We start from the raw sequence: 56573 nt of genomic DNA on the forward strand, positions 1-56573 counted from the left end.
ATCGACGTGCAGATGTCGGTCCTGCTGCCGCAGATCTCGGCCAATGCCCAGGCCTTCCGGCAGGACAACCAGACGACGATCCATACCCGCCAGACGGGCGGGCAGGCCACCATCAACCTCTCGGTGCCCATCTTCCAGGGCGGCGCCGAGCATTCGGCGGTGCGCCAGGCGCGGCAGCAGGCGCAGCAGACCATCACCCAGGTGGACGAGCAGCGGCGGCTCGCGGCCCAGAACGCCTCGCAGTCCTGGGAGACGCTGCGCAGCAACCGCTCGCAGGTCGAGAGCGTCCGCGCCCAGATCCGCGCACAGGAGATCGCGCTGGACGGCGTGCAGCGCGAGGCCATCGTCGGCAGCCGCACCACGCTCGACGTGCTGAACGCCGAGCAGGAGCTGCTGAACGCGCGCACCAGCCTGGTGAATGCGCTGTCCTCGGTGATCACTGGCTCCTACGCGCTGGCGGCCTCGATCGGGCGGCTGACGGCGCAGGATCTGGGCCTGCCGGTCGAGCTCTACGACATGACGGCCTACTACAACGCCGTGCGCAACCGCTGGGTGGGCCTGGGCGACTACTCCACCGCCTCCGTCCGGCGCTGATGTCGGCCTCCAGGCCCCCGGGCGGGACGGACCCGTCGATGGACGACATCCTCGCCTCGATCCGCAAGATCCTGAACGAGGATGAGCAGGCCGCGGCGACCATCGTGCCAGCGCCGGCTGCGCCGCCGGCGGCGATCCAGCTCACGCCCGAGATGATGATCGCCCCGCCCGAGAGCCTCGCCGGCCCCGTGGTGCCCGCGACTCCCGCGGCTCCGCCCGCCCCCGAGCCTGTTCCGCCGCCCGTTCCTGCGCCAGCCCCTGTGCATGAACCCGTCCTTGGGGCCGCGCCGCCGCCGCCCCCTCAGCCGGAGCCCTTCCTCATGTCCCTGGAGCCGCAGGAAACCCCGCCGGGCCTGGTCAATCCTTCCGCCGCCGCCGCGGCCGCCTCGGCCTTCGGGCAGCTCTCCCGCCTGGCGCAGGAGCGCGCGGTGACCGTCACGCGGGGCGGCCCCTCCATCGAGGAGGTGGTGCGCGAGGAGCTGCGCCCCATGCTCAAGGCCTGGCTCGACGCCCATCTGCCGGCCACGGTGGAGCGGCTGGTGCGGGCCGAGATCGAACGGGTGATGTCCCGGCAGGGCTGACCTGCCGCTCTAAGCACTTGACGCGCCGCGCGGCGCGTTCGACCTCTGCGCGATGCTCGACAAGGCCTTCGACCCCGCCTCCATGGAATCGCGGCTCTATGCCGCCTCCGAAGCCTCCGGCGCGTTTTCCGCGCATCCGGAGCGCAATGCGCAGCCCTTCACCATCGTCATCCCCCCGCCCAACGTCACGGGCAGCCTGCATATCGGCCACGCGCTGAACAACACGTTGCAGGACGTGCTGATCCGCTACCGCCGCATGCAGGGGCGCGACGCGCTCTGGATGCCGGGCATGGACCACGCGGGCATCGCGACGCAGATGGTGGTGGAGCGCCTCCTCGCCACTCAGGGCAAGACCCGCAAGGAGCTCGGCCGCGAGGCCTTCGTGGACCGGATCTGGGAGTGGAAGGCGGAGAGCGGCGGGTCCATCACGCGCCAGCTTCGCCGGCTCGGCGCCTCGCTCGACTGGCCGCGTGAGCGCTTCACCATGGATGCCGGCCTCTCCAAGGCTGTCATCGAGGTCTTCGTGCGGCTGCACAAGGAAGGCCTGATCTACCGCGACACGCGGCTCGTGAACTGGGACCCGGTCTTCCAGACGGCGATCAGCGACCTCGAGGTCGAGAGCCGCGAGACCAAGGGGCAGATCTGGACCCTGCGCTACCCGATCGAGGGCGAGCCGGGCCGCTTCATCCTGGTGGCGACCACGCGGCCGGAGACCATGCTGGGCGACACGGCCGTGGCCGTGCATCCGGAGGATCCTCGCTTCGCCGACCTCGTGGGGAAGAAGGCCATCCTGCCGCTGGTGGGCCGCGCGATCCCGATCGTGGCGGATACGTACAGCGATCCGGAGAAGGGCACGGGCGCGGTGAAGATCACCCCCGCGCACGACTTCAACGACTACAATGTCGGCCGCCGGCACGACCTGCCGATGCCCTCGGTGCTGGACGCCGAGGCGCGCATCTGGCTCGACGAGATCGCGGGCGACCTGCGCGCGGTGGAGGGCGTGGCCGATCCGGGCTTCGTGCGATCGCTGGCCGGGGTGGACCGCTTCGAGGCGCGCAAGCGCATCGTGGCGGAGCTGGAGCGGCTGGAGCTGTTCGAGAAGGTCGAGCCGCACAGCAACACCGTGCCGCATGGCGACCGCTCGGGCGTGCCGATCGAGCCGCGGCTGACGCTGCAATGGTATTGCGATGCGGCGACGCTGGCGAAGCCGGCCATCGAGGCGGTGGAGACCGGCAGGACCGAGTTCGTTCCCAAGCAGTGGGAGAACACCTTCTTCGCGTGGATGCGCGACATCCAGCCCTGGTGCATCTCGCGCCAGCTCTGGTGGGGGCATCGGATTCCGGCCTGGTACGGGCCGGAGGGTAGCATCTTCGTCGAGAAGGATGAAGAAACGGCGAAGGAAGCCGCGCGGCAAAAGTTCGGCCGCGATGTGGAGCTCACCCGCGACGAGGACGTGCTGGACACCTGGTTCAGCAGCGGGCTCTGGCCCTTCTCCACGCTGGGCTGGCCCGACCAGACCCCGGAGCTCGCCAAGTACTACCCCACCGACGTGCTGGTGACGGGCTTCGACATCATCTTCTTCTGGGTCGCCCGGATGATGATGTTCGGCATCCACATCATGGGCGAGGTTCCCTTCAAGCATGTGGTCATCCATGGCCTCGTGCGCGACGAGAAGGGCGCCAAGATGAGCAAGTCGAAGGGCAATGTCCTCGACCCGCTCGAGCTCATCGATGCCTATGGCGCGGATGCCGTGCGCTTCACCCTGGCCGCGCTGGCCTCGCCGGGGCGCGACATCAAGCTCGCCAAGGCGCGGATGGAGGGCTACCGCGCCTTCGCCACCAAGCTCTGGAACGCCGCGCGCTTCTGCGAGATGAACGGCATCGCGGCGCGGCCGGGCTTCGATCCCTCCGCTGCGACGAGCCCGCTGGCGCGCTGGATCCTGGACGGGTCGAATGCCGCCCTCGCCGAGGCGACCGCCGCGCTCGACGCTTTCCGCTTCGACGACTACGCGAACGCCCTCTACCGCTTCACCTGGAACAGTTTCTGCGACTGGTTTCTGGAGTTTGCGAAGCCCGTCCTGAACGGGCCGGACGGCGCCGAGAAGGAGGAGGTGAGGGGGGCCGCACAGCATGTGCTAGGCGTGATCCTGCGCCTGCTGCATCCGGTGATGCCCTTCATCACCGAGGAGCTATGGACCCGCCTTGGTTATGGCGGCGAGGCGAGCCTGATCACCGCGCCCTGGCCCGAGGCCGTGACCGTGCAGGGGGCCGCCGAAGCCCGCGCAGAGCTGGATGGCGTGGTGCGCCTGATCTCCGAGGTGCGCGCCGTGCGCGCCGAGGTGAACGTGCCGCCCTCCGTCACCACGAAGCTGCTGGTGCAGGGCGCCGCGCCCGAGACGCTCGCCCGCGCCAACCGCTGGATCGACGCCATCCGCCGCCTCGCCCGCGTGACCGAGATCGAGGTGCTGGAGGGCGCGCCGCCCAAGGGCGTCGTGCAGGCCGTGGTCGGCGAGGCGACGCTGCTCCTGCCGCTCGCCGACGTGATCGACCTCGGCGCAGAGCGCGCCCGCCTCGCCAAGGACCGCGCCAAGGCCGAGGGCGAGGTGAAGAAGATCAACGCGAAGCTGGGCAATGCCGAGTTCATCGCCAAGGCAAAGGAGGAGGTGATCGAGGAGAACCGCGAACGCCTCGCCGATGCGGAGGCCGAGATCGCGCGGCTGGACGCGGCCATGGCGCGCATCGCGAGCTAGGTCGGATCGAGGGGCTCCGCCCCTCGGGCACCCCGGCAAGAACCTCATGTTCTTGCATCTCCGTTGAAATGGGGTTTCCTGGCGTCAGCAAAGGGAAACGCCATGACCGCCTGGGACAAGTCGCGCCTGCCGAGCCGCCACGTCAGCATCGGCCCGGAACGCGCCCCGCACCGCAGCTACTACTTCGCCATGGGCATGACCCGCGAGGAGATCGAGAGCCCGCTCGTCGGCGTCGCCTCCTGCTGGAACGAGGCCGCGCCCTGCAACATCGCGCTCAGCCGCCAGGCCCAGGCCGCCAAGCGCGGCGTGGCCGCCGCCGGCGCCGCCCCGCGCGAGTTCACCACCATCACCGTCACCGACGGCATCGCGATGGGCCACCAGGGCATGAAGGCCTCGCTGGTCTCGCGCGAGGTGATCGCGGATTCGGTCGAGCTCACCATGCGCGGCCATTGCTACGACGCGCTTGTCGGCATCGCCGGCTGCGACAAGACGCTGCCCGCCATGATGATGGTCATGCTGCGGCTGAACGTGCCGAGCGTCTTCCTCTACGGCGGCTCCATCATGCCGGGGCGCCACAACAACCGCGACGTCACGGTGCTCGACATCTTCGAGGCCGTCGGCCAGCACGCCGCCGGCAACATGTCCGACGCCGAGCTGCAGGAGCTGGAGGAGCATGCCTGCCCCGGCGCCGGCGCTTGCGGCGGGCAGTTCACCGCCAACACCATGGCCTGCATCTCCGAGGTGATCGGCCTTGCGCTGCCCTATTCGGCCGGCGCGCCGGCGCCCGACACGGAGCGCGACGAATACGCCTATCGCAGCGGCTTCGCCGTGGTGGATCTGATCAGAAGCCAGCTCCGCCCGCGCGACATCGTCACGCGCAAGGCGCTGGAGAACGCCGCGGCCATCGTGGGCGCCACAGGCGGCTCCACCAATGCCGGGCTGCACCTGCCGGCCATCGCCAACGAGGTCGGCATCGACTTTCCGCTGGAGGAGGTCGCCGCGATCATGCGGAAGACGCCCCACATCGCCGACCTCAAGCCCGGCGGGAAATACGTGGCGCTGGACGTGCATCGCGTGGGCGGCGTTCCGGTGATCATCAAGGCGCTGCTCGAGGGCGGACTGCTGCACGGCGACTGCATGACCGTGACCGGGAAGACCCTGGCGGAGAACCACCGCGACGTGGTCTTCCCGAAGGGCCAGGACGTGGTGCATCCCGTGTCCAACCCGATCTCGCCGATCGGCGGCGTGGTCGCGCTGAAGGGCAACCTCGCGGAGGAGGGGGCCATCGTGAAGATCGCCGGCCTGGAGAAGCTGCGCTTCGAGGGCACGGCGCTCTGCTTCGACTGCGAGGAGGATGCCTTCGCCGCTGTCGAGGCGCGCGCCTACAAGCCCGGCGATGTGATCGTGATCCGCTACGAGGGGCCGAAGGGCGGCCCCGGCATGCGCGAGATGCTGAGCACCACCAGCGCCATCTACGGCCAGGGCATGGGCGACAAGGTCGCGCTCATCACCGACGGACGCTTCTCGGGCGCCACGCGCGGCTTCTGCATCGGCCATGTCGGGCCGGAGGCGGCGGTGGGCGGCATGATCGGGCTGCTGAAGAATGGCGACCGCATCGTCATAGACGCCGAGGCCGGCACGATCGACGTGGAGCTGGACGGGACGGAGATCGAGCGCCGCCGGGCGGAATGGACGCCGCGTGGGCACAACTTCAACTCGGGCGTGCTCTGGAAATACGCGCAGACCGTGGGCCCGGCGCGAACCGGCGCAGTGACCCAGCCGGGCGCGCGGGCGGAGACGCATATCTATGCGGATATCTGAGCGATTTCCGCCTTGGCTTTAGCGATCCGTTAACCTTCCCGGGCCCATCCTGGCGGCAGACAGGCTTGGACCCGCAAAATGCTGGACACCCCCTCATCCATCGCCGGGCTTCAGCCGGTGATGTCGCACGCCGAGCAGCAGTTGCTGCGCCACGCCGCGGCCGGCGCGGAATCGGCCGTGGAATTCGGCTGCGGCGGCAGCACGCTTCTCCTGCTGGAAGAGCTGGGCGGACCGCTCGTCTCCGTGGAATCCGATCCCCAATGGTTGGCCCGCCTGGGCGCGGAGCCCGGCTGTGTCGCGGCGGCGGCCTCCGGCCGCTGGCGTGGCATCCATGCGGATCTGGGCCCGGTCGCCACCTGGGGCTGGCCGGCGGATTCCGCACGCTACGCCGATGGGCCGCTCTACTGGAATGCGCCCTGGCTGCTCTGCCGGGCGCCGGGCTTCGTGCTCGTCGACGGCCGCTTCCGCGTGGCCTGCGTCCTGGCCGCGCTCGCCCGCCTGGCGCCGGAGGGGGTGGTGGCGATGCATGATTTCTGGGGCCGCGAGTATTACCGGCCACTGCTGGAATTCGCCGACCTGGTCGGCACGGCCGCGAGCCTCGTCCTGCTGGCGCGAAGACCGGGAACGGAGGTCCCCGAGCCGGGACGCTTCGGGGCGGATCCACGATGAGCGGCGAAAATCGAGCCCCGTAAGCCTTTCTTAACTTCCCGACGCCCAACATGCGTCTGCCCCCGGAATTCGGGGGCAGCCAACAGGCAAAGGAAAAAGACCAATGTCGCTCAATTCCGTGAACACCAACATGGGCGCGATGGTCGCGCTCCAGTCGCTCAACAAGACCAGCGCCGAGATGGAGGTCACGCAGAAGCGCATCTCCACCGGCTATCGCGTGGCCGACGCGCGGGACGATGGCGCGGCCTATGCAGTAGCCGAGCGCATCCGCGGCGATCTCGCCTCCACCACCTCGGCCAACCAGCAGCTCGGCGGCATCAAGGGCCTGCTCGACACGACCCGCACGGGCCTGGAGAACATCTCCAACGCCCTGAAGGACGTGAAGTCCACCGTCGTGGCGCTCTCGGACGCGAACATCACGCCGGCGCAGCGCCAGCAGTACATGGCCGCGCTGAAGGAGAAGTTCAGCCAGATCTCGAACTTTGTGACGGACACGACCTATAACGGTCAGTCCATGCTCAACACCGCGGCGGCCGCCACCGCCGTGGGCACGACACTGGGCGAGATCAAGACCGTGCGCAACGGCGAGGGAGCTTCCTACTCCTTCGCCAAGATCGCCTCCAAGGGCATCAACGGCGAGGCCGGCTTCACGGCGCTGACGGCCCTGGGCATGACCACCGGCGGAGTGGCCGCGGGCACCACGCTGGCCAATGCCATCAGCAGCTTCGGCGCGGCCCTGACCACGGGCGGCGCGGTGAACGTCGCGATCAACAACACGCTGACCGCGATGAACAACCTCGGCAGCTACAGCAAGTACGTCGACAGCCAGATCAACTTCAACAAGGCGAAGATGGACGCACAGGAGGCGGGCATGGGCGCGCTGATCGATGCGGACCTGGCGAAGGAATCGGCGCGGCTGCAGTCGCTGCAAATCCGCCAGCAGCTGGGCAGCCAGGCGCTGGGGATCGCGAACCAGGCGCCCCAGGTCCTGCTGTCGCTCTTCCGCTGATCCACGCCTCGCGGGCCGGCAGGAGGCCGCCCGTCCTTCCCTCTCCGGCGCCGCCGGCCGTCGATAGTCCCCCATGATGGAGGAAACCCGTTCCATGTCCTACGCCAGCCATTCCGCCGCCGCCGGAAGCTACCGCCGCCAGCTCACGCCCAAGCAGATGGAGGCCGAAGTATACGGCCGCGCCACGCGTGCCCTGCGGGAGGCGCTGGACAACGAGAATCCCGTCATCCTCGCCCGCGCGCTGGCCGACAATCGCCGTCTCTGGGATGCGGTGCTCAGCGCCGTGATCGACCCGAGCAACCGGCTGCCCGTGCCGCTTCGCGCCCAGCTCGCCTCGCTGGCCCGCTCCGTCCTGCGCGAATGCGACGCGGAGGTTCCCGACACGGACCACATCATCCAGATCAACGAACAGATCGCGGCCGCGCTCTGGGCCTGAGGACAATCGAGATGCACATCCTCCCCGCGGCCAGGACGGCCGTTGATCCCGCTGTCGTGATGCGGCTGCTCGATCGTGGCCGCAGCATGCTGAACGAGCGGCGCACCGCCGAAGCCCTCCTCATGCTGGAGCGCGCGGTCGTGGTGCCGGGCGCACCACCGGAGGCTTTCGGCCTGCTGGCCGAGGCGCTGCTGGAGGCCGGCCGCGGCGAGGAGGCGCTCCTCGCCGCCGATACGGCGATCGCCGCCAAGGAGGCTGACGGCACGCTGCACCTGCTGCGCGCCCGGATCCGGCGTGGACAGGGAGACACCCGGGGCGGCATGGACGACGCCGCGGCCGCCGTGATGGCGCAGCCCGGCAGCCTCGAGGCCCGCACGCTCCTGGCCACCTGCCTGTCCGAGGCTGGCCGGCATGACGAGGCGCTGTTCTTCTTCCATCAGGTCTTCGAGGAGCAGCCCGGCAACGCATTGGCCGCCGCGATGCTGGCCATGGCGTTCATGCGGGCCAGCCGCTACGAGGCGGCCGAAGAGCTCTATGCCCTGGCGGAGAGCCTGTCGGGCAAGCCGCGCGGCCTCGTGGTCCTGCGCGCGCAGAACGCGATCCTGGCCGGCGAGGCCGAGCGCGCCATCACGATGCTGGAGGCGGCGCTCGCCATCTCGCCGCCGGAGAGCGGCGTCTGGTCCATGCTGGGGCAGGCCTGTCATCGGCTCGGCCTCACCGATCGGGCTGGCGAGGCCTATGCCGAAGCCTCGGCACTGGAGCCAGACAACGCCTATCTGCGGCACCTCGCCGCTGCCGTCGGCGCCCGCCCGGCGGAGACCGACCGGGCGAGCGAGCAATATGTGACCGAGGTCTTCGACGGCTTCGCGACACGCTTCGAGGAATCGCTCTTCTCGCTGGGCTATCGGATCCCGGGCGTCATGCTCCGCATGATCGAGGCGCAGCATCCGGATGTGGCACAGGGCCGCGCCATGCTGGGCGACGTGCTCGACCTGGGCTGCGGCACCGGCCTCATGGGGGCCGTCCTGTATGATCTCCTGGGTGGGCGGCTGGTCGGGATCGACCTCTCGCCGCGCATGCTGGAAGCCGCGCAGGCGAAGCAAGTCTATACCGAGCTGCGCTGCGCCGACGTCCTGACCGCGATGCAAGAGGATGGCTCGCAATATGCGGTGATCCTCATGGCCGACCTGCTCTGCTACTTCGGGGCGCTGGAGGAGGTCTTCGCCATGGCGCGGTCGCGCCTGGCGCCGGGCGGCTTCTTTCTGTTCAGCATTGAGGCCGGTGAGCCGGGCACGGGCTGGGTCCTCACCCGCAACGCCCGCTACCAGCAGAGCGCCGAATATGTCCGCTCGGCGCTGGCGCAGGCGGGCCTGGTGGCGAGTGAATTCCGGCAGGAGGTCCTGCGCTTCGAGAATGGCGAGCCGGTGAAGGGCTACATCGTCCTCGCGGCCCTGGGCCACTGACATGACCGGGCTGGCCGAATTCGACGCGGGCCTGGACGAGCTCCGCGCCGGCCGCACGGATTCGGCTGTGCCGCTGCTGATGGCCGCGCTCGACCGGGAGCCGGAATATGCCCTGGCGTCGCTCAACCTCGGCATGGCCCTGATGGATCTGGGCCGGCTCGACGAAGCCGCGTTGCATCTGCACAAGGCCTCGGCGTCGCTGCCGCATCTCGCCGAGGCGCATTTCCGCCTGGGCCGGCTTGCGCATCTGCGCGGCGATCTCGCCGCTGCCCGGATGGGATATGAGGGTGCCCTTGCGCGAGGGACCGACCATGTCGCGGCGTTGTCGGGACTGGCGGTCGTCGAACGGCTCTCGGGTTCGCCGGCGCGCGCAGAGGCGCTGCTGGCCGAGGCCTTGCTGCACGCGCCGGCGGACCACGGCATCGCGCTGGAATATGCCAGGACCCTGCGCGAGAACGGCTCGGCGGACCGTGCCGCCGCCATCGCCGATGAGGTGCTGACGCGCGAACCCGAATTGGGCCCGGCGGGGCTGATCTGGGCCGACGCCCTGGTCTCCCTGCACGGTACCGTCGAGGCGCGGCGGATCGTGGAGGCCGCCATTGCGGCGGACCCGCTCTCTGCCGCGCGGGTGGGCGGGCTCGCCAGCCTGATCGAGGTGGCCGAGGGAGGCGCCGCGGCGCTGCCGCAATGGCGCCTCGCCGAGGCGCTGGCGCCGGAGGACGGACAGATCCTGAGCGGCCTCGGCCACGCCCTCTGGCGTCAGCGCCAGCATAAGGAGGCGCTGGGCGTCTTCGAGCGCGCCGTGCGGCTGCTGCCGAGCGAGCGCAAGCTCCGCGTGGCACTGGGCGAGCAGCTGTTCCGGACGCACCGCTTTGCCGAGGCGGCGGAGATGCTGGAGCGGGCCATGCGCGACCTGGGCTCCGATTATCGCGGCCAGGCGACGCTGGCGCTCGTCCAGGTGTCGCAGGGCCTGCAGGAGGAGGCGATGTCCTCCGCGGAGGCGGCCGGCGGGGAGAATGAGATGCTGCTGCGGCTGTGCAGCGCGGGACCCTACCATCCGGAGCTGGCGGATCCTGCGCTGTTGCACCAGGTCGCACGCCACCTGTACGAAGGCCTGTCGAACAACCTCGAGCCCCATGGTCCGACACCGCGCGTACCGCGTGATCGGTTGAGGGTCGGCTTCCTCTCCCCGCATTTCGGGACGCATCCGGTCGGCTGGTTCACCCTGGCGGGCATCGAGAATCTTCCGCGCGAGCGGTTCGAGGTGGTCCTCTTCTCCCTTGGAGATCGCGGCGGTCCGCTGGCGAAGCGCTATCAGGACAGGGCCGATCGCTGGGTTCCAATCGATCCGGCCATCGGCGAGGTCCCGCTGGTGGAGCGGCTGCGCGCCGAGGCGCTGGACATCCTCGTCGACCTGGGCGGGCACGGGCTTGGGGGGCGGCTGCGCGCCCTGCGGCACCGCTGCGCGCCGGTGCAGATCAAATGGGTCGGATCGCAATCCGCCTCGACCGGCGTGCCGAACATCGACTGGATGCTCACCGACCGCTGGGAAACGCCGGAGGGCTTCGAGCCTTACTACACCGAGCGACTCCTCCGCATGCCGGACGGCTATGTCTGCTACGCCCCGCCCTCCTATGCGCCGGCTGTGACGCCTCCGCCGCTGCTGGAACGCAGCCACGTCACCTTCGGCTGCTACAACAACATGGCGAAGATCACGCCGCGGGTGCTGGCCTGCTGGGCGCGAATCCTGGAGGCGGTGCCGGGCAGCCGGCTGGTCCTGCGCACCCATGCCCTCGGCGACGCACGCACCCGCGACGCCTTCGTCGAGCGCGCCAGGGCGCTGGGCGTGCCGCCCGAGCGGATGGACCTGCACGGCGCGATCCCGCATGCGGAGCTGCTGGCGGCCTATGGCGACATCGACATCTCGCTTGACCCCTTTCCTTACAATGGCGGGCTGACGGTCTGCGAATCGCTGTGGATGGGCGTGCCGGTCCTTACGCTGACGGGGGGCAGCTTTGCCGCGCGTCATGCCTTGTCGCACCTGTCAAATGTCGGCCTGCAGGATTGGGCGGAATTCGACGAGGACGGCTATGTCGCGCAGGCCGTCGCCCGGGCGGCGGATCCGGACGCGCTTGCCGCCCTGCGCGGTACGTTGCGGGGCCGTGTGGCGGCCTCGCCGCTTTGCGATGCGCCGCGCTTCGGGCGGAATCTGGCCGAGGCCTTCCAACGGGCCTTGGAGGCGGCACCGGCTTGACGCCGGCCCACGCGCGGGAAAGAGCTTGCGCATGAGCAGCACCGAGATCGCCAGCCACCGCGGCGGCGCCTTCCTCTGGCCCGAGAACAGTCTCCTGGCCTTCCGCCACGCCCTCGGCTGGGCGGCTGAGCAGGTGGAATTCGATGTCCACGCCAGCCGCGACGGCGAGCCCATCGTGATCCACGACGCCACGCTGGACCGGACCACGGATGGCTCCGGCCCGATCGGTACACTCGATGGGGCGGAGGTGAAGCGCTATCGCCTGCGCGGCACGGGCGGCGAGACCGTGCCCAGCCTCGCGGAAGCCGCGGCTCTGATCGGCCCGTCGCCGCAGCGGCTGAGGATGGAGATCAAGGCGGGCGTCGACGGCCGGCCCTATCCGGGCTTGGCCCTCCGCTGTGCCGAGGTGCTCGCCGGGCTCCGCGCCCGCACCATCCTGATGAGCTTCGAGGCCGCGACCGTGGCCGAGGGCGCGGCGCTCGGCGGCTTCGAGCAGCTCGTCTACCTCGTCGAAACCCGGCCCATGCGCGCCCTGCGCCCGGCCGATGCTGTGGCCCTCTGCCGAAGCTGCGGCGCGACGGAGCTCGGCGTCCACGAGGGCGTCGCCGACGAGGCCCTGCGCGACGCGTTGCGCGAATCGGGCCTGCGACTCTCCGTCTGGGGGGCCAACCACGCGGCCAGCATCACGCGCGCGCTAGCCCTCGGCGTGGACGTGCTGGCGACGGACGATCCGCCGCTGGCCATCGCGATGCGCGCTGCCGCAATTCCGTTGCGCTGACCTCTTCCCCCGCCTAGCCTCCGCTCAACGAATAGAGACCGGGAGGTAAGGGCGTTGCAGGATTCGATCCTGGCCGTGGAGGGCGTGTCGCTGCGCTTCGGCGGCGTTCGCGCGCTCACCGATGTCAGCTTCGAGGTCCGCCGCGGCGAGGTCTTTTCGATCATCGGCCCGAACGGCGCCGGTAAGACCTCCATGGTCAACTGCATCTCCGGCCGCTACCGGCCCACCGAGGGCCGCATCGCCTTCGAGGGCCAGGACATCACGCGCCTGCCGCCCAGCCGGCGTGCGCCGCTCGGGATAGGCCGGACCTTCCAGAACCTGGCGCTGTTCGGCCACATGACGGTGCTCGACAACATCATGGTCGGCCGCCACCACCTGCTGAAGTCGGGCTTTCTCCGGGGGATGGTGCATTGGGTCGGCGGCGCGCGGGCCGAGGAGATCGCGCATCGCCGCGAGGTCGAGGACATCATCGATTTCCTGGAGATCCAGCACGTCCGCAAGGCGCCGGCCGGCACGCTGCCCTATGGCCTGCGCAAGCGCGTGGAGCTGGCGCGCGCGATCGCGCTGAAGCCGAAGCTGATTCTGCTGGATGAGCCCATGGCGGGCATGAACCTCGAGGAGAAGGAGGACATGGCCCGCTTCATCCTGGATCTGAACCAAGAATGGGACATGACGGTGCTCATGATAGAGCACGATATGGGCGTGGTGATGGACATCTCCTCGCGCGTGATGGTGCTCGATTTCGGCAGGAAAATCGCCGACGGCACGCCGACGGAGGTGCTGGCCCACCCGCAGGTCCGCCGCGCCTATCTCGGCGAGGCGGTGGAGGAAGAGGTCGCGTGACGGACACGCTGCCCCGCCTCCTGGCGCACAATGCGGAACGGCATGGCAACGAGGTCGCGCTGCGCGAGAAGCGCTACGGCATCTGGCACAGCCTGACCTGGGCGCAATACCACGCGCGCACGCGCCTCTTCGCGCTTGGGCTCAGGCGCCTGGGCGTGCAGCCGGGCGAGGTGATCGGCCTGATCGGCGATAACCGACCGGACTGGGTGATGGGCGAGATCGCGGCCCATGCGATCGGCTGCCGCAGCCTCGGCCTCTATCGCGATTCCCTGGAGGACGAGGTCGCCTGGCTGCTGGAGCATTCCGGCGCCAGCGTGGTCTTCGCCGAGGACGAGGAGCAGGTAGACAAGCTGCTCGGCGCCTCCGACCGGCTGCCGGCCCTGCGCCGCATCGTCTTCAGCGACCCGCGTGGCATGCGCAAGCTGGACGATATCAGACTGATCTCGGCCGAGGATCTGGTGAAGATCGGCGCCTCCGAGGACCCCGGCGATTATGACGCGCTGCTCGCCGCGCAGGACCCGCAGGCGGTGGCCATTCTCTGCACCACCTCCGGCACTACGGCGCGGCCGAAGCTGGCCATGCTGAGCTCCGCCGCGCTGGTCGGGCATTGCCGTGCCTATCTCCGCGCCGATCCGAAGGGGCCGCAGGACGAGTACGTCTCCGTCCTGCCGCTGCCTTGGATCATGGAGCAGATCTACGCGCTGGGCTGGAACCTCATCGCCCGGATGAAGGTCAACTTCGTCGAGGAGCCCGAGACGATGATGGCCGATTTCCGCGAGATCGGCCCGAGCTTTGTCCTCTTCGCCCCGCGCACCTGGGAGGCTATCGCCGCCGATGTCCGCGCCCGCGTGCTGGATGCGAGCCCGCTGAAGCGCCGGCTCTACGACGCCGGGATGAGGCTGGGCCTGGCCGCGCTGGACAAGGGCGAGCGCAGCGGTGTCGCGGATCAGATCCTCTTCCGCGCGCTGCGCGACCGTCTCGGCTTTTCCAACCTGACCTCCGCCTCCACCGGCGGCGCGGCGCTCGGTCCGGACACCTTCCGGTTCTTCCTCGCGCTCGGCGTGCCGCTGCGCCAGCTCTACGGCCAGACCGAGCTGCTCGGCGCCTATACGCTGCAGGAGCCGGGCAGGGGGGATTTCGACACGGTCGGCGTGCCCTTCGGCCCCGAGATCGAGCTCCGCGTGAACGAGCCGGACGCCAATGGCGTGGGCGAGATCGTCACGCGCCATCCCAACATGTTCCAGGGCTACTTCGGCAACATCGAAGCCGCCGACCTGCGTGACGGATGGCTGCACACGGGCGATGCCGGGTACTTCGACAAATCCAATCGCTTGGTCGTGATTGACCGCATCCGGGACATTGCCAGCACCTCCGGCGGCACGCGCTTCAGCCCGCAATACATCGAGAACAAGCTGAAGTTCAGCCCCTACATCGCCGAGGCCGTCGTGCTGGGCGACGGGCGGCCGCACCTTGCGGCCATGATCTGCATCCGCTTCCCGATCGTCAGCAAATGGGCCGAGCGGCAGCGCATCTCCTTCACCACCTACACCGATCTCGCGGCGCGTCCGCAGGTGCAGGCGCTTCTCGCCGCCGAGGTGGAGCGCGTGAATGCCAGCCTGCCCGAGGCCCAGCGCATCCGCGATTTTCTTCTCCTCTACAAGGAGCTGGACGCCGACGACGACGAGCTGACGCGCACGCGAAAGGTCCGGCGCGGCGTGATCAACCAGAAGTACGGCGACATCATCGAGGCCATCTACCGGGGCGAGGCGCAGATACCCGTGGACACCACCATCAGCTTCCAGGACGGCACGAAAAGCCGCATCCGCACCACGCTCCAGGTGCAGCGGCCCGAGAAGGCGGCCGCCTGATGGAATGGGCGCTGCTGCTGCAACTCGTGCTGAACGGGCTGATCGTGGGCGCGCTCTACGGCGTCGTCGCGATGAGCTTCGTGCTGATCTATAAGGCGAGCCAGGTGGTAAACTTCGCCCAGGGCGAGTTCATGCTGATCGGCGCCTGGGTCTGCTGGTGGCTGCTGACCAAATGGCAGCTGCCCTTCTGGATCGGCTTCCCCATCTGCCTCGCCTTCATGACTCTCTTCGGCATCATCGTGCAGGTCGTGGTGCTGCGGCCGCTGATCGGCGAGCCCGTGATCAGCGTCATCATGGCGACGGTGGGGCTCTCCATCTTCTTCCAGGCGCTGATGAAGTGGATGTTCGGCGTCTTCGCGCAGCCCTTCCCGCCGATCTTCCCGGCCGAGCGGCTGTCGCTCTTCGGGCTGCAGATCCAGAGCGTCTACCTGCTCTCGCTGGCGTTGTCCGCCGTGATCATGCTGGGCTTCTGGTGGTTCTTCACCTTCAGCAAGCACGGGCTCGCCATGCGGGCGACGGCCTTCGACCAGCAGGTGGCACAGTCGCTGGGGGTCTCGGTGCCGAAGGTCTTCGCCATGTCCTGGGCGATCTCGGCGGTGGTGTCGGCCGTCGCCGGCGTGGTGGTGGGCGTGGTGTCCGGCGTCAGTTCGGGGCTGAGCTTCTATGGGATCAAGGTCTTCCCGGCGGTGATCCTGGGCGGGCTCGATTCCATCGTCGGCGGGATGCTGGGCGGGCTGATCGTCGGCGTGCTGGAGAACCTGGCGCAGTACGTCGACGCACAGTGGCTGAACTGGGGGAACATGACGAACATCGCGCCCTTCTACGCGCTGGTGCTGATCCTGCTGATCAAGCCCTACGGGCTCTTCGGCACGAAGAACATCGAGCGCGTCTGATGAGCACGACCCCCTGCGGCGATTTCCGGACCAGCTACGCCGCCGACATGACCATCTTTCCCACGCGCAACTCGCGCCTCGCGATGCTGGTCGGGCTGGCGATCCTGCTCTGCGCGCCGCTGGTCTTCGGCCGCTACGAGCTCTCGCTGCTGATCCAGATCGGCTTTCTCGGCATCGCGGCGCTGGGGCTTAACATCCTGGTGGGCTTCACCGGGCAGATCAGCATCGGCCACGCGGCCTTCTTCGGCTTCGGCGCCTTCGCCTCGGCGGGGCTGGTCGAGCATGGGGTGCCGGTGCCGCTGGCCATCCCTCTGGCGGGCGTGGCGACGGCCCTGGTCGGCCTGGTCTTCGGCCTGCCGGCGGCGCGGCTGAAGGGGCTCTACCTCGCCATCGCGACGCTGGCCGCGCAGTTCATCCTCGAGGACTTTTTCGCCCGCGCGCGGTGGTTCTCCGGCGGCGTGGCGGGGCGCATCACCGAGCCCTTCACCCTCTTCGGCCTGCGCTTCGACCGCGACGAGACCTATTTCTACGTGGTCGTCTTCTGGGTCGTGGTGATGTTCGTGGCCGCCGCCAACCTCATGCGCTCGCGCGACGGCCGCGCGCTCGTCGCCGTGCGCGACCACTATCTCAGCGCCGAGCTGATGGGCATCAACCTCGCCTACTACCGCACGCTCTCCTTCGGCATCGCGAGCTTCTACGCCGGCGTCGGCGGCGCGCTCTACGCCCACTACCTGCTCTTCGTGAGCGTCGAGGCCTTCAACATCCTCTTCTCCATCCAGTTCCTGGCGATGGTCATCATTGGCGGGCTGGGCTCGGTCATGGGCAGCCTGATGGGCGCGGCCTTCATGGTGCTGATGCCGGAGATGGTGCAGAGCGCGGCCCAGGCGCTGGAGGGCGGCGCCATCGACCGGGCGCTGTCGCTCGGCGCCTCGATCAATTTCCTCCGGGAGATGGCGATCGGTGCTGCCATCATCCTCTTCCTGATCTTCGAGCCCGACGGCCTCGCCCGAAGATGGCGGCTGATCAAGGCCTATTGGAAGCTGTATCCTTACTCACACTAGAACAAAAAATTGGAGGCAACGAACATGAAGAAGACGATCCTCGCGGGAGCCCTGGGGCTGCTGATGGCGGCCCCGGCGATGGCTCAGGCGCCCTATCAGATCGGCCATATCGCGGATTACAGCGGCGCGACCTCGGATGTCGGCGTGCCCTACGGCCGCGGCGTGCAGGACGCGCTGGCCTGGGTGAACGCCAACCGCCGCATCGGCGGGCGTACCATGAACGTCATGACGACCGACTACGGCTACCAGGCGCAGCGCGCCATCGCGCAGTACCAGAGCTGGATGGGCCGCGAGCGCCCGGTGGCGATCCAGGGCTGGGGCACGGCGGACACGGAGGCGCTGACCACCTTCGTCACGCGCGACCGCGTGCCCTACATCTCCGCCTCCTATTCGGCCGCGCTGACCGATCCCTCGGGCCGCGCCCCGCGGGCCGAGAAGGCGGCGCCGTTCAACTTCTTCTACGGCCCCTCCTACTCGGACGCGCTACGCGCCATGCTCATCTGGGCGCGGCAGGACTGGACGGCGCGGGGCCAGACGGGGCGTCCGCGCTTCGTCCATATGGGCGCCAACCACCCCTATCCGAACTCGCCCAAGGCGGCCGGCGAGGCGCTGGCGGCGGAGCTCGGCTTCGACGTGATCCCCGCCATCCAGTTCGCGCTGACGCCGGGCGACTACACGGCGCAATGCCTGACCCTGAAGAACCAGGGCGCCAACTACGCCTATCTGGGCAATACGGCGGGCTCCAACATCTCGGTGCTGCGGGCCTGCCAGACGGTGGGCGTGCAGGTCCAGTTCCTGGGCAATGTCTGGGGGATGGATGAGAACGCCATGAAGGCGGCCGGCGCCGCGGCCAATGGCGTTGTCTTCCCGGTGCGCACGGCGACCGTGTGGGGTGGCGACGCGCCGGGCATGGTTAATGTCCGGGCCATCTCGCGCCTGAGCGACACGGCCGGCACCGCCTATCGTCCCGTGCACTACCTGGCCGGCGTCTGCGCGGCCATGCTGATGGTCGAGGCGATGGACACTGCTGCGGCGAACAACGGCGCGGTGGATGGCCCGCGCATTCGCGACGGTTTCTATGCCCGGCAGAACTGGGTCCCGGCCGGCTTCGAGGGCGTCTGCGAGCCGTCGAACTTCACCGCAGAGGACCATCGCGGCACGCTCACCGTCGGCCTCTATCGCGCCGTGGTCTCGGGCGACACGACGCAGGGCAGCGTGGACGACCTGATGCGTGCGGGCACCATGCGCCTCGACCGGGTGACGTCGATCACGCTGGACCGTCGGCGCGACTGGCTGGGCTGGTGAGCTCCAGCCTGCCCGCGACGGCGGCGCCTGCGGCAGCGCGCGAGAAGCTGCTGCAGGTGAACAACATCGAGGTCGTCTACAACGACGTCATCCTCGTGCTGCGCGGGCTCTCGCTGGAGGTGCCGAAGGGCGAGATCGTCGCCCTCCTTGGTGCGAACGGGGCGGGGAAGTCGACCACGCTCAAGGCCATCTCCGGCCTGCTGAAGACGGAGGAGGGCGAGGTCACTCGCGGCGAGATCCGCTTCGGCGGCGAGCGCATCGACGGGATCGACCCGCACCTCATCGTCCGGCGCGGCATCTTCCAGGTGATGGAGGGGCGGCGGATCATCGCCGACATGACCTCCATCGAGAACCTGCGGCTGGGCGCCTTCACACGCTCCGACGGCGAGGTGAAGCGCGACATCGAGATGGTGTTCGAATACTTCCCCCGGCTGAAGGAACGCACCGGCCTCGCCGGCTACCTCTCCGGCGGCGAGCAGCAGATGCTGGCGATCGGCCGCGCGCTGATGGCGCGGCCGAAGCTGATCCTGATGGACGAACCCTCGATGGGCCTCTCGCCGCTGCTGGTGAAGGAGGTGTTCTCGATCATCCGGCGGCTGAACCGCGACCTCGGCATCACCATCCTGCTGGTGGAGCAGAATGCGCGGATGGCGCTCTCCGTCGCGGATTACGGCTACGTTATGGAGCAGGGCAAGGTCGTGCTGGACGGCACGGCCGCGGCGCTGATGGACAATGAGGACGTGAAGGAATTCTACCTCGGCGGCCATGGCACCGAGCGGAAGAGCTTTCGCGATATCAAGAGCTACAAGCGGCGCAAGCGCTGGCTGTAGAAGAGCCAGCGCTCGCTCCCGCTATTCGCGATAGTCCAGCCCGATATCCAGCACCGCCGCGCTGTGCGTCAGCCAGCCGATGGAGATCAGGTCCACGCCCGATGCGGCCACCGCCGGTGCGGCCTCCGGCGTGATCCGGCCCGACGCCTCGGTGATCATGCGGTCGCCGACCAGCGCCACGGCGTCGCGCAGCATGGGCGGGGTCATGTTGTCGAGCAGCACCGCGTCCAGCTTCAGCGACAGCGCCTCTTCAAGCTGCGCCAGGCTGTCCACCTCCAGCTCGATCTTCACCATGTGCCCGACATGCGCGCGGACGCGATCCACCGCGGGGCGGATGCCGCCGGCCATGGCGACGTGGTTGTCCTTGATCAGCACCGCGTCGTCGAGGCCGAAGCGGTGGTTGGAGCCGCCGCCGACGCGCACCGCATATTTCTGCACGGCGCGCAGGCCCGGCATGGTCTTGCGCGTGCAGCAGATGCTGGCCTTGGTGCCCTTCACCGCCGCGACCACGCGGGCCGTGGCGCTGGCGATGCCGCTGAGGTGGCAGAGGAAGTTGAGCGCCGTGCGCTCGGCCGTCAGCAGCCCGCGCGCCGGGCCGGAGAGGGTGGCAATAACGTCGCCCGGGGCGAGGGGGCTGCCGTCGGGACGCTCGACCTGGGCCTCGATGCGCGGATCGACCAGCCGGAAGGCAAGCAGCGCCAGGTCGAGACCGGCGACCACGCCCGGCTGCCGCGCGACGAGCGCCACGGTGGACACGGAATCGGCCGGGATCACCGCGTCGGTCGTGACGTCGCCGGCGCGGCCGAGATCCTCGAGCAGCGCCATGCGGACCAGCGGCTCCAGCATGATCCGGGGCAGGGGAGAGACGGTCATGCTCAGATCTCCAGCATGCGCTCGACGGCGCGGCGAGCGCGGCCGGCGATGTCGGGGGCGATGGTGACCTCGTGCCGCATCTCCTCCAGCGCCACGCGGATGTTGGTGAGATTGATCCGCTTCATGTGCGGGCAGAGGTTGCAGGGCCGCACGAAGCCCACCTCGGGATATTGCGCGGCGAGGTTGTCGCTCATCGAGCATTCGGTGATGAGTGCGACATTGGTCGGACGCTTCTGCGCGACGAAGTCGTTCATCATGGCGGTGGATCCCGAAAAATCCGCCTCGGCGACCACTTCCGGCGGGCATTCCGGATGGGCCAGCACGATCACCCCCGGATATCCCTCGCGCAGCAGGCGGATATCGTCAGCGGTGAAGCGCTCGTGCACCTCGCAATGGCCGTTCCAGGTGATGATCTCCACGCCGGTCTCGCGCGCGACGTTCTGGGCCAGGTACTCGTCCGGCAGCAGGATCACGCGCGGCACGCCGAGCCCCTCCACGATCTTCCGCACGTTGCCCGAGGTGCAGCAGATGTCCGACTCCGCCTTCACCGCGGCCGAGGTGTTCACGTAGGTCACCACGGGCACGCCCGGATGGCGCTCGCGCAGCCCGCGAATGTCGGCGGGCGTGATGCTTTCCGCCAGCGAGCAGCCGGCTTCCAGATCGGGGATCAGCACCGTCCTGCCGGGGTTCAGCAGCTTCGCGGTCTCGGCCATGAAGTGCACCCCGGCGAGGAGGATGACATCGGCCTCCACGCGCATGGCCTCGCGCGCCAGGGCCAGGCTGTCGCCCACGATGTCCGCGACGCAGTGGAAGATCTCCGGCGTCTGGTAGTTGTGCGCGAGGATCACGGCGCGGCGCTTTCGCTTCAGCTCCAGGATTGCGTCGATCTCCTCGGCGAAGGAGGGCCATTCTATGGGTGGGATGACGTGGCGCACGCGCTCGTAGAGCGGCGCCGTGCGCGCCTGCATGGCGTTCATGGACATGACTCCTCATTATGCTCAAAAAGAGCATTTCAGGGCCGAGAAGGCGGCCGGATGGGCGATCGCTGTCGCCTGCCCCTTATGCTAGGAGTGAGCATAAGAATGTCAAGCAGCACCCTTCGGCGCAGCCTGGCGCGTCAGACCATGCGCGAGATCGGCAGCGTCGCCCCGGCGATGGCGCGCTCCTGCAGCACCTGCTCGCGGAAGCGGAAGAGCTTGGCGGGGCGGCCGCCCGTCTCGGTCGCGACATCGCCGGTCTCCTCGACCAGCGCCTGCTGCTCGACCAGCCGCCGGAAATTCTGCTTGTGCAGGATCTGGCCGGCCAGTGCCTCCACGGCCCGCTGGAGCTGGAGCAGGGTGAAGCTCTTAGGCATCAGCTCGAACACGACGGGCCGGTATTTGATCTTCGCCCGCAGCCGCGCGATGCCAGTCGCGAGGATGCGGCGATGGTCGTGCAGCATCTCCTCGCCCGGCAGGGCTGCCGCCATGTCGCCGCCGTGGCGGCGGATCGCCTCGGCGACCAGCCCGGCCTCGAAGAGCAGCTCGTAGCGTTGCAGCACCATCTCCTCGTTCCAGGGCAAGTCGCCGAGGCCGAAGGTGATGCGGATGCGCTGCTGCCGTGCGCGCTTCACGGCGGGCTCCGCGGCCTCGGCGGCCCAGGCGCGCAGCCGGGGCGTGATCACCTTGGCGATCATCGCCGGCGCGCCTTCGCGCCAGTCCTCCCAGGGAAAGTAGCGGTACCAGACGCGCCAGGCCGGATGGTCGCGGCCGGTGGCCCGGGCCTGCCGCGTCAGGCCGAGATAGCTGATCGAGATCACCCGCCGCCCCGCATCCTCGGCGGAGCGGTCGCGGTCCGCGAAGGTGTAGAGCTGTTCGACATAGCCCAGCGGATGGTGCGTCTGCTGCTCCACCCAGCCGCGCAGCCCCGCCTGCAGAGTGCGATGGCCCGAGGCGAAAGGGCCGGAGGGCAGCAGGGTTCCCTCGCGGATGGTCAGCACGCGCGGCTCGCCGTCGGTGACGGCGGCCACCACGGCGGTCAGCTCGGCTTCGATGGCGCCGTCCTGCAAGGGTCCCTCGCTGTGGCCCGCGAATCGCACCCGGCCTTTCCGGTGTCGCAGCCGTCATGGCATGCTCGCCCGACGCCCGCCAATGCCGGAATGCCGGATGCGAGACGGGCGGGAAGGGGAGGTGCCATGCTGCGCAGGGCCGAAAACCGGGGATGGCGCTGGCATTGCCCGTGACCTCCTACGAGCGATGGCGCCGGGAGTTTTCGTGGAACATCCCGGAGCGCTTCAACATCGCCCGGGCCTGCTGCGGCCGCTGGGCGGACGGCAGCGGCCGGCCGGCGTTGCTGCGCGAGGCGGGCGATGGCCTGGAGACGCTGACCTTCGACCAGCTGGAGGAGATGAGCTGCCGCTTCGCCAACCTGCTCCTGGCCCAGGGCGTCCGGGCCGGCGACCGTGTGGCGATCCTGCTGCCGCAATCCTGGGAGGTCGCCGTCGCGCATCTGGCCGTCTACCGGATGGGGGCCATCGCCGTTCCGCTCTTCGCGCTGTTCGGCGCGGATGCCATCGCCTATCGGCTCGCGGATTGCGACGCGCGCGCGGTCGTCACGAATGCGGAGAGCCTGCCGAAGCTGCCGCAGGGGCCGCTCGTCATCCTGACGGAGGGCATGGCACCGGGCGCCGTCGATTTCCACGAGGGGATGTCGCGCGCCAGCCCCGATCATCGCTGCGTCGACACCGCCGCCGAGGATTCGGCGCTCATCATCTACACCAGCGGCACCACGGGCGCGGCCAAGGGCGCGCTGCATGCCCATCGCGTGCTGCTCGGCCATCTGCCGGGCGTGGAGATGCCCCATGACCTCTTCCCCAGGCACGGCGACCGCTTCTGGACCCCGGCCGACTGGGCCTGGATCGGCGGTCTGCTGGACGTGCTGCTGCCCTCGCTCTTCCACGGCGTTCCGGTCCTGGCGCTGCGGATGGAGAAGTTCGACCCGGAGCGCGCCTTCCGCACGATCGCGCGCCACGGCCTGCGCAACCTCTTCCTGCCGCCGACGGCGCTGCGGCTGATGCGGCAGGTGCCGAACGCCAGGGCCCGCCCGCGCTCCATCGGCTCCGGGGGCGAGACGCTCGGCGCGGAGATGCTGGAATGGGGCCGCGAGGCCTTCGGCGTCGGGATCAACGAGTTCTACGGCCAGACCGAATGCAACCTGACCGTCTCCTCCTGCGGCGCGCTCTTCCCGCCGAAGCCGGGCTGGGCGGGACGCGCGGTGCCGGGGCATGAGGTGGCGATCGTCGACGGCGAGATCGCCGTGAGATCGCCCGACCCCGTGATGTTCCTGCGCTACTGGAACCGCCCCGAGGCGACGGCCGAAAAATACCGCGACGGCTGGCTCATGACCGGCGATGCCGGCGAGATGGACGGCGAGGGCTTCATCCGCTTCGTGGGCCGGGCCGACGACGTCATCACCTCGGCCGGCTACCGCATCGGCCCGGCCGAGGTGGAGGACTGCCTGATGCGCCACCCCGCCGTCGCCGCGGCCGCCGTGGTGGGCCTGCCGGACCCGCTCCGCACCGAGGCGGTCGCCGCCGCCATTGTGCTGCGCGCCGGCGAGCAATCCTCCGACGACCTGGCCCGCCGCCTGCAGGACCATGTGAAGACGCGCCTCGCCGGCCATCTTTATCCCCGCCACATCCGCTTCGTGGCAGAATTGCCGCAGACGGCCACCGGCAAGATCATGCGCCGGGTGCTGCGCCAGGATTGGGACACGCTCCAATGATCTCGAATGCCCCTCCGAGCCTCGACTTCGCCCTCGGCGAGGAGATCGACGCGCTGCGCGACATGGCGCGCGGCTTCTCCGCCGATCGTGTTGCGCCCATTGCCGCGGAGATCGACAAAGCCGACGAGTTCCCCCGGTATCTCTGGCCGGAGATGGGCGCGCTCGGCCTGCACGGCATCACCGTGGACGAGGAGTACGGCGGCTCCGGCATGGGCTACCTGGCCCATTGCGTCGCCATGGAGGAGGTGAGCCGCGCCTCGGCCAGCGTGGGGCTGAGCTACGGCGCGCATTCCAACCTCTGCGTGAACCAGCTCATGCGCAACGGCAACGCGGCGCAGCGCGGGAAATACCTGCCGAAGTTGGTCAGCGGCGAGCACCTCGGCGCGCTCGCCATGAGCGAGCCCGGCGCGGGCAGCGACGTGGTGAGCATGAAGCTGCGCGCCGAGAAGCGCGGCGACCGCTACGTGCTGAACGGCACCAAGCTCTGGATCACCAATGCGCATTACGCGGAGACGCTGATCGTCTATGCCAAGACCGATCCGGAGGCCGGGCCGAAGGGCATCACGGCCTTCATCGTCGAGAAGGGGATGAAGGGATTCACGCCGGCGCAGAAGCTGGACAAGCTCGGCATGCGGGGATCGCCGACCTCGGAGCTGGTCTTCGAGGATTGCGAGATTCCGGAAGAAAACGTGCTCGGCGCCGTGAACGGCGGCGTGCGCGTCCTGATGTCGGGCCTCGACTACGAGCGCGCGGTGCTGGCCGCGGGGCCGCTTGGCATCATGCAGGCCTGCCTCGATGTGGTGGTGCCGTATATCCACGAGCGGAAGCAGTTCGGCCAGGCGATCGGCGAGTTCCAGTTCATCCAGGGCAAGGTCGCGGACATGTACACGCAGCTCAATGCAGCCCGCGCCTATGTCTACACGGTGGCGCGGGCCTGCGACGCGGGGAAGACGACGCGCAAGGATGCGGCGGGCGCGATCCTCTTCGCGGCCGAGGCCGCGACGAAGGCGAGCCTGGACGCGATCCAGATCCTCGGCGGCAACGGCTATATCAACGACTATCCGACCGGCCGCCTGCTGCGCGACGCGAAGCTCTACGAGATCGGCGCCGGCACCAGCGAGATCCGGCGGTTGCTGATCGGCCGCGAGCTCTTTCGTGAGACCGCCTGAATGGCGCTGTCGTCGAATGTGAGCCCGCGCAGCGCGGAGTTCCGCGAGAATGCGGCGACGATGCGCGGGCTGCTGGATCAGCTCGCCGAGCGCACGGCTCTGGCTGCGCTGGGCGGAACCGAGCAGGCGCGGTCGAGGCACACGTCCCGCGGAAAACTGCTGCCGCGCCAGCGTGTGGAGCGCCTGCTCGACCCCGGCGCGCCCTTCCTGGAGCTCTCGCCCCTCGCGGCGAACGGCATGTATGGCGACGAGGTGCCCGGCGCCGGCCTCATCACCGGCATCGGCCTGGTGAGTGGCCGCGCCTGCGTCATCGTCGCCAACGACGCCACGGTGAAGGGCGGCAGCTACTACCCGCTCACGGTGAAGAAGCACCTCCGCGCGCAGGAGGTCGCCGCGCAGAACAACCTGCCCTGCCTCTACCTCGTGGACAGCGGCGGCGCGAACCTGCCCAATCAGGACGAGATCTTTCCCGACCGCGAGCATTTCGGCCGCATCTTCTTCAACCAGGCCAACATGTCGGCGGCCGGCATCCCGCAGATCGCCGCCGTGATGGGAAGCTGCACGGCCGGCGGCGCCTATGTGCCGGCCATGTGCGACGAGGCGGTGATCGTCCGCAACCAGGGCACGATCTTCCTCGGCGGCCCGCCGCTGGTGAAGGCGGCGACGGGCGAGGTCGTGACGGCGGAAGACCTCGGCGGCGGCGATGTCCACACGCGGCTCTCGGGCGTGGCCGACCATCTCGCGGCGGACGACATGGACGCGTTGGGACGGCTGCGGCGGATCGTGCGCAATCTCAACGCCGCATCCCCGCCCGCGCCGCCGCATGCGCCGGAAGCGCCGCTCTTCGCGCCGGAGGAACTGGACGGCATCCTCCCGCGCGACGTCCGCCAGCCCTACGACGTGCGCGAGGTGATCGCCCGCATCGTCGACGGCAGCGAGCTCGACGAGTTCAAGCCGCGCTACGGCACCACGCTCGTCACGGGATTTGCGCGGATCTGGGGGCATCCCGTCGGCGTGATCGCGAACAACGGCATCCTCTTCAGCGAGAGCGCGCAGAAGGGCGCGCATTTCATCGAGCTCTGCTGCCAGCGGAAGATCCCGCTGCTCTTCCTGCAGAACATCTCCGGCTTCATGGTGGGGCGGAAGTACGAGACGGGCGGAATCGCCAAGGACGGCGCCAAGCTGGTGACGGCCGTGGCGACGGCGCAGGTGCCCAAGCTCACCGTCATCATCGGCGGCAGCTTCGGCGCAGGGAATTACGGCATGTGCGGCCGCGCCTATTCGCCGCGCTTCCTTTTCACCTGGCCCAATGCGCGCATCAGCGTGATGGGCGGCGAGCAGGCGGCGAGCGTGCTGGCCACGCTCCGGCGCGACAATCTCGAAGGCGCCGGCAAGTCCTGGAGCGCGGAGGAGGAGAACGCCTTCAAGACGCCCATCCGGGAAAAATACGAGCGGGAAGGGGATCCCTACTACGCCACCGCTCGCCTCTGGGACGACGGCATCATCCCGCCGGCCATGACGCGCGACGTGCTGGGGCTTGCGCTCAATGCCGCGCTGCACGCGCCCATCCCTGAAACCAAGTTCGGCCTGTTTCGGATGTGATGGCGATGTTCGACAAGATCCTCATCGCCAATCGCGGCGAGATCGCCTGCCGCGTCATCCGCACCGCCCGTCGCCTCGGCATCGCCACCGTCGCCGTCTTCAGCGAGGCCGATGCCCAGGCGCTCCACGTTCGCGAGGCCGACGAGGCATACCCCATCGGCCCGGCGCCCGCCGCGCAATCCTACCTGCGCGGCGACGCCATCCTCGAGGTCGCGAAGCTGACCGGCGCGCAGGCCGTCCACCCGGGCTACGGCTTTCTCTCGGAGAACGCCGGTTTCGCGGAGGCCTGCGCCGCCGCCGGCATCGCCTTCATCGGCCCCACGCCGTCAGCCATCCGCGCCATGGGCAGCAAGGCCGAGAGCAAGCGCCTCATGGTCGCGGCCGGCGTGCCGACGGTGCCCGGCTATCACGGCGAGGTGCAGCAGGATTCGCTGCTCGCCGCGGAGGCCGCGCGGATCGGCTTTCCCGTGCTCATCAAGGCCAGCGCCGGCGGGGGCGGGAAGGGGATGCGCCCCGTCTTCGCGGCCGAGACCTTCGCCGAGGAGCTGGAAGGCGCGCGGCGCGAGGCGAAGTCGGCCTTCGGCGACGACCGCGTCCTGCTGGAAAAATACCTCCAGCGCCCGCGCCATGTGGAGGTCCAGGTCTTCGGCGACATCAACGGCCACGTCGTCCACCTGCACACGCGCGACTGCTCCATCCAGCGCCGCCACCAGAAGGTCCTGGAGGAAGCCCCGGCGCCCGACCTCCCCGACGCGCTGCGCGCCCGCCTGCACGAGGCCGCGATCGCCGCCGCCCGGGCCGTGGGCTATGTGAACGCCGGCACGGTCGAGTTCATCGTCGAGGGCGGCGAGGCCTATTTCCTGGAGATGAACACCCGCCTCCAGGTGGAGCACCCGGTCACCGAGGCGATCACGGGCCTCGACCTGGTCGAGTGGCAGCTCCGCATCGCCGCCGGCGAGGCCATCCCCGCGTATTGGCCGCCGCCGCCCCGGGGCCATGCGGTCGAGGTCCGCCTCTATGCCGAGGATCCCGCGCAGGAGTTTCGCCCCGCCACCGGCACGCTCCGCCGCCTGATCCTCCCGGAGACGGGCCGTGTCGACGCCGGCGTGGCCCAGGGCGATGCCGTCACGGCCTTCTACGATCCGATGGTCGCGAAGCTCGTCGGCGAGGGCACGGACCGCCCGGCTGCCCTCGCCGCGCTGGAGCGCATGCTGCGCCGGACCGGGGTGGACGGGCTGACGACCAACCTCGCCTTCCTGCGCCGGCTCGCCGCCCATCCCGCGCTGCGGGCCGCCGAGCTCGACACGGGCTTCATCGCCCGCCACGCGGAGGCGCTGCTCGGCCCGCCGGAACCCGCGCCGCCCGCCGCCCTGGTTCGCGCCGCCGCCCCGCCGTCGCCGGGCCCTGCCGCCTGGGAGCGGCGCGATTCCTGGCGGCTGCACGGCGCGGCCGAGCGCGTCGCCCTGCTCGATGACAGCGGAACCCCCCGGCGGATCACGCTGCAGGCCTCGCCGCGCGGCACGCGCCTCGACGACGTCACCCTCCCGCCGGGCCTGGTCGGCACCGACGCCGTTCTGGAGGCCGGCACGCTCTGGCTGCTGCGGACGCTCGATCCCTATGCACCCGCCGGCGACGATGCGGCGAATGAGAGCCGGCTCTCGGCGCCCATCCCCGGGCGCGTCGTGCGCCTCCTCGTCGCAGCCGGCGATGCCGTGAAGAAGGGTCAGCTCCTGGCCGTGCTGGAGGCCATGAAGACCGAGATCAAGATCGTGGCACCGCGCGACGGGGTCATCGATCATCTGGGATGCGCCGAAGGGGAGAGCGTGGAGGAAGGGACGGAGGTGGCGGCGCTGAAGCCGTGACCCGGCTCGCGTCCATGAAATGAAAGCGAATACAACCTTTGGGCGAATGCCCTGGGCCGGCATGCGCGCCACGCGACAGTTGGCCCGCGCATTGCGGAAAACGACGTTTTATTTCGATTCTCGGACGGTTCTTGACTTGACCGGCATGGTCGGAATCATGTCTGGATTGCAGACACTGGCCGCATGCCCAGAACAGCTCACGGGCTGAGACGAGCAGGTCAGCAGAAGGGCAACGCGCATGGCCGATGAACAGGGAGCGCCCACAGGCGCAGTGGCCGCGGACCCGAACCGCGGGACCGTGATCCGGATCGCGAAGGCCGAGGAAGGCTCCGCGAAGGGGGAGTTCTGGGCGGTGCTGCGCGCCGTCATCTTCCTCGTCTGCGGCATCCTCGTGTTGGGCTACATCATCGGCTGACGGGCGGGCGGCCACGCCGTCCTCGCCTCCGCTCCGCGCCCTCCAAAGCGAGCGGCGGGCCCTGTGCCGGCCGGACCTGCCTCCGGCCCCTTGCGAAGTCATTCCGCCCGGTGCTCCATCCTCCCCATCCGGATGAGGAGCGCCGATGGCTGCGCGCAACGCCGATGCGATCGTGGTGGGCGGCGGGCTGGTCGGCTCGGCCATCGCCTGGGGGCTGCAGCGCGCGGGCCTGTCCACCCTGCTGCTCGACGAGGGCGACGTCGCCTTCCGGGCCTCGCGCGGGAATTTCGGATTGGTCTGGGTGCAGTCCAAAGGGCTGGGCGCGCCGCACTACCAGCGCTGGACCCGCGCCTCGGCCGAGGCCTGGCCGGCCCTGGCCGAGGACCTCGCGGCACTCACCGGCATCGACTGCGGGCTGAGCCAGGGCGGCGGCGTCCATCTCTGCCTGGGCGGGGCGGAGCTGGAGCAGCGCGCCGCGCGCATGGCCCGGATGAAGCTCGAGGCCGGCAATCTCGGCTACGAGTACCGCATGCTCGGCCCGGCGGAGCTGCGCGACATGCTGCCCGGTCTCGGCCCGGAGGTGCGTGGCGCCTCCTGGACCCCCTATGACGGCCACGCCAATTCCCTGAACCTCTTCCACGCGCTGCATGCGGGCTTCCGGGCCGCGGGCGGGACCTACTGGAACGACGCCAGGGTGACGGAGGCGCAGGCGGCGCCGAACGACTTCCGCATCCGCACGGCCGCCGGCGACGCTGCGGCCCCGCGCGTGGTGCTCGCCGCCGGGCTGGGAAATGCGGAGCTCGCGCCGCTCTTCGGCCTGAACACGCCCGTCCGGCCGCAGCGCGGGCAGGTGCTGGTCACCGAGCGCACCACCGAGGCGCTGCCCATGCCGACCACGACCATCCGCCAGACCAGCGACGGCACGCTCCTCATCGGCGACAGCCAGGAGGAGGTGGGCTTCGACCTCCGGCAGGATCCGGAGGTGATGGCCGCCATCGCCGACCGCGCCGTGCGCTGCTTCCCCTGGATCGGCCGGCTCAACATCGTCCGCGCCTGGTCGGCTCTGCGCGTCATGGCGCCGGACGGGTTGCCGATCTATGATGAAAGCGAAACATATCCCGGGGCATTCACTGCGAACTGCCATTCGGGCGTGACGCTGGCGGCCGCGCATGCCGCGCTTTTCGCCGGCATGGTGGCGCGCGGGGCGCTGGATCCGGCCCTGGAGGCCTTCTCGGCCCGGCGCTTCCAGGTGACGCGGGCCGCCTGATCCCTTTGCGGAACGGGCGAGAGGCGCTAACTTATCCACATGGACCGTCGCCAGTTTCTCACGGGAGTCGCGGCGCTCGCCGCCCCCGTCGCCTCCGCTCGCGCCCAGGGCCCCGGCCCTGTAGGACGCACCATGGTCGCATCGCCGGAGGCTATGCGCCGCCTGGCGGAGCGCCTCTCGCGCGTCGAGGAGGACGGGCTCGATCCACGCTGGTACGGGCTGACGCCTCAGGCCCTGCAGGACCCGGCGGCGATCGCCCGCGGCACCGGCCTTGTGCTGGCGGATCTGGTGCAGGGGCGCGTCGCCTCGATTCCCGGCCGGATGGACCTGCAGCGCGAGGCCAGCGGCGCCACCCTCAACACCTGGATGCAGCAGGTCGCCGATTCCGCCGAGCCGGCCGAGGTGCTCGACCGTGCCTCCGCGCCGACGCCGCAGCTGGCCACGCTGAAGACGGCGCTCGCCGCCGCGCGGGCGCGGGCCATCATCGGCTGGCCAGGCTTCCCGGTCGGCGGCCGCGTGCTCGAGCCGGGCGCCACTGACGAGACCCGCGTGGGCGCGCTGCGCGCCCGGCTCGTCGCGACCGACGCCGAACTCGCCGCCGATCCGGGGACGGGGCCGGTCTATGACGAGAAGCTGCAGGCGGCCGTGCGCCGCTTCCAGGCGGCGGTGGGCACGGAAACCGACGCGCGCATCGGCCTCTCGACCATGACGGCGCTGAACCGCTCGCCCCAGGCGCTGGTGAACCAGGTCCGCGTGGCGATGGACATGCGCCGCGGCGCGCCCGCCCGCCCGCGCGACCGCCGCGTCGAGGTGAACATCCCCGACTACCGCCTGAAGGTCCACGAGGACGGCCGCGTCATCATGGACATGGCGGTCGTGGTCGGCGGTGTGGCGCGGCAGACGCCGATGATCCAGGCGCGGCTGACCGCGGTGCAGTTCAACCCGCCCTGGGGCGTGCCCGCCCGCAACGCCAAGGAGGACCTGCTGCCGCGCCTGCGCCGGGATCCCTCGGCGGTCGCGGCCCGCGGCTTCCGCATCTTCCAGCGCATCGACGGCGAGATGACGGAGATCGACCCCGCGACGGTCGACTGGCGCGCGGTGAACCCGGACCGCTTCCCCTACATCATCCGCCAGGATGCGGGCGATGCCAGCGCGCTGGGCCGGCTGAAGTTCATCATGCCGAACGGTGACGACATCTACATGCACGACACGCCCGATCGGCAGTATTTCCGGCTCGCGGACCGCGCCCGCTCCTCGGGCTGCATCCGCCTGGAGAGGCCGATGGATTTCCTCATGCTCGTGCTCGACGGCACCCCCGGCTGGGACCGGGCCCGCGCCGACCGCGTCCTCGCGGGGCGCGCCACCTCGGTGAACGCGATCCGGCGGCAGCTGCCGGTGCGGCTGCACTACAACACCGTCACGGTGGACGGCGCGGAGATGCGCATCCGCCAGGACATCTACGGGCTCGACGCCGCCTATGCCCGCGCGATGGACAGCCGCCAACGGGTTCCGGGGGTTCCCATGGCGGCGGCGGCGCTCTGACCATGCGCCTGTTCCAGCATTCCTGCCCCGCCTGCGACGGGCTCGCTTCCCCGCAGGCCTGCTCCGGACGACGCGGCGCGCTGGGCGCGATCGTCGGCCTCGGCTTTGCGGCGATGGCGCCGGAGGCGATCGCGCAGCGGCTCGGCAACGGCGCGGCGCGCAGCATCTCGATCCATCGGGCGCAGACCGGCGAATCCTTCGATGGCGTGTACTGGCGCGACGGCCGCTACGACCGCGAGGCGCTGCAGAGGCTCGACTGGGTGCTGCGCGACCCCCGCATGACCGAGGCGACGCCCATGGATCCACGCCTCTTCGACGTGCTGAACACCGTGCGCTCGCACCTGGAGACCACCGAATCCTGGGAGGTCATCAGCGGCTACCGCGCGCCGGAGACCAATGCGCAGCGTGCACGGGAATCGCGCCGGGTGAGCCGCGCCTCGCTGCACATGTCGGGCATGGCCTGCGACTGCCGGCTGCCGGGGCGCAACTCGCTCGGCATCGCGCGGCTGGCCGCCGACATGCAGACGGGCGGCGTGGGCCTCTACCGGCGCGACGGCTTCGTGCACCTGGATTGCGGTCCTTCGCGGCGCTGGTAGCCGCATGTTCCGCCGGACATCGCCGACGGACTGCACCATCAGCTGGAACGGCGTGGAGATCGCCGCGCGCGAGGGGGAATCCCTTGCGGCGGCGCTGATCGCGGCGGGCATCCTGCATTTCCGCGACACGGCGGTGAGCGGCAGCCCGCGCGGACCGCTCTGCCTGATGGGCGCCTGCTTCGACTGCCTGGTGGAGGTGGCGGGCGAACCGAACCGACAGGCCTGCCTCGTGCCGGTGACGCCGGGGCTTTCGGCGCGCATCCAGGCCGGCGCGAGGGCGCCGCGGTGAGGGAGGTCGCGCTACTTATCCTGGGCGCGGGGCCGGCGGGGCTGGCAGCGGCCGCCGAGGCTCGGGCGCAGGGGCTCGACGTCCTGCTGCTGGACGAGAATGCCGCGCCGGGCGGGCAGGTGCATCGCGGCGTCGACGGGTTCTACCGGCCCTCCGCCGGCACGCCGGGCGCGGCGCAGGCCCGCGAGGGGCTGGCGCTGATCGAGGCGGCCAGGGCCAGCGGCGCGGAGATGCGCTTCGGCGCCACGCTCTGGGCCATCGAGGACGACCTCACGGTGAGCTGGTCCGAGGGCGGCACGGCGCATCGGGCGCGGGCGGGGCGGGTGATCCTCTGCCCGGGCGCGGTCGAGCGGGCGCTGCCGCTTCCCGGCTGGACGCTGCCGGGCGTGATGGGCGTGGGCGCCGCGCAGATCCTGCTGAAGACGGCCGGGCTGGTGCCGGAGGGGCGGGCCTGGATGGCGGGGCAGGGGCCGCTGCTCTGGCTCTATGCCGCCCAGCTGCTCGCCAAGGGCGGAAAGCTCGCGGGCATCCTCGACCTGTCGCCGGCCGGGACATGGCGCGGGGCGGCCCGGCATCTGCCGACGGCGCTGACGAAGCCGGGGCCGCTGCTGCAGGGGCTCGCCTGGATGCGGCGGGTGCGGCGCGCCGTGCCGGTCATCCGGGCGCGCGAGGTGGAGGCGCTCGGCGAGGGGCGGCTCACGGCGCTGCGTTTCGACGGGCGCGAGGAGCCGGCGGATCTCCTGCTGCTGCACGACGGCGTGGTGCCGAACACCCAGGTGACGCGGGCGCTCCAGGGCTGCGGGCACGTGTGGGATGCGACGCAGGCCTGCTTCCGGCCGGTGCTGGATGAATGGGGCAATGCCTCGCTGCCGGGGGTGATGGTGGCGGGGGATGGGGGCGGCATCGGCGGCGCGCGGGCGGCGGCGCTGTCGGGGCGGATCGCGGCGATCGAGGCTGCCAGGGCGCTGGGGCGGCTGACGATCGAGCAGCGGGATGCGGCGGCGGGGCGGCTGATGCTGCGGCGGCGGTCGGAGCTGGCGCCGCGGGCCTTTCTGGACGCGCTGTTTCCGCCGCTGGGCGTGGATCGCATCGCGGATGGGACGGTGGTGTGCCGGTGCGAGGAGATCTCGGCCGGGCGGGTGCGCGCGGGCGTGTCGCTGGGCGCGCAGGGGCCGAATCAGCTGAAGGCCTTCCTGCGCGCGGGGATGGGGCCCTGCCAGGGCCGCGTATGCGGCCCCGTGGTGCATGCGCTGGTGGCGTCGGCGCGCGGCGTGGACCCTGACGCGTTGCTGCCGCTGCGGACGCGCTTTCCGGTGAAGCCGATCACCGTGGGCGAGTTGGCCGGGCTCAGGTGAGCGGCCGGGCCACCCGCCGCCGCTTCCTCACGGGATCGCGTTCACGAAGGTGGGGGCCGAGGCGAAGCAGTTGCGCACGAACTCCTTGAGGTCCGCCCAGAACGGCGCGTGGGCCGGCAGGTGCAGGGCCCAGGGCACGACGCCGCACAGCGCCAGGTCGAAGTTGAATCCGCCGGACAGGCCTTCGTTGGGCCGGGCGCCGATGCCGGATGCCGTCACATCCACCACGGCGCCTTCGGTCTTCGACACCACCCAGTGGTCACCATTGATGGAGGCCGCGACCTGCCCCCGCAGATGGTCGAAGGAGCAGGCCACGAGAAAGAAGACGTCGACGGGCCGCCGGGAAATCCTGGCGAAGACGGAATGGCCTGCTCCGACGCGGCAGAGGAGATGCTCCCCCAACTTGGGGCTGCGGGCGAGGTCCATCCGGTGCGCGTTGACGCCGTCGCTGCTCCAGAGCGTGGCCACGCTCCGCCCGGCGGCTCCCAGCGAGCCGGCTTTCAGGATCATGACCTTGGTCCAGGAAAGATCCGGCGCGGCGGCCAGATGATAGGGCAGCTGGCAAGGCGGTGCCGACGCCTGTGACGTGAAGCGCAGCGCCGGCTTGCCGCCGAGTTGATCGGGCATCCACAGCGGCTGCGAGGCGGCCGCGTCCTGCGAGAGCGTCGTTCCCCCGATCCTGATGGGCGCCACGGCGGAGACGCGGCCGCCAGCGTCGCAGGTGACCAGGTCCCTGTCGAACAGCCAGAGGTCCTGCGTGAGGTCGATGACCTCCGCTCGAAAATCGATCAGGTCCAGCGCCCCGGTGCCGAACGGCATGGCAAAGCCCGGATTGTTGATGATGATGGACATGTCCGCCGCTTAGCTCAGCAGGACCTGGCTCACGCACAGCCAGTCGTCGAGCGGCAGGCCAGGGATCGCGATCGAGCTTCCGAACGAGTTCGTCGCCTTGAAGTTCCCCCAGGCGGCCGCCCGGTCGACCGTCGACGCGCCGCCGGCGTCGAGATCCGGCTCATAGGCATAGCGCAGCACCGCATCCTGGCCCGAGGCGAACTCATCGAACTCCAGCAGGAGCTCGTAGCCTTCCTCCACGCGCCCCGTCAGCCTGACCTCCACGATGTTCCCGGCACTTCCGGATGCCTTGTGCCATCCCAGATTCGTGGCGGGCGGCAATGTGCGGGTGTCGATCTCGACGCCCGTGCACCCCTGCGGCAGGAGCAGGGGGAGGTGCGCCGTGGTTCCGACGCGATAGGCGGCCTGCACGTCCACGCGCAGGCATGTGCGGAAATCCCGGTTGGTCAGGGCCCAGGGGTCGGCTCCTCGCCTGCGTGCCGCGATCACGGCCTCGCGGACGATGTAGCTGGCCTTGGCCTCATACTCCGCGAGCAGCGCGTCCCCGAGCGAGGTGTAGTGCACCCCGCCCAGGCCGTAATGGCCCTGCAGCAGATAGCTCGGCGCGCTGAATGTCGTGCGTGGCGACAGCCCGTCCGCGTTGACGACCACTTCCTCTTGGCCCAGGGCCGTCCAGGCATTTGGCACAGGGCTGGATCTGGACCACCCCGCGGCCGGCCGCGCGCAGAGCTGGGTGATGACGGCCACCACCGGCTCGGGCTGGCCGGTGATCGCGCGGATGTCGTTCTCGTGGTCGGCACGGACGGTGCGAAAGGTCTGCGCCCAGGCGCTGGGCGGGACTCCCCTCCGCTCGGCTTCGCCCTGTCGCATCTCAAAGGTCGGATACCAGAGACGCCTCTGCCGGTAGGCCCGGGCGAGCTTGGCGGCCTTGTCCCAGAGCATCAGGCCGTTGGCATAGGGGACCGAGCCCTTTGCGAGGGCGGTCAGCGGCTGGCCGGCATAGCCATGCGCTTCGCCGATATAGACATAGGGCTCGCGCCCGTCGGCGATGTCGCGCCGGAACAGCCAGCGCAGCTTGGCCGAGACGGGGCTTTCCGTCTCGACCTCGCGGGCGGGTATGAGATCGTCCACCCTGTCGGGGTCGATCCGTGCCTTCAGGGACGCGAAGATGGGGCTGCCGTATCGGCCGCCCGACAGGGTGAACGCATGGTGCGGCGCGACGGGCTCCGGCGTGACGGGTTCGTCGCTGACGCCCGATCTGCCGCCGAGGCCATTGCTCTGAGCGATCATGGTGCTGCCGATCGCGCAGTTGGCCTCGAGCGACACGGCCGTGGTGGGCTCGATCCGGTCGATGCGGCTGGCGCAGCGGATCCACCGCCCTTCGGCCTTGATCAGCAGGTCGTCCCGGGTCGGGATGCTCTCGAACCGGCCTGCGGGAACCGGCGCCGCAGCCGCGATCCGGGAAGAGAGGAGCCGTGACGGCGCCGCGTTGAAGCCATACTGATCCAGCCAGGCCCATACCTTCGGCCGCGTGCCGTCGCGGCCCTCCATGACCACAAGGGGCGCGTAGCCCAGGAAGTTGGACCCGGGTCCGCCGCGCAGGGCATCGGCGCCGACGGTCAACGGGTTCCCGGAAGGATCGCCGATCTCGGATTCGTCCGGCTGTTCCTCCCCGCCGATATCCGCCGGGTGCGCGCCGGTGGGGTGACGCATCCCGACCTCGGCCGTCACCTGGCGGAAGTCGCTGCCGGGGAGCGCCTCGTCCTCGCAGAACCAACCCCTGGCCGGCGGGGCGTCGCGATAGCGGTAGATCCTGCCGTCCTCGACGACAGTCGCGAGAAGCAGGTTGCGCAGCGGCTGCGGCGGATCGGTGCCGGGAATGGCCGCGAGGGTCAGCAATTCGGCCTTGGTCAGGACGACAATGGCGGCGGCATCCGTCCTTTCGGAGGCGCATGGCAGCGCCGGCGGCCTTGCCGCAAGGGCCATGGCATTCTCGCCCTGCTCGTCGGTGGCCGAAAGCGGCCCTCGTGGCCGGGGAATCATGCGTTCGCCCTATTTTCACCGTGACGGACGTGAGGACGAAGGCTAGCTTTCGGCCGGATTCCGATCCGGCCGATGCGAATCCAGCCCATGTCGCATGGGTTGGGCCAAGCAGATGCCCACGTTCGGCCGAGTTTTCCGGCGATCGCCTTCACGGGCTGGCGATGCTGTCGGGCGATCATTTCGTGGCAAGCGTGGAGGTGGAGTCGTGATCCGGTGCCGCTCTTGCCAGGAACCTGCGCGCTGGATGCCGGTCGCCTGAAGGAAAAATCCCGGCGAGGCCAAAGCTGCGCCATGAGAATGCGAAAATCCCCGTGTCTATGCTTGAGCATATAATTGAGAGGTTTTCCAATGATCGATTTATTGGGTGATACAGCCAGTAAACTGTCCTATGGTCGCCGTACAAGGGAAATCATATACTTTCACGTACTATTGTCTGGTCGATCGGGCGGAGAAAATGACTTATTCAGAGGATTCAGTGACTTACAGGACGGTAAAATGTCTGATCTTGGCGTCGAAAGTTCATGAAAATGAACGATTCCTCGACCCTACTGGGAATACGGCTACGGCAGGCGATGAAGGCCAAGGGGGTCACCTTCGAGGATTTGTCCGAAAGGACGGGAATTTCGGTGTCGGCCCTGAAGAGCTGGGGCGCGCGCGTGACGCCGCGCTCCGACAATCTGCAACGGGTCGCGGAGGTGCTCGGAGTCACCTGGGACCGGCTGCTCGGACTGATCGGGGAAAGGCCGCACGCACCAGGCTTCCGCGAGAGCGTCGAGCCTCCGATGTTTGACAAGGAGAGCCAGAAGGATCTTCCGGGCGAGCCCCGGGCCCGGACCGTGCGCCTGTCCCGATCCGTCGACATCAATCGTCTGATCGACGCCTATGAGGAGGCGAAGGCCCGCATCACCGGCGAGCCTGGCCAGGAGGATACCGCACAGCTCCTGGAGCTGATGCTGCTCCTTTACGACGCCCTGACGATCGCCGATCCCGGCCAGGGATCGAAGGGCGGGGGCGTGCCCAACCCGCCGGTCACAGCCGGATCGTGACTCCAGCCCGCGCGCGACTGGGCTGCGCCCGAATCCGGCCGCGCAGCCGCCGGAGCCGGATCGCACCGCCGGCTGAGAACCGGACAGCGGGCGGGCAGAGCCCGCATCCCCCTTCAGTCCGCCCGGATTCCCGTCCTCTGCAGCACGTCTGTCCACCGCGCCCGGTCGCGCTGGATGATGGTCCGGAACTCGTCCGGCCCGGCCAGCGAGATCTCCATCGAGTTCTCCGTCATCTTGCGCTGGAAGTCCGGATCGGCCGCCACCTGGCGCAATGCCGACGTCCAGCGGTTCAGCACGGGGGCGGGCAGCCCTGCGGGGCCGGCGATGCCGAACCAGGAGATCATCTCGAAGCCCGGCAGCGCGTCCCGAACCATGGGCAGCGGCAGCAGCGGCGAGGGGCGCGGGGCGCCGTAGGCGATCGCGCGCAGGGAGCCGTCGCGGATCTGGCCCATGAATTCCGGCATGTTGCCGAACATCATGTCCACGCGCCCGGCGACCATCTCGAGCACGGCCGGCGCGCCGCCGCGGAAGGGCACGTGCAGCAGGTCGATCCCCGCCATGTTCGCGAAGAGTGCGCCGGAGAGGTGCTGCGAGGAGCCGTTGCCGGTGGAGGCGTAGCTCAGCGCGCCCGGCCGCGAACGGGCGAGGGCGATGAGCGAGGGCACGTCGCGGAAGGGCGCGTTCGGGCCGGTGACGAGGATGTTGTAGATGTTCGCCACCTGCGCGATGGGGGTCAGCTCGCGGTCCACGTCGATGGGCATGCGCGTGCCCGGCAGCACCGGCATGACGGCGAAGTTGGCCATGCCGGGCAGGAAGACCGTGTGGCCGTCGGGCGCCGAGCGCGCGACGAACTCGGCGGCGATGAGGCCGCCGGCGCCCGTGCGGTTCTCGACGACGACGTTCTGACCGAAGACGGGCGCCAGCTTCTCGGCCAGCAGGCGGCTCAGGATGTCGCAGGTGCCGCCGGGGGCGAAGCCGCAGATGAAGCGGATGTCGCGCGAGGGGAAGCTCTGGGCCTGGGCCGGAAGGCCCCATGCCAAGTAGGGCAGGGCCGCCAGCGCGGCCCCCAGGATACGGCGCAGTTTCATCTCCCAGGATACTCCTGTTTTCGGGTTTCAGACGTAGTCGGGGCCCTCGATGGGCGGATGGGCCCGGATGAAGTCCTTGTCGATCTCGACGCCGATGGCGACCTTCGCGCGGATGTCCCGGAGCGCCATGTCGATGCCGTTCATGGCGATCGAAGTCCCCATGCCGATGCTGGCGAGGCGATGCCCGTGCCGGGGAAAAGGCTAGGCGGCGTGGCCTCGATGAGCTTCGCGGTGGCGGTGCGCGCGCGGCCGTGGCGGGATTCGCCCCAGCCCGCGATGCAGTCCTCGGCGGTGACCTTCACCAGCGCGGCATCACGCACCGCGCCTCAGGGCCCGGCCGACGCCGATTCGTGGTCCGTCCGGCGGCAGGGCGAATCTGGCCGGATGGGCGCGAACGTCCACGATTTTCAAAGCAATGTTCCTCCTCATTTTATCGATAATCTGAGCCCGTGGCGGAGGACTGGCAAGCGCAGGAATGTCGCGCCAAACTCCCGGCGCAGCAGGAGCATCCGAATGGCCGACAGCAGGCTCGCCCTTCCCCTCATGGATTCGATCCAGCGCTGGCAGGGCATCTCGGTGCCCAGTGCCGCGGCGCGCTACGGGCTGAAGGATTTCGAGGGCCTGATCGCGGCGCTGGAGAAGCTGCGGGGCGGGCTGGTCTTCGAGGACGAGCCCGCAAGCTTCGAGGCCGCGCTGGCGGCGTGCAAGGAGAAGGAGGCGTGAGTCCCGACGCGCTCGCCGAGCTCTCCATGACCGAGGCCGCCGACGCCTTCGCGCGTGGCGACGTGACGGCGGCCTCGCTGCTCGAGGCGACCTTCCACAGGCTGGAGCAGCACGGCGCGAAGGTGAACGCGGTGATCCGCCTCGACCGCGAGGAGGCGCGGACCGCCGCCGCCGCGATGGACCAGGCCCGGAAATCCGGCGCGAGGCTGGGCCCGCTCGCTGGCGTGCCGATGATGCACAAGGACATGTACTACCGCGCCGGCAAGGTCAGCACCTGCGGCAGCAAGATCCGCCGCGACTTCGTGCCTCCGGTCACGGCGACGGTGCTGCAGCGCCTCGACGCGGCCGGTGCCATCGATTGCGGCACGCTGAACATGGCCGAGTTCGCGCAGAACCCGACGGGCCACAACGCCCATTTCGGCGATGCGATGAACCCGTGGAACGCGGCGCATTGCACGGGCGGCTCCTCCTCCGGCTCGGGCGCCATCGTGGGCGGGCGCATCGTGACGGCGGCGCTGGGCTCGGACACCGGCGGCTCCATCCGCCTGCCGGCGACCATGTGCGGCGTGACCGGCATCAAGCCGACGCAGACGCGCGTGCCGCGGACCGGCGTGATGCCGCTCTCCTTCTCGGCCGACAATGTGGGGCCGCTCTGCCGCACGGCGCGCGACGCGGCGCGGTTCCTGAGCGTGACCGCGGGCGTGTGCCCCGGCGATCCCACCAGCTCGAAGGAGCCCGTCGCCGATTACGAGGCGGCGCTGACCGGCGACATCGGCGGGCTGCGCGTGGCCGTCTGCGAGCCCTGGTTCTTCGACGACATCGATGCGCCCGTGCAGAAGGGCTTCGAGGCCGCGATATCGGTGCTGAAGGGCCTCGGCGCCACGGTCGAGACCGTGCGGCCGGAATCCCTCTTCGCCGTGACCACCTACACGGGCATCGTCTCGCGCGTGGAGGGCGCCACCATCCACCAGCAATGGATGCGCGAGCGCCCTGGCGACTACGCCATCCATCTCTCGGCGCGCATCTACGGCGGCAACGCCATCCCGGCCACTGCCTATCTGGAAGCGCTTTCGCGCCGCGGCCCGCTGCTGCGCCGCTTCTGCGACGAGGCGCTGGGCCGCTTCGACATCGTCGCCACGCCCACCCTGCGCAACCGCGTGCCGACGCGCGCCGAGACCGACATCGACGCCGATCCCGACAACTGGGACCGCTTCATGGATCTCTCGCGCAACACGCGGCCCTTCAACTATCTGGGCCTGCCGACGGTCAGCATCCCCGCGGGCTTCGACGACCGCGGCCTGCCGCTGGGCCTCCAGCTCGCCGCGCGGCCCTTCGCCGAGGCGCGCCTCCTTCGGGTCGCCGACGCCTTCCAGCGCGAGACCGATTGGCACAAGCGAACCCCCTTCTGATGAGCCAGCCCGCGATCGGCCTGATCTGTCGCCCGCCGCGCCTCGCGCGCGTCTGGACGGAGCCGGTGATCGGCGCCGATCGCGCCTTCGCGCTGGCACGGGCCTTCCTGGAGGACAGCGTGGCCCTGGGCCAGGAGGTCGCACGGCGCGAGGCGGGCCGCTTCACCGCCTTCCACACGCCGGCCGGCACGGGCGCCGAGATGGCGGAGCTGCTGCCCGGCGTGACGCTGCATCCGCAGGCGGACGGCGATATCGGCATCCGGCGGGAGCGCGCGGCGGCGCATCTCTTCTCGCGCGGTGCGGCGCCGGTCGTGCTGCTCGGGCTGGACGCGCCGACCCTCCCGCCGGCCCTGGTCGAGCTGCTGCTCGACGCGCTGCGGTCGGGCGCCGATGCCGGCTGCATCCCGACGCTGGACGGCGGCTACTGCGCCATCGGCTTCGCGCGGCCGCTGCCGGTGCTGCTGCGCGACATGCCCGGGCACGGGCCGGAGCTCGTCTCCACGACGCGGGCGCGGGCGAAGGCGGAGGGGCTGGTCTTCCGCGAGCTGCAATTCTGGCACGACGTGGACGACGCGGCGGACCTCAAATGGCTGCGGATCAGCCTGGACGGGCTCGCTCCGCCGAACTGCTCGCCGCTGCCGCCCTTTCCCGCCAACGCGACGCGGGCCGTGCTGCAGGGCTGAGCCCCGCCTTCTTCAATGGATCTCCGGCTCGGGCGTGGGCGCGCCACGCTCGAGGAAATCCATGTCGCAGCCGGTGTCGGCCTGGCGCACGGAGCGCTGGTACAGGGAAGTCCAGCCGCGCTCCTGCACCGGCTTGCGCGGCGCCCAGGCGGCCAGGCGTGCGGCCAGTTCCGCCTCGTCCACCAGCAGGTCGAGGCGGCGGTTGGGCACGTCCAGCCGGATGAGGTCGCCGTCGCGCACCAGGGCGAGCGGACCGCCGAGCGCGGCCTCGGGCGCCACGTGAAGCACGCAGGTGCCGTAGCTCGTGCCGGACATGCGGGCGTCGGAGACGCGCACCATGTCGCGCACGCCCTGGGCCAGCAGCTTCTTCGGGATGGGCAGCATGCCCCATTCGGGGAATCCCGGCGCGCCGACGGGCCCGCCGCCGCGCAGGACGAGCACGCTGTCCGCGGTGACGTCCAGATCGGGATCGTCGAGGCGGGCGTCGAGGTCGTCGTAATCCTCGAAGACGACGGCGGGGCCGGTGTGGACGAGCTTCTCCGGGCTCGCGGCGCTGTGCTTGATCACGGCGCCGTCGGGCGCCAGCGAGCCGCGCAGCACGGCCACGCCGCCCTCGGGCTGGAGGGGATTTTCGAGCGGGCGGATGACGTCGGCGTCGTAGACCTCCCCGCCCCGGATCTGCTCGCCCATGGTGCCGTTCACCGTCACCGCGTCGAGCGCGAGGTGCGGCGCGAGCGTGGCCAGGAAGGCCTTGCTGCCGCCGGCGTAGAAGAAGTCCTCCATGAGGTAGGTATCGCCATTGGGGCGGAGGTTCGCGATGAGCGGCACATCGGCGCTGATCCGGTCGAAGCGCTCCAGGTCCATCTCGATGCCCGCGCGGCGCGCGATGGCGATGAGGTGCGGGATGGCATTGGTCGAGCCGCCGAAGGCCATGGTCGCGGCGACGGCATTGTCCAGGCTGCGCTGGTCCAGCAGCCTGGCGATGGTGAGGTCCTCCCACACCATGCCGACGATGCGCGAGCCCGCGCCCGCGGCCATGCGCGCATGGCCGGAATCCACGGCGGGGATGCTGGCCGCGCCCGGCAGCGTGAGGCCCATCGCCTCGGCCGCGAGCGCCATGGTGCTCGCTGTGCCCGCCGTCATGCAGGTGCCGGCCGAGCGCGACAGGCCTGCCTCCATGTCATTCCAGTCCTGCTGGCTGATCGTGCCCGCGCGCAGCTCCGAATAGTACTTCCAGACGTCGCTGCCCGATCCGAGCTTCCTGCCGCGCCAGTTGCCGCGCAGCATGGGGCCGGCGGGGATGTAGATGGTGGGCAGCCCCATGCTGACGGCGCCCATGATCAGGCCGGGGCCGGTCTTGTCGCAGCCGCCCATCAGCACGAGCCCGTCGATGGGGAGCGAGCGCGCCAGCTCCTCCGTCTCCATCGACAGGAAATTCCGGTAGAGCATCGTCGTGGGCTTCTGGAAGATCTCCGGCAGCGCCATGGCCGGCAGCTCCATCGGCACGCCGCCGGCCTGCCAGACGCCGCGCTTCACGTCCTGCGCGCGCTCGCGGAAGTGGCTGTGGCAATGCATCAGGTCCGACCAGGTGTTGATGATCCCGATCACCGGCTTGCCGCGGAACTCGGGATAGTCGAGGCCCAGCTGCAGCAGGCGCGAGCGGTGATTGGCCGAGCGCATGGTCTCGACACCGAACCAGCGGTGGCTCCGCAGCTCCTCAGGCTTTTTCGTCATGTCAGCGCGGCGCCATCCGGAGCGCGCCGTCGAGACGGATCGTCTCGCCGTTCAGGTAGGGGTTCTCGATGATGCTCATGGCCAGTTGTCCGTATTCGTCGGGGATGCCGAGGCGGTGGGGATTGGGCACGCCCTGCGCCAGCGAGGCCTTCACGGCCTCGGGCAGGCGCTGGAGCATGGGGGTGTCGAAGATGCCGGGCGCGATGGTGCAGACGCGGATGCCCTTGCTCGCGAGGTCGCGCGCCGCCACCACGGTCATGCCGATCACGCCGGCCTTGGAGGTGGCATAGGGGATCTGGCCGATCTGCCCCTCGATGCCGGCGATGGAGGCGGTGAGGACGCAGACGCCGCGCTCGCCCTCGACGGGCTCGTTCCTCGCCATGGCGACGGCGGCGAGCCGCACCGCGTTGAAGGTGCCGGTGAGGTTGACGCGGATCACCTCCTGGAACTGCGCGAGGCTGCCCGCCGATCCGTCCTTCTCGATGAGCCGCAGCGCGCCGCCGCGGCCCGCGCAATGCACCAGCACACGCAGCGGGCCCAGGGATTCCGCCTGCGCGACGGCGGCCTGCATGCTGGCCTCCTCGGCGACGTCGGCGACGGCGAAGCCGCCGCCCAGCTCCTGCGCCACCTCGGCGCCGCGGGAGCCCGCCTGGTCGACGATGAGCACCTTCGCGCCCCCGGCCGCGAGGCGCTTCGCCGTCGCATATCCCAGGCCCGAGGCCCCTCCCGTCACGATCGCGACGGCGCCCTTCACGTTCATGCTGCTCCTCCTGCGCGTCCTCGCGCAGGGCAACATGCAAGGCGCATCGACGCAACCGGGCGGGTCGGAAAGACCTACTCCGGCCGGATGCCCGCGCTCTGGATCGCCTGCCGCCAGGACGCGATGTCGGACTGGATGATGTCGCGGAACGCCGTCGGCGTGGTGCCGGTCGGCAGCAGCCCGATGGTGATCAACCGCTCCCGGTTGCCGGGATCGCGCACGAAGGCGTTGATCTTCTCCGCCAGCAGATCGACCAGCGAAGCGGGCGTCCCGGCAGGGGCGAAGATGCCGCCCCAGCCGACCAGCCGCAGCGCCTCCACCCCGCGCTCGACGAAGGTCGGCACCTCCGGCACCTGCGGCCAGCGCTGCGGCCCGGTCACCGCCAGCGCCCGCAGCATGCCGTCGCGCATCGGCTGCAGGGCGGCGGCGAAATCGATCACCATGGCGTCGATGCGCCCGGCGAGGAGTTCCTGGATCGCCGGCGCCGCGCCGCGGAAGGGCACGTGCAGCAGATCGATCCCGGCCGCGAGCTTCAGCACCTCCCCATTGATGTGGGAGATCGAGCCGCTGCCGATCGAGGCGAAGGTCAGCTTGCCGGGATTGGCCTTGGCATGGGCGACGAACTCCTCCAGCGTCGCCGCCGGCAGCGAGGGCCGCACGAACAGCGCCTGGGGCGAGATGCCCATCTGGGCCACCGGCGCGAAGTCGCGCATCACGTCGACATTCAGCCGCGGGTCGAAGATCGGGTTGATGATCATCACCCCCACCACGCCATAGACCAGCGTATAGCCGTCGGCCGGCTGCCGCGCCGTGTACTCCACGCCGATGATGCCGTTGCCGCCGACCCGGTTGTCCGCCACCACCGGCTGGCCGAGGGCGAGGCGCAACCCCTCGCCCACGAAGCGGGAGGCGAGGTCGCCCTGCCCGCCGGGCGCCGCCGGCACGATGATGCGGATCGGGCGGTCCGGCCAGGCCTGGGCCCGGGCGCCGCGCGGGGCCGCGAGGGCGCCGCCAAGGGCCACAAGACCGGCGCGCCGGGTCAGCGTCGTCGTCATGGATCATTCCTCATATAGGTTTGATCGCATGCTAACGATCCTCCGGCGACTGCCAAGCGTCGCCCGCGCGGCTGCGGCAAAGCCCTGCATTCCGGTCATGCCGCTCCGCCACACGCGGCGCTTCGCGCTCCAATTCGTGCTGCCGGTCTGTGCCTTCGCCCTGGTCCTGTGGGAGGAGACAGCCTGGCGCCGGGGGCGCGCGACGCTGCACGGGGCGAAGGCGGCGGTCACATCCCCGGCCGGCCGCCTCTTCACCGGGCAGGGCAGCCGGCCCGGCCTGCGCCAGACCGACCCGCCGGTGTTTCCAGGCGGCCTCTTACAAATCGACGCGGATGTTCGCCGCGCGGATCACCTCGGTCCATTTCGCTTTCTCGCGCGCCAGCCGGGCGTCGCCGTCCGCCGGCGTGGAGCCGACATAGTCGAAGCCGAGCTCCGTGAAGCGCGCCGCCACGTCGGGCGCCCGCGCCGCGCGCAGCACCGCCTCGTTGAGGCGGTTCACCGGCCCGTCCGGCGTCGCCTTGGGCGCCACCAGCATGGCCCAGGTGTAGACGTCGTAGTCGCGCAGCCGCGGGTCGCTCTCGGCCAGCGTCGGCACGTCCGGCAGCTGCGAGATGCGGTTCGCGACCATGGTGCCGAGCGGCCGGATCGCGCCGGAACGGATATGCTGCGAGGCGCCCGGGACATCGCAGAACAGCACGTCCACCTCGCCGGCGATCAGCGCCACCAGCGCCGGCCCGCTGCCGCGATAGGCGATGTGCGTCATGTCCACGCCCATCTTCAGCTTGTAGAGCTCGGCCCCCAGGTGGAAGGGCGTGCCGCTGCCGGAGGAGCCGTAGTTCAGCGCCGCGCCGCGCTCGCGCACCATCGCGTGGAAGCCGGCGAGGTCGCGCGCGGGGCTGTCGGCGCGGACCACCACGACATAGGGCGAGGTGGAGACCAGGCTCACGCAGCGCAGCGTCTCGACGGGGTCGAAGGGCATGGGCTCGGCGGTGAGCGGCGCGGTCAGGAAGGAGATGGAGCCCATCAGCACGGTGTTACCGTCGGGCCGCGCCTGCACCACGGCGCGCGTGCCGATGGTGGAGCCGGCGCCGGCGCGGTTGTCGATGGTGACCGGCTGGCCCAGGAACTCGCTCATCTTGGGCGCCACGAGCCGCGCGCCGATGTCGGGCGTGCCGCCGGGCGCGAAGGGCACGATCATGTTGACGGCACGGTCGGGCCAGGTGGATTGCGCCAGAGCGGGCGCGGCCAAGCCGGCAAAGGGCAGGGCGAGGGCGGCGCGGCGCGGAACACGGATCATGGACTTTTCTCCCGGATGTTGCCCGGAGGTTAAACCGGTTCCCGCCCGCCGCGCGAGATGACAGCCGCCGGAAGCCCCGCCTAGACTGCTGGCACAGGAGTTGCTGGCTCCATGCCGGCAATCGAGGAGAGATCGGGAAAATGGCTCTGCGACGTCGTGGTCTGCTCGGGGGAGCCATGGCTGCTCCCGTCCTCATGCGCGCTTCCGAGGCCCTGGCCCAGGGCGTGCAGCCCCGCCGCGGCGGTACGCTGCAATCCATCCTGGTGCCTGAGCCGCCGGTGCTGCAGATCGGCGTGAACAACCAGGGCCCGACGCTGGTGGTCGCCTCGAAGATCTTCGAGGGGCTGCTGACCTTCTCGCAGACGCTGGAGCCCATCCCCGTGCTGGCCAAGAGCTGGACGGTGAGCCCGGACAACAAGGAGTTCGTCTTCAAGCTCCAGGAGAACGTCACCTTCCACGACGGCCATCCGATGACGGCCGACGACGTGATCTTCTCCATCATGAAGTTCCACATGGAGGTGGCGCCCCGCGCGCGCGGCATCTTCTCGCTGATCGAGACCTGCGAGGCGCCCGATCCGCACACCGTGCGCATCGTGCTCAAGCAGTCCTTCCAGCCCTTCCTGCTGATGTTCGACGCCACCGCCTGCGCCATCGTGCCCAAGCACCTCTTCGATGGACTGGACTACCGCACCGCGCCCGCCGTGCAGCGGCCCATCGGCACGGGCCCCTTCCGCTTCGCCGAATGGCAGCGCGGGAACTTCGTGCGGCTGGAGCGCTATGCCGGCTACTGGAAGCCCGAGCGGCCCTATCTTGACGCCCTCATCTATCGCATCGTGCCCGACAGCCAGAGCCGGCGCCTCGCGCTGGAGACCGGGCAGGTGCAGCTCACCCAGGCCGGCGACATCGAGCCCTTCGACGTGCCGGCGATGCGCGCGCGGCCGAACCTGGAGGTCAGCACGGCCGGCTGGGAATACTTCTCGCCGCTCTCCTGGGTCGAGCTGAACCACCGCGTGGCGCCGCTCGGCGATGTGCGCGTCCGGCAGGCCATGAGCCTCGCGATCGACCGGAATTTCATCACCCAGCGTCTGTGGTTCGGCGTCGGCAAGCCCGCGACCAACCCGATCGCCTCCACCACCCGCTTCTTCGACCGCAACGTGGCGCTGCCCGCGCACAACCCGCGGCAGGCGATGCAGCTGCTCGACGCGGCGGGGCTGCGGCCCAATGCGCAGGGCATCCGCTTCACGGTGAAGCACCTGGTCCTGCCCTATGGCGAGGTGTGGTCGCGCCTCGCGGAATATCTGCGCCAGTCGCTGCGGCAGGTCGGCATCGCGCTGGAGCTGGAGAGCACGGATGCCGGCGGCTGGGCGCGGCGCATCGGCAACTGGGAGTACGAGACGAGCGTAAACTTCGTCTACCAGTTCGGCGACCCCACGCTGGGCGTGGAGCGCACCTACGTCACCTCCAACATCCAGAAGGTCACCTTCACCAACACGGGTGGCTACTCCAACCCGCAGGTGGACGAGCTCTTCCTCAAGGCCCGCACCGGCGCAACCGTCGCGGACCGGCAGGCCGCCTTCACGGACGTGCAAAAAATCCTGGTGAACGACGTGCCGCAGCTCTGGCTGATGGAGATGGCCTTCCCGACCATCCACGACAAGCGCGTGCACAACGTGATCACCAATGGGCTGGGTGTGCACGACAACTTCGACGACGTGTTCATCGCCTCCTGATGGAGGCCGCGAAGCTCCCCGGCTTCCTCGCGCGCCGGGTGGTCAAGGCGGCGATCGTCGTGCTGGCGATCGTCGTCTGCAACTTCTTCCTCGTGCATGCGGCGCCGGGCGATCCCGCCAGCGTGATGGCGGGTCAGTCGGGCGCGGCGGACCCGATCTTCCTGGAGCAGCTGCGGCGGCAGTTCGGGCTGGACCAGCCGCTGCACGTGCAGCTCTGGGTCTATCTGAAGAGCGTGCTGACGCTCGACCTCGGCTTCAGCCACCGGCAGCAGATGCCCGTCGCGACGCTGATCCTCGAGCGGCTGCCGGCGACGCTGCTGCTCACCGGCGCGGCCTTCGCCTTCGCGGTGATCGGCGGCGTGTCGCTGGGGGCGCTGGCGGCGCGGCGCGTGGGCACCTGGGCGGACAGCGCGATCACCGTGCTGGCGCTGACCTTCTACGCGACGCCGCTCTTCTGGGTGGGGCTGATGCTGGTGCTGGTCTTCTCCGTCTGGCTCGACTGGCTCCCGAGCTTCGGCATGACCAGCGTGGGCGTGGAGATGCAGGGCTTCCAGGTCGTCTGGGACGTGGCGCAGCACCTGCTGCTGCCGGCGCTGACGCTCGGCCTCTTCTATCTCGCCGTCTATGCGCGGCTGACGCGCGCCACGATGCTGGAGGTGGCCGACCAGGACTTCGTGAAGACGGCGCGCGCCAAGGGCGTGCCGGAGGGCCGCGTGATCCGCGCGCATGTGCTGCGCAACGCGCTGCTGCCGGTGATCACCTTCGCGGGCATCCAGGCGGGGCAGCTCGTCGGCGGCTCCATCCTGGTGGAGACGGTCTTCGCCTGGCCGGGCATCGGGCGGCTGGCCTTCGAGGCGCTGCTCTCTCGCGACTATCCCGTGCTGCTCGGCGTCTTCTTCTGCACGAGCGTGATCGTGGTGCTCTTCAACCTCGCGACGGACCTGCTCTATGCGGTCATCGACCCGCGCGTGGAGGTCGGCTGATGCGCGACTTTTGGGGCCGCTACCGGCGCAACAAGGGTGCCGTGGTGGGGCTGGTGCTCCTGCTGCTCGTCTTCGCGATGGCGGCCACCGCGCCGATCCTCTTCCCCGGTGATCCCTGGGACATGGCGGCCGCGCCCTTCCTGCCGCCGGGCGAGATGGGGATGCTCCTCGGCAGCGACAGCCTGGGGCGCGACGTGGCCTCGGGCATCGCGCATGGCGCGCGCATCTCGCTGATGGTGGGCGCGGTCTCGACCGTCTGCGCGCTCTTCGTGGGCGTCTCGCTGGGCGCGATCGCCGGCTATCTTGGCGGCATCGCCGACGACGCGGTCATGCGCTTCACCGAGTTCTTCCAGACCATCCCGAGCTTCGTGCTGGCCATCCTGCTGGTGGCGATCTTCACGCCCTCCATCACCAGCGTGGTGGCGGCCATCGCCATCGTCTCCTGGCCGCCCGTGGCGCGCGTGGTCAGGGCGGAGTTCCTCTCGCTGCGCGGGCGGGAATTCGTGCAGGCGGCGGAAGTGCTCGGAAAGTCGCGGCTGTCGATTGTGGTGGGCGACATCCTGCCCAACGCGCTCTCGCCGATCATCGTGCTGGCCTCGCTGATGGTGGCCTCGGCGATCCTGCTGGAGAGCGCGCTGTCCTTCCTCGGCCTGGGCGATCCGAACCTGATGACCTGGGGCTTCCTCATCGGCTCGGGGCGCAGCGTGATCCGGCTGGCCTGGTGGATGAGCGTCTTTCCGGGCATCGCGATCTTCGTGACGGTGCTCTCGCTGAACCTGGTGGGCGAGGGGCTGTCGGACGCACTGAATCCCCGCCTCGCCCGGCAGCGGGGTGCGTCGTGAGCCTGCTCTCCGTCGAGAACCTGACCGTCGCCCTGCCGCCGGGTGCGGACCGGCCGAATGCCGTCGAGGAGATTTCCCTCACCGTCGAGGCGGGCGAGATCCTCTGCGTGGTGGGCGAGAGCGGCTCCGGAAAATCCATCACAGCGAATGCCGTGATGGGGCTCCTGCCGAAGGGGCTGCCGATCACCTCTGGCCGCCTGCTCTTCGAGGGGCGGGACCTGCGCGCCGAAAGCCCGGAGGCCATGCGCCAGCTCCGTGGCCGGCGGCTGGCGATGATTTTCCAGGAGCCGATGACGGCACTGAACCCGTTGATGCGCGTGGGTGACCAGATCGCCGAGGCCATGCAGGTTCACGGCGCAGGAGCGAATGCCGACCGGCGTGTGCAGGAACTGCTGGCCGCGGTGAACCTGCCGGACCCGGCGGCCATCTCGCGCAGCCATCCGTTCCGGCTCTCGGGCGGCCAGCGGCAGCGCGTCATGATCGCCATGGCCCTGGCGCTGGAGCCCGCGCTGCTGATCGCCGACGAGCCGACCACGGCGCTCGACGTCACCACGCAGATGCAGATCCTGCAGCTGATCCGCGAGATCCAGTCGCGGCGCGGCACGGGCGTGATGTTCATCACCCACGACTTCGGCGTGGTGGCGGAGATCGCCGATCGCGTGGCGGTCATGCAGCGCGGCCGTATCGTCGAGCAGGGGAATGCGGCCGAGGTGCTGAACCGCCCGCAGCACCCCTACACAAAGGCGCTGATCGCGGCCGTGCCGCATGGCGGCGCGAGCGCTCCGGCCACCGAGGTCGGCCAGACGGTGCTGGAGGTGAAGGGCGTCAAGAAGACCTATCGGCGCGGCGGCTGGTTCGGCAAGGGCGTGACCATCCCGGCGGTGAAGGCCGCCGATTTCACCCTGGCCAAGGGCGAGACGCTGGGCCTCGTCGGCGAGAGCGGTTCGGGGAAGTCGACGCTGGCGCGCTGCGTGGTGAACCTGGTGGAGCCCGAGACGGGCGAGATCATCTTCCACGGGATCGACCTGCGGCCGCTCACGCGTTCGCAGCGCAAGCCCTACCGCCAGCGCGTGCAGATGATCTTCCAGGACCCCTACGCCTCGCTGAATCCGCGCCGGATGGTCGGCGACGCGATCGCGGAAGGCCCTATCACGCACGGCACGCCGCGCGCCGAGGCGCTGTCCCGCGCCCGCGACCTGTTGGCGCTGGTGCAGCTCGATCCCGGTGCGATGAACCGCTATCCGCACGAGTTCTCCGGCGGGCAGCGGCAGCGCATCGGCATCGCCCGCGCGCTGGCCATGCAGCCGGAGCTGCTGATCGCCGACGAGCCCGTCTCCGCGCTCGACGTCTCGGTGCAGGCGCAGGTGCTGGCGCTGCTGGCGGACCTGCGCGCGCGGCTGGGGCTGACGATGCTCTTCATCACGCACGACCTGCGCGTGGCGGCGCAGATCTGCGATCGCGTCGCGGTGATGCAGCGCGGCGCCATCGTGGAGATGGGGCCGACGGGGAAGATCTTCGGTGCGCCCACGCACAGCTACACGCGCGAGCTGCTGGAGAGCATTCCGGGCCGGGGATGGACGCCGCCGGTTGGGTAGCGAGAGGGCTTCGCCCCCTCGCGCTCCCCCACCAGGGCTTTTGGCCCTGGACCCTTTAACTGATCGAAGGTGCAGGAAACTGAGTTTCCTGCTGGGGGGAGTTTGAGAGGGGCGAAGCCCTCCTCAAGACCTCACGGAAACATCGGATTGACCGGCCGTTCCAGCCCGAGATGGTCGCGCAGCGTGGTGCCCGTGTACTCCTCGCGGAACAGCCCGCGCTTCTGCAGGATGGGCACCACCTCGTCCACGAACTCGTCGAAGGACTGCGGAAAATAGGGCGGCAGGATGTTGAAGCCGTCGGCCGCGCCGCCCTCGAACCACTCCTGCAGCGTGTCCGCGATCATCTCCGGCGTGCCGCAGGTCACCCAGTGCCCGCGCGCCGCGCCGGTGAGGTTGTTGAGGTCGCGCCAGGTCATCTTCTCGCGCCGCGCCTTGGAGAGCATGGCGCGCGCGAAGCCGTGCGAGGTGTCGGGCAGGGGGAGGTCGGGCACCAGCTCGTCCAGCGGGAAGCCCGAGACATCCATGCCCATCCGCCCCGACAGCATGGTCAGCGCATTGGTGCCGGTGACGAAGCCCTGGAGCGTGTCGAGCTTCTGCCGCGCCTCCTCCAGCGTGGCGCCGATCACGGGCATGACGCCGGGCAGGATGGCGAGTTCCTCGGGACGCCGCCCGAAGGCGGCGAGGCGACCCTTCAGGTCGGCATAGACGAGCTTCGCTTCGTCGAGATCCTGCACCACGGAGAAGACGACATCCGCCGTCCGTGCGGCCAGCTTGAGCCCCGGCTCCGACGATCCCGCCTGCAGGATGATCGGCCGCCCCTGCGGCGTGCGGGCGGTGTTGAGCGGCCCCTTCACCTCGAAGAAGCGGCCCTTGTGGTTCAGCGCCTTGACCTTGCTGCCGTCGATGTACTGGCCGGTCCGATGGTTCGCGACGACGGCGCCGTCGTCCCAGCAATCCCAGAGGCCGAGTACGACGTCCACGAATTCCTCCGCCACCTCGTAGCGGGAATCATGGTCGGGGTGCTGCCGGCCGAAATTGGCACCCGCGCTGGCGCCGGAGCTCGTCACGGCATTCCAGGCTGCGCGGCCGCTGCTCAGATGGTCCAGCGAGGCGAAGGCGCGGGCGACCGTATAGGGCTCGCCATAGGTGGTGGAGGAGGTGGCGCCCAGGCCGAGATGCGTCGTCGTTGCGGCCAGGGCCGAGAGCATGGTGATGGGCTCGAAGCGCACGACGAAGGAGGGATGGTCGTTGATGTTGGCGCTGAGCCCGTCGCCGAGGAACAGCAGGTCGAATTTCCCGCGCTCGGCGGTCGCGGCGATGGTCTGGATGCCCTTGAGGCTCAGAAAGCTGTCGGCGGCGCCGGGGTAGCGCCAGCCCGCCACATGGTTGCCGGTCCCGAGCACGAAGACCCCGAGATGCATCTGACGTTTCGGCACGCGGCGCCTCCTTGACGGGCCAGGGATAGTCCTGCCCGGAATTCAGCGGCAGCGCCGCACGGCGCGCAATCCTCCGGCGGCCTGCGCCCCCGCGCACGGTTTCGCGGCAAGGTTGCAGAGCGCTGCCCAATGCGACGGCAAGGCAGGCGAGGGCGCGTCAGTCGGTCCGTGAAGCCGCGTTGCGCGTGGGAGTTGCAGGCGCCCACATTCCGCCAACCGTTCCGGAGGGCTCGTCGCCATGATCTCCCGCCTTCTCGCCGTCGTTGCGCTCGCCCTTTCGCTGGTGCTGCCGGCCCAGGCGCAGCAGCGCCCGCTGGTCTGGGGCGACACGCTGCCCGCGACGCTCGACCCGCATGCGATCTTCGACGTGCCGAGCCAGTTCATCCTGCTCAACGTCTATGACGGGCTCTACCGCTACCAGGGCAATCCGCCGGAGCTGGTGCCCTGGCTGGCGGAATCCCACACCGTGTCCGCCGACGGCCTCACCTGGGACTTTCGGCTGCGCCCCGGCGTGAAGTTCCAGGACGGCAGCGACCTCACCGCCGAGGACGTGGTCTATTCCTTCCGCCGGCTGCTCGCGATGCGCCGCGGACCCGCCTCCGCCTTCCTGCCCATCCTGAAGCCCGAGAACGTGACGGCCACCGGTCCGCTCGCGATGCGCTTCGTGCTGAATGAGGCCTATGCGCCCTTCCTGTCCGCCATCCCGCTGGTGGCCATCGTGAACCCGCGCGCCATCGCGCCGAACGTCGTGAACGACGACTGGGGCGCCGCCTGGCTCGCCGTGAACTCTGCGGGCTCGGGCGCCTACAAGGTGAACGCTTCCAACTACCAGGTGCGCGTTTCGCTCGACCTCGAGCGCTTCCCCGGCCACTTCCTCGGCTTCGCGGGCAATGCCAGGCCCATCGAATCCGTGCGCGTGCGGCCGGTGATGGAGACCTCCACCCGCGTGCTGGCCCTGCTGCGCGGCGAGATCGACGGCACCGATTCCTACCTGCCGACCGACCAGGTGGAGCGCGTCGAGCGCAACCCGCGCACCCGCGTCGCCCGTGACGAAAGCATGCGCGTCTTCACGATACGCCTGCACAACGGCCGCGCCCCCTTCAACAACCGCGACGCGCGGCTCTGCTTCGCCCATGCCTTCAACTACGAGGGCTTCAACAACGTCGTGCTGCGCGGCTTCGTGGTGCGCAATGCCGGGCCGAACCCCAACAACCTCTGGGGCAACCCGGCCGAGCTGCCGCCCTATACCTTCGACCTCGCGCTGGCCCGACGTCACTGCGACGCCGCGCGGGCCGCGGGCGTGGACCTTTCGCGCCCCATCGAGATCCACATCCAGAACGAGCTGGAGCAGACGGTGCAGGCCGCCCAGATGTTCCAGGCGGACCTGCGGCGCGTCGGCATCACGCTGCGCATCGTGCCCAACACCTGGCCGAACATCACCGCCGCCACGGGCCGCTCCGAGACCTCGCCGGATTCCTGGATTCACTGGGTCTCGACCTATTTCGTCGATCCCGAGAACTGGATCGGCCAGATGTACGACAGCCAGTTCCACGGCACCTGGAAGGCGTCGTCCTGGTACTCCAACCCCGAGGTGGACCGCCTGCTGCGCGCGGCGCGGACCAGCCTGGACCAGGCGGAGCGCGCGCGGCTCTATGCGGATGCCACGCGGATCGTCGTCCAGGACAGCCCGGACATCTGGGTCTATAACACGGTCAACCTGCGCGGGCTCTCGCGGAGGGTGCAGGGCTACAGCTTCTCGCCGGTGGGCTCGGGCGGCGAGATCCGGCTGATGTCGCTGGAGAACTGAGGCCGGAACCATGCTCCGCTACATCCTGCGGCGGGCGCTGCTGGCGCTCCCCGCGCTGTTCGGCCTCATCGTGCTGACCTTCGTGCTCTCACGCGTCATTCCCGGCGATCCGGCGGCGACCCTCGCCGGCGACGCCGCAACGCCCGCGCAGATCGCCGATATCCGCGAGCGCTACGGGCTCGACCGGCCTATCCTGGAGCAGGCGGTGCGGCATGTGCGCCAGGTGCTCTCCGGCGACCTCGGCAATTCCATCTTCTCCGGCCGCCCGGTCTCGGAGGAGATTCTCCAGCGCCTGCCCGCGACGCTGGAGCTGACCTTCCTGTCGCTGTTCTTCTCCTCGGTGATCGGCATCGCCCTCGGACTGGTCGCCGCCCTCGACCACAACGGGCCGCTGGACCATGTGATCCGTGTGGTCTCGGTCGGCGGACTGGCCATCGCCTCCTTCTGGCTCGCCATCATGCTGCAGCTGCAATTCGCCATGGACTGGAACCTGCTGCCGCTGCGCGGCCGGCTCGACGTGGCGCTGGGCGCGCCCGTCCGCGTCACCGGATTCCTGCTGATCGACACGCTGCTGGCCGGCCGACCGGACATGTTCGTCAGCGCGCTGCGCCACATGGTGCTGCCGGCGATCACGCTGTCGCTGCCTGGGCTCGCGACCATCGCGCGCTTCACGCGCAGCGGCGTGCTGGAGACCCTGCAGAAGGACTTTGTCCTGTATGCGAAGGCCGCCGGATACGGGCGCGTCCGCCTCGCCTGCGTCTATGTGCTGCGCAACGCCGTCACCGTCACGGTCACGCAGATCGGCCTGCTCTTCGGCACGCTGATCTCGGGCGCCGTCGTGGTGGAGGCGGTCTTCGACTGGCCCGGCCTCGGCACCTATGCCGTGCAGGCCATCCTGTCGGCCGACTACAAGGCACTGCTCGCCGTGACGCTGGTGGTCGGCGTCGTCTATGCTGTCGTGAACGTGCTGGTGGACGTGGCGCAGGCCCTCATCGACCCCCGCGTCGCGGAGCAGATGCGATGAGCGCGCTGCGCCAATTGCTCCGTGATCCCGTGGCCGCGCTCGGCCTCTTCATCGTGCTCTTCGCCGTCGGGGTCGCGATCCTCGCCCCCTGGATCGCGCCCTATCCGGACGATGCCTTCGAGAGCCACATCCTCCAGCGCCTGCGCGAGCCCTCCGCGGAATTCCCCTTCGGCACCGACAACCTCGGCCGCGACATCCTCTCCCGCGTCATCCTCGGCACCCAGAACGCCATCCTGATCGCCGTCGCGGTGATCGGTTCCTCAATGCTGATCGGCGTGCCCATCGGCCTCGCCGCCGGATGGCGCGACGGCTGGCTCTCCGAGGGGCTGATGCGGATCACCGACGTCTTCCTCGCGGTCCCGCAGCTCATCCTGGCCCTCGCGCTCGGGCAATTGCTGGTGCCCGGGATCGGTACGGCCATGGTCTCGCTGGCGCTGACCTACTGGCCCTTCTTCGCCCGCACCGTCTTCGCCGAGACGCGGCGGCTGCGCAGCTCGCTCTTCGTGGACGCGCTGGCCGGCATCGGCGCGCATCCCGTCCGCATCCTGCTGCTCCATGTGCTGCCCAACGCCGCGCCGGC

49 protein-coding genes (2 of these 49 running past the window's edge) are annotated in these 56573 nt (G+C 69.9%); 37 read left to right on the forward strand and 12 right to left on the reverse strand.

Annotated features, from left to right (window positions below; translation table 11 throughout):
* From AC1ROY_RS10815 to AC1ROY_RS10890, 16 genes are all read left to right on the forward strand, one after another.
* On the forward strand, positions 1-594 hold the 3' end of the coding sequence (locus AC1ROY_RS10815) for a TolC family outer membrane protein (protein WP_493148810.1). It extends 873 nt beyond the left edge of the window; only the last 594 of its 1467 coding nucleotides appear in the window; its start codon lies beyond the left edge, outside the window; it ends in the stop codon at positions 592-594.
* Between the two features lie 38 nt (positions 595-632).
* On the forward strand, positions 633-1175 hold the full coding sequence (locus AC1ROY_RS10820) for a DUF2497 domain-containing protein (protein WP_493148811.1): 543 nt from the start codon (positions 633-635) through the stop codon (positions 1173-1175).
* A gap of 52 nt (positions 1176-1227) precedes the next feature.
* Positions 1228-3924, forward strand: a complete 2697-nt coding sequence (locus tag AC1ROY_RS10825) for a valine--tRNA ligase (protein WP_493148812.1) — start codon at positions 1228-1230, stop codon at positions 3922-3924.
* A 102-nt stretch (positions 3925-4026) separates the two neighbouring features.
* Positions 4027-5745, forward strand: coding sequence for a dihydroxy-acid dehydratase (gene ilvD, locus AC1ROY_RS10830; protein ID WP_493148813.1), 1719 nt, complete (start codon positions 4027-4029; stop codon positions 5743-5745).
* Positions 5746-5823: 78 nt separating this feature from the next.
* Positions 5824-6414: a hypothetical protein gene (locus AC1ROY_RS10835; protein WP_493148814.1), complete on the forward strand. Its 591-nt coding sequence runs from the start codon at positions 5824-5826 to the stop codon at positions 6412-6414.
* Between the two features lie 103 nt (positions 6415-6517).
* Positions 6518-7423, forward strand: a complete 906-nt coding sequence (locus AC1ROY_RS10840; protein ID WP_493148815.1) for a flagellin — start codon at positions 6518-6520, stop codon at positions 7421-7423.
* 94 nt (positions 7424-7517) lie between these two features.
* Complete coding sequence (locus AC1ROY_RS10845) at positions 7518-7859, forward strand: flagellar biosynthesis regulator FlaF (protein ID WP_493148816.1); 342 nt, start codon at positions 7518-7520, stop codon at positions 7857-7859.
* 11 nt (positions 7860-7870) lie between these two features.
* Complete coding sequence (locus tag AC1ROY_RS10850; protein ID WP_493148817.1) at positions 7871-9322, forward strand: tetratricopeptide repeat protein; 1452 nt, start codon at positions 7871-7873, stop codon at positions 9320-9322.
* A gap of 1 nt (position 9323) precedes the next feature.
* The gene (locus AC1ROY_RS10855) at positions 9324-11576 is read left to right on the forward strand and encodes a tetratricopeptide repeat protein (RefSeq protein ID WP_493148818.1); all 2253 of its coding nucleotides are present in this window, start codon (positions 9324-9326) and stop codon (positions 11574-11576) included.
* A gap of 31 nt (positions 11577-11607) precedes the next feature.
* Positions 11608-12354 carry a glycerophosphodiester phosphodiesterase gene (locus AC1ROY_RS10860; RefSeq protein WP_493148819.1) on the forward strand — a complete coding sequence of 249 codons (747 nt, stop codon included), beginning with the start codon at positions 11608-11610 and terminating at the stop codon, positions 12352-12354.
* Between the two features lie 54 nt (positions 12355-12408).
* Positions 12409-13197, forward strand: a complete 789-nt coding sequence (locus tag AC1ROY_RS10865; RefSeq protein WP_493148820.1) for an ABC transporter ATP-binding protein — start codon at positions 12409-12411, stop codon at positions 13195-13197.
* The gene (locus tag AC1ROY_RS10870; protein WP_493148821.1) at positions 13194-15065 is read left to right on the forward strand and encodes an AMP-binding protein; all 1872 of its coding nucleotides are present in this window, start codon (positions 13194-13196) and stop codon (positions 15063-15065) included. Before AC1ROY_RS10865 ends, AC1ROY_RS10870 begins: the two co-directional genes overlap by 4 nt.
* The gene (locus tag AC1ROY_RS10875; RefSeq protein ID WP_493148822.1) at positions 15065-15958 is read left to right on the forward strand and encodes a branched-chain amino acid ABC transporter permease; all 894 of its coding nucleotides are present in this window, start codon (positions 15065-15067) and stop codon (positions 15956-15958) included. Before AC1ROY_RS10870 ends, AC1ROY_RS10875 begins: the two co-directional genes overlap by 1 nt.
* The gene (locus AC1ROY_RS10880; RefSeq protein WP_493148823.1) at positions 15958-17019 is read left to right on the forward strand and encodes a branched-chain amino acid ABC transporter permease; all 1062 of its coding nucleotides are present in this window, start codon (positions 15958-15960) and stop codon (positions 17017-17019) included. Before AC1ROY_RS10875 ends, AC1ROY_RS10880 begins: the two co-directional genes overlap by 1 nt.
* A 24-nt stretch (positions 17020-17043) precedes the next feature.
* Complete coding sequence (locus tag AC1ROY_RS10885) at positions 17044-18324, forward strand: ABC transporter substrate-binding protein (RefSeq protein WP_493148824.1); 1281 nt, start codon at positions 17044-17046, stop codon at positions 18322-18324.
* Positions 18321-19154 carry an ABC transporter ATP-binding protein gene (locus tag AC1ROY_RS10890; RefSeq protein ID WP_493148825.1) on the forward strand — a complete coding sequence of 278 codons (834 nt, stop codon included), beginning with the start codon at positions 18321-18323 and terminating at the stop codon, positions 19152-19154. The genes AC1ROY_RS10885 and AC1ROY_RS10890 overlap by 4 nt, the downstream gene beginning before the upstream one ends.
* Before the next feature lie 21 nt (positions 19155-19175).
* Here the strand turns inward: AC1ROY_RS10890 and nadC are convergent, their stop codons facing one another.
* The 3 genes from nadC to AC1ROY_RS10905 all read right to left on the reverse strand — a co-directional run bounded on the left by nadC (position 19176) and on the right by AC1ROY_RS10905 (position 22074).
* On the reverse strand, positions 19176-20027 hold the full coding sequence (gene nadC, locus AC1ROY_RS10895; RefSeq protein WP_493148826.1) for a carboxylating nicotinate-nucleotide diphosphorylase: 852 nt from the start codon (positions 20025-20027) through the stop codon (positions 19176-19178).
* Between the two features lie 2 nt (positions 20028-20029).
* The gene (gene nadA / locus AC1ROY_RS10900; protein WP_493148827.1) at positions 20030-21010 is read right to left on the reverse strand and encodes a quinolinate synthase NadA; all 981 of its coding nucleotides are present in this window, start codon (positions 21008-21010) and stop codon (positions 20030-20032) included.
* 134 nt (positions 21011-21144) lie between these two features.
* Positions 21145-22074 (reverse strand): NUDIX hydrolase, encoded by a 930-nt coding sequence (locus tag AC1ROY_RS10905; RefSeq protein ID WP_493148828.1) that lies wholly within the window; start codon positions 22072-22074, stop codon positions 21145-21147.
* A gap of 152 nt (positions 22075-22226) precedes the next feature.
* Between AC1ROY_RS10905 and AC1ROY_RS10910 the strand changes: the two genes are divergently transcribed.
* From AC1ROY_RS10910 to AC1ROY_RS10955, 10 genes are all read left to right on the forward strand, one after another.
* Positions 22227-23789 (forward strand): AMP-binding protein, encoded by a 1563-nt coding sequence (locus tag AC1ROY_RS10910; RefSeq protein WP_493148829.1) that lies wholly within the window; start codon positions 22227-22229, stop codon positions 23787-23789.
* Positions 23786-24958, forward strand: a complete 1173-nt coding sequence (locus tag AC1ROY_RS10915) for an isovaleryl-CoA dehydrogenase (RefSeq protein ID WP_493148830.1) — start codon at positions 23786-23788, stop codon at positions 24956-24958. Before AC1ROY_RS10910 ends, AC1ROY_RS10915 begins: the two co-directional genes overlap by 4 nt.
* Positions 24959-26560 carry a carboxyl transferase domain-containing protein gene (locus AC1ROY_RS10920; protein WP_493148831.1) on the forward strand — a complete coding sequence of 534 codons (1602 nt, stop codon included), beginning with the start codon at positions 24959-24961 and terminating at the stop codon, positions 26558-26560.
* A gap of 5 nt (positions 26561-26565) precedes the next feature.
* Positions 26566-28422: an acetyl/propionyl/methylcrotonyl-CoA carboxylase subunit alpha gene (locus tag AC1ROY_RS10925; RefSeq protein WP_493148832.1), complete on the forward strand. Its 1857-nt coding sequence runs from the start codon at positions 26566-26568 to the stop codon at positions 28420-28422.
* 238 nt (positions 28423-28660) lie between these two features.
* Entirely contained in the window at positions 28661-28837 is a 177-nt protein-coding gene (locus AC1ROY_RS10930; protein ID WP_493148833.1) for a hypothetical protein, read from the forward strand.
* 145 nt (positions 28838-28982) lie between these two features.
* Positions 28983-30104, forward strand: coding sequence for an NAD(P)/FAD-dependent oxidoreductase (locus AC1ROY_RS10935; RefSeq protein ID WP_493148834.1), 1122 nt, complete (start codon positions 28983-28985; stop codon positions 30102-30104).
* A gap of 153 nt (positions 30105-30257) precedes the next feature.
* A complete protein-coding gene (locus tag AC1ROY_RS10940) occupies positions 30258-31646 on the forward strand; it encodes a L,D-transpeptidase family protein (RefSeq protein WP_493148835.1) in 1389 nt (462 codons plus the stop codon).
* A gap of 2 nt (positions 31647-31648) precedes the next feature.
* Entirely contained in the window at positions 31649-32242 is a 594-nt protein-coding gene (locus AC1ROY_RS10945; protein WP_493148836.1) for a peptidoglycan L,D-endopeptidase MepK, read from the forward strand.
* A 4-nt stretch (positions 32243-32246) separates the two neighbouring features.
* Complete coding sequence (locus tag AC1ROY_RS10950) at positions 32247-32531, forward strand: (2Fe-2S)-binding protein (protein WP_493148837.1); 285 nt, start codon at positions 32247-32249, stop codon at positions 32529-32531.
* Complete coding sequence (locus AC1ROY_RS10955; protein WP_493148838.1) at positions 32528-33886, forward strand: FAD-dependent oxidoreductase; 1359 nt, start codon at positions 32528-32530, stop codon at positions 33884-33886. Before AC1ROY_RS10950 ends, AC1ROY_RS10955 begins: the two co-directional genes overlap by 4 nt.
* 27 nt (positions 33887-33913) lie before the next feature.
* Here AC1ROY_RS10955 and AC1ROY_RS10960 read toward each other — a convergent pair whose 3' ends face one another.
* Both AC1ROY_RS10960 and AC1ROY_RS10965 read right to left on the reverse strand, forming a co-directional pair.
* Positions 33914-34738 carry a hypothetical protein gene (locus AC1ROY_RS10960; RefSeq protein ID WP_493148839.1) on the reverse strand — a complete coding sequence of 275 codons (825 nt, stop codon included), beginning with the start codon at positions 34736-34738 and terminating at the stop codon, positions 33914-33916.
* 9 nt (positions 34739-34747) lie between these two features.
* Complete coding sequence (locus AC1ROY_RS10965; RefSeq protein WP_493148840.1) at positions 34748-36781, reverse strand: hypothetical protein; 2034 nt, start codon at positions 36779-36781, stop codon at positions 34748-34750.
* A gap of 527 nt (positions 36782-37308) precedes the next feature.
* Between AC1ROY_RS10965 and AC1ROY_RS10970 the strand changes: the two genes are divergently transcribed.
* A complete protein-coding gene (locus AC1ROY_RS10970) occupies positions 37309-37827 on the forward strand; it encodes a helix-turn-helix domain-containing protein (protein WP_493148841.1) in 519 nt (172 codons plus the stop codon).
* Positions 37828-37940: 113 nt separating this feature from the next.
* Here AC1ROY_RS10970 and AC1ROY_RS10975 read toward each other — a convergent pair whose 3' ends face one another.
* Positions 37941-38915 carry a Bug family tripartite tricarboxylate transporter substrate binding protein gene (locus tag AC1ROY_RS10975; protein ID WP_493148842.1) on the reverse strand — a complete coding sequence of 325 codons (975 nt, stop codon included), beginning with the start codon at positions 38913-38915 and terminating at the stop codon, positions 37941-37943.
* Positions 38916-39055: 140 nt separating this feature from the next.
* A complete protein-coding gene (locus tag AC1ROY_RS10980) occupies positions 39056-39235 on the reverse strand; it encodes a hypothetical protein (protein WP_493148843.1) in 180 nt (59 codons plus the stop codon).
* Between the two features lie 193 nt (positions 39236-39428).
* Here AC1ROY_RS10980 and AC1ROY_RS10985 point away from each other — a divergent pair, with 193 nt between their 5' ends.
* From AC1ROY_RS10985 to AC1ROY_RS10995, 3 genes are read left to right on the forward strand one after another with little or no spacing between them, the layout of a single operon-like run.
* Complete coding sequence (locus AC1ROY_RS10985; protein ID WP_493148844.1) at positions 39429-39638, forward strand: hypothetical protein; 210 nt, start codon at positions 39429-39431, stop codon at positions 39636-39638.
* Positions 39635-41047: an amidase gene (locus AC1ROY_RS10990; RefSeq protein ID WP_493148845.1), complete on the forward strand. Its 1413-nt coding sequence runs from the start codon at positions 39635-39637 to the stop codon at positions 41045-41047. Before AC1ROY_RS10985 ends, AC1ROY_RS10990 begins: the two co-directional genes overlap by 4 nt.
* Positions 41047-41730 (forward strand): TIGR04282 family arsenosugar biosynthesis glycosyltransferase, encoded by a 684-nt coding sequence (locus tag AC1ROY_RS10995; RefSeq protein WP_493148846.1) that lies wholly within the window; start codon positions 41047-41049, stop codon positions 41728-41730. The genes AC1ROY_RS10990 and AC1ROY_RS10995 overlap by 1 nt, the downstream gene beginning before the upstream one ends.
* 12 nt (positions 41731-41742) lie before the next feature.
* Here AC1ROY_RS10995 and araD read toward each other — a convergent pair whose 3' ends face one another.
* The 4 genes from araD to AC1ROY_RS11015 form a co-directional block, all read right to left on the reverse strand.
* Positions 41743-43464, reverse strand: a complete 1722-nt coding sequence (araD, locus tag AC1ROY_RS11000) for an L-arabinonate dehydratase (protein WP_493148847.1) — start codon at positions 43462-43464, stop codon at positions 41743-41745.
* Position 43465: 1 nt separating this feature from the next.
* Positions 43466-44224, reverse strand: coding sequence for an SDR family NAD(P)-dependent oxidoreductase (locus tag AC1ROY_RS11005; protein ID WP_493148848.1), 759 nt, complete (start codon positions 44222-44224; stop codon positions 43466-43468).
* Positions 44225-44298: 74 nt separating this feature from the next.
* Positions 44299-45279, reverse strand: a complete 981-nt coding sequence (locus AC1ROY_RS11010) for a Bug family tripartite tricarboxylate transporter substrate binding protein (RefSeq protein ID WP_493148849.1) — start codon at positions 45277-45279, stop codon at positions 44299-44301.
* Between the two features lie 316 nt (positions 45280-45595).
* A complete protein-coding gene (locus tag AC1ROY_RS11015; protein WP_493148850.1) occupies positions 45596-46576 on the reverse strand; it encodes a Bug family tripartite tricarboxylate transporter substrate binding protein in 981 nt (326 codons plus the stop codon).
* A 176-nt stretch (positions 46577-46752) separates the two neighbouring features.
* On the opposite strand from AC1ROY_RS11015, the gene AC1ROY_RS11020 reads away from it, so the two are divergent.
* From AC1ROY_RS11020 to AC1ROY_RS11035, 4 genes are read left to right on the forward strand one after another with little or no spacing between them, the layout of a single operon-like run.
* Positions 46753-48306, forward strand: a complete 1554-nt coding sequence (locus tag AC1ROY_RS11020) for an ABC transporter substrate-binding protein (protein WP_493148851.1) — start codon at positions 46753-46755, stop codon at positions 48304-48306.
* The gene (locus AC1ROY_RS11025) at positions 48306-49289 is read left to right on the forward strand and encodes an ABC transporter permease (RefSeq protein WP_493148852.1); all 984 of its coding nucleotides are present in this window, start codon (positions 48306-48308) and stop codon (positions 49287-49289) included. Before AC1ROY_RS11020 ends, AC1ROY_RS11025 begins: the two co-directional genes overlap by 1 nt.
* A complete protein-coding gene (locus AC1ROY_RS11030) occupies positions 49289-50131 on the forward strand; it encodes an ABC transporter permease (protein ID WP_493148853.1) in 843 nt (280 codons plus the stop codon). Before AC1ROY_RS11025 ends, AC1ROY_RS11030 begins: the two co-directional genes overlap by 1 nt.
* A complete protein-coding gene (locus tag AC1ROY_RS11035; protein WP_493148854.1) occupies positions 50128-51726 on the forward strand; it encodes an ABC transporter ATP-binding protein in 1599 nt (532 codons plus the stop codon). The genes AC1ROY_RS11030 and AC1ROY_RS11035 overlap by 4 nt, the downstream gene beginning before the upstream one ends.
* A gap of 131 nt (positions 51727-51857) precedes the next feature.
* On the opposite strand, the gene AC1ROY_RS11040 is transcribed toward AC1ROY_RS11035, so the two are convergent.
* Positions 51858-53162: an LLM class flavin-dependent oxidoreductase gene (locus AC1ROY_RS11040; RefSeq protein ID WP_493148855.1), complete on the reverse strand. Its 1305-nt coding sequence runs from the start codon at positions 53160-53162 to the stop codon at positions 51858-51860.
* Between the two features lie 238 nt (positions 53163-53400).
* On the opposite strand from AC1ROY_RS11040, the gene AC1ROY_RS11045 reads away from it, so the two are divergent.
* The 3 genes in view from AC1ROY_RS11045 to AC1ROY_RS11055 are tightly spaced (at most 10 nt apart) and all read left to right on the forward strand, a layout consistent with a single transcriptional unit that may run on beyond the window.
* Positions 53401-54969, forward strand: a complete 1569-nt coding sequence (locus AC1ROY_RS11045) for an ABC transporter substrate-binding protein (RefSeq protein WP_493148856.1) — start codon at positions 53401-53403, stop codon at positions 54967-54969.
* A gap of 10 nt (positions 54970-54979) precedes the next feature.
* Entirely contained in the window at positions 54980-55993 is a 1014-nt protein-coding gene (locus AC1ROY_RS11050; protein WP_493148857.1) for an ABC transporter permease, read from the forward strand.
* Positions 55990-56573 carry the 5' portion of an ABC transporter permease gene (locus tag AC1ROY_RS11055; protein ID WP_493148858.1) on the forward strand. 259 nt of this gene lie beyond the right edge of the window, so 584 of the gene's 843 nt are visible here — the first part of the coding sequence; it begins with the start codon at positions 55990-55992; the stop codon falls past the right edge of the window. Before AC1ROY_RS11050 ends, AC1ROY_RS11055 begins: the two co-directional genes overlap by 4 nt.

The organism is Roseococcus sp. GW821-FHT12F05, from assembly GCF_058806835.1.

What these genes read in the sequence shown, in the direction of transcription:
- AC1ROY_RS10820 (WP_493148811.1), top strand. Translation starts at nt 633, where the DNA reads ATGGACGACATCCTCGCCTCGATCCGCAAGATCCTGAACGAGGATGAG.
- AC1ROY_RS10825 (WP_493148812.1), top strand. Translation starts at nt 1,228, where the DNA reads ATGCTCGACAAGGCCTTCGACCCCGCCTCCATGGAATCGCGGCTCTAT.
- ilvD (WP_493148813.1), top strand. Translation starts at nt 4,027, where the DNA reads ATGACCGCCTGGGACAAGTCGCGCCTGCCGAGCCGCCACGTCAGCATC.
- AC1ROY_RS10835 (WP_493148814.1), top strand. Translation starts at nt 5,824, where the DNA reads ATGCTGGACACCCCCTCATCCATCGCCGGGCTTCAGCCGGTGATGTCG.
- AC1ROY_RS10840 (WP_493148815.1), top strand. Translation starts at nt 6,518, where the DNA reads ATGTCGCTCAATTCCGTGAACACCAACATGGGCGCGATGGTCGCGCTC.
- AC1ROY_RS10845 (WP_493148816.1), top strand. Translation starts at nt 7,518, where the DNA reads ATGTCCTACGCCAGCCATTCCGCCGCCGCCGGAAGCTACCGCCGCCAG.
- AC1ROY_RS10850 (WP_493148817.1), top strand. Translation starts at nt 7,871, where the DNA reads ATGCACATCCTCCCCGCGGCCAGGACGGCCGTTGATCCCGCTGTCGTG.
- AC1ROY_RS10855 (WP_493148818.1), top strand. Translation starts at nt 9,324, where the DNA reads ATGACCGGGCTGGCCGAATTCGACGCGGGCCTGGACGAGCTCCGCGCC.
- AC1ROY_RS10860 (WP_493148819.1), top strand. Translation starts at nt 11,608, where the DNA reads ATGAGCAGCACCGAGATCGCCAGCCACCGCGGCGGCGCCTTCCTCTGG.
- AC1ROY_RS10875 (WP_493148822.1), top strand. Translation starts at nt 15,065, where the DNA reads ATGGAATGGGCGCTGCTGCTGCAACTCGTGCTGAACGGGCTGATCGTG.
- AC1ROY_RS10880 (WP_493148823.1), top strand. Translation starts at nt 15,958, where the DNA reads ATGAGCACGACCCCCTGCGGCGATTTCCGGACCAGCTACGCCGCCGAC.
- AC1ROY_RS10885 (WP_493148824.1), top strand. Translation starts at nt 17,044, where the DNA reads ATGAAGAAGACGATCCTCGCGGGAGCCCTGGGGCTGCTGATGGCGGCC.
- nadC (WP_493148826.1), bottom strand. Translation starts at nt 20,027, where the DNA reads ATGACCGTCTCTCCCCTGCCCCGGATCATGCTGGAGCCGCTGGTCCGC.
- nadA (WP_493148827.1), bottom strand. Translation starts at nt 21,010, where the DNA reads ATGTCCATGAACGCCATGCAGGCGCGCACGGCGCCGCTCTACGAGCGC.
- AC1ROY_RS10910 (WP_493148829.1), top strand. Translation starts at nt 22,227, where the DNA reads ATGGCGCTGGCATTGCCCGTGACCTCCTACGAGCGATGGCGCCGGGAG.
- AC1ROY_RS10915 (WP_493148830.1), top strand. Translation starts at nt 23,786, where the DNA reads ATGATCTCGAATGCCCCTCCGAGCCTCGACTTCGCCCTCGGCGAGGAG.
- AC1ROY_RS10920 (WP_493148831.1), top strand. Translation starts at nt 24,959, where the DNA reads ATGGCGCTGTCGTCGAATGTGAGCCCGCGCAGCGCGGAGTTCCGCGAG.
- AC1ROY_RS10925 (WP_493148832.1), top strand. Translation starts at nt 26,566, where the DNA reads ATGTTCGACAAGATCCTCATCGCCAATCGCGGCGAGATCGCCTGCCGC.
- AC1ROY_RS10930 (WP_493148833.1), top strand. Translation starts at nt 28,661, where the DNA reads ATGGCCGATGAACAGGGAGCGCCCACAGGCGCAGTGGCCGCGGACCCG.
- AC1ROY_RS10935 (WP_493148834.1), top strand. Translation starts at nt 28,983, where the DNA reads ATGGCTGCGCGCAACGCCGATGCGATCGTGGTGGGCGGCGGGCTGGTC.
- AC1ROY_RS10940 (WP_493148835.1), top strand. Translation starts at nt 30,258, where the DNA reads ATGCGCCGCCTGGCGGAGCGCCTCTCGCGCGTCGAGGAGGACGGGCTC.
- AC1ROY_RS10945 (WP_493148836.1), top strand. Translation starts at nt 31,649, where the DNA reads ATGCGCCTGTTCCAGCATTCCTGCCCCGCCTGCGACGGGCTCGCTTCC.
- AC1ROY_RS10950 (WP_493148837.1), top strand. Translation starts at nt 32,247, where the DNA reads ATGTTCCGCCGGACATCGCCGACGGACTGCACCATCAGCTGGAACGGC.
- AC1ROY_RS10960 (WP_493148839.1), bottom strand. Translation starts at nt 34,738, where the DNA reads ATGTCCATCATCATCAACAATCCGGGCTTTGCCATGCCGTTCGGCACC.
- AC1ROY_RS10965 (WP_493148840.1), bottom strand. Translation starts at nt 36,781, where the DNA reads ATGATTCCCCGGCCACGAGGGCCGCTTTCGGCCACCGACGAGCAGGGC.
- AC1ROY_RS10970 (WP_493148841.1), top strand. Translation starts at nt 37,309, where the DNA reads ATGAACGATTCCTCGACCCTACTGGGAATACGGCTACGGCAGGCGATG.
- AC1ROY_RS10975 (WP_493148842.1), bottom strand. Translation starts at nt 38,915, where the DNA reads ATGAAACTGCGCCGTATCCTGGGGGCCGCGCTGGCGGCCCTGCCCTAC.
- AC1ROY_RS10985 (WP_493148844.1), top strand. Translation starts at nt 39,429, where the DNA reads ATGGCCGACAGCAGGCTCGCCCTTCCCCTCATGGATTCGATCCAGCGC.
- AC1ROY_RS10995 (WP_493148846.1), top strand. Translation starts at nt 41,047, where the DNA reads ATGAGCCAGCCCGCGATCGGCCTGATCTGTCGCCCGCCGCGCCTCGCG.
- araD (WP_493148847.1), bottom strand. Translation starts at nt 43,464, where the DNA reads ATGACGAAAAAGCCTGAGGAGCTGCGGAGCCACCGCTGGTTCGGTGTC.
- AC1ROY_RS11005 (WP_493148848.1), bottom strand. Translation starts at nt 44,224, where the DNA reads ATGAACGTGAAGGGCGCCGTCGCGATCGTGACGGGAGGGGCCTCGGGC.
- AC1ROY_RS11010 (WP_493148849.1), bottom strand. Translation starts at nt 45,279, where the DNA reads ATGACGACGACGCTGACCCGGCGCGCCGGTCTTGTGGCCCTTGGCGGC.
- AC1ROY_RS11015 (WP_493148850.1), bottom strand. Translation starts at nt 46,576, where the DNA reads ATGATCCGTGTTCCGCGCCGCGCCGCCCTCGCCCTGCCCTTTGCCGGC.
- AC1ROY_RS11020 (WP_493148851.1), top strand. Translation starts at nt 46,753, where the DNA reads ATGGCTGCTCCCGTCCTCATGCGCGCTTCCGAGGCCCTGGCCCAGGGC.
- AC1ROY_RS11025 (WP_493148852.1), top strand. Translation starts at nt 48,306, where the DNA reads ATGGAGGCCGCGAAGCTCCCCGGCTTCCTCGCGCGCCGGGTGGTCAAG.
- AC1ROY_RS11030 (WP_493148853.1), top strand. Translation starts at nt 49,289, where the DNA reads ATGCGCGACTTTTGGGGCCGCTACCGGCGCAACAAGGGTGCCGTGGTG.
- AC1ROY_RS11045 (WP_493148856.1), top strand. Translation starts at nt 53,401, where the DNA reads ATGATCTCCCGCCTTCTCGCCGTCGTTGCGCTCGCCCTTTCGCTGGTG.
- AC1ROY_RS11050 (WP_493148857.1), top strand. Translation starts at nt 54,980, where the DNA reads ATGCTCCGCTACATCCTGCGGCGGGCGCTGCTGGCGCTCCCCGCGCTG.